The 57671-nt window shown below is 39.6% G+C and carries 53 protein-coding genes, 1 tRNA gene, 1 pseudogene and 1 other annotated feature (1 of these 56 running past the window's edge); of the genes and pseudogenes, 42 read left to right on the forward strand and 13 right to left on the reverse strand.

The genetic code is table 11. The features are described 5' to 3' along the window. Positions 1-1861: the 3' portion of an amylo-alpha-1,6-glucosidase gene (locus tag ACLHK8_RS08890; RefSeq protein WP_063698392.1), read on the forward strand. Its footprint begins 188 nt before the window's first position; the window shows 1861 of its 2049 coding nt (coding positions 189-2049); its start codon lies beyond the left edge, outside the window; its stop codon occupies positions 1859-1861. A gap of 61 nt (positions 1862-1922) precedes the next feature. Here the strand turns inward: ACLHK8_RS08890 and ACLHK8_RS08895 are convergent, their stop codons facing one another. The 3 genes from ACLHK8_RS08895 to asnB are packed head-to-tail and all read right to left on the reverse strand — an operon-like array spanning position 1923 to position 6538. Continuing rightward, positions 1923-3416, reverse strand: a complete 1494-nt coding sequence (locus ACLHK8_RS08895) for a UDP-N-acetylmuramoyl-L-alanyl-D-glutamate--2,6-diaminopimelate ligase (protein ID WP_063698390.1) — start codon at positions 3414-3416, stop codon at positions 1923-1925. Positions 3417-3443: 27 nt separating this feature from the next. Further along, positions 3444-4658, reverse strand: a complete 1215-nt coding sequence (dapG, locus tag ACLHK8_RS08900; RefSeq protein WP_063698388.1) for an aspartate kinase — start codon at positions 4656-4658, stop codon at positions 3444-3446. Positions 4659-4660: 2 nt separating this feature from the next. Then, the gene (asnB, locus tag ACLHK8_RS08905) at positions 4661-6538 is read right to left on the reverse strand and encodes an asparagine synthase (glutamine-hydrolyzing) (protein ID WP_063698386.1); all 1878 of its coding nucleotides are present in this window, start codon (positions 6536-6538) and stop codon (positions 4661-4663) included. A 245-nt stretch (positions 6539-6783) separates the two neighbouring features. Between asnB and proC the strand changes: the two genes are divergently transcribed. Beyond that, positions 6784-7581, forward strand: a complete 798-nt coding sequence (gene proC / locus ACLHK8_RS08910; protein WP_057773564.1) for a pyrroline-5-carboxylate reductase — start codon at positions 6784-6786, stop codon at positions 7579-7581. Between the two features lie 54 nt (positions 7582-7635). On the opposite strand, the gene ACLHK8_RS08915 is transcribed toward proC, so the two are convergent. Together ACLHK8_RS08915 and ACLHK8_RS08920 are read right to left on the reverse strand one after the other, a co-directional pair. Continuing rightward, entirely contained in the window at positions 7636-8319 is a 684-nt protein-coding gene (locus ACLHK8_RS08915; RefSeq protein WP_156486351.1) for an NADPH-dependent F420 reductase, read from the reverse strand. Beyond that, the gene (locus ACLHK8_RS08920; RefSeq protein WP_063698382.1) at positions 8313-9371 is read right to left on the reverse strand and encodes an LLM class flavin-dependent oxidoreductase; all 1059 of its coding nucleotides are present in this window, start codon (positions 9369-9371) and stop codon (positions 8313-8315) included. The genes ACLHK8_RS08915 and ACLHK8_RS08920 overlap by 7 nt, the downstream gene beginning before the upstream one ends. Before the next feature lie 223 nt (positions 9372-9594). On the opposite strand from ACLHK8_RS08920, the gene nagA reads away from it, so the two are divergent. Both nagA and ACLHK8_RS08930 read left to right on the forward strand, forming a co-directional pair. After that, complete coding sequence (nagA, locus tag ACLHK8_RS08925) at positions 9595-10740, forward strand: N-acetylglucosamine-6-phosphate deacetylase (RefSeq protein ID WP_057773557.1); 1146 nt, start codon at positions 9595-9597, stop codon at positions 10738-10740. 63 nt (positions 10741-10803) lie between these two features. Further along, on the forward strand, positions 10804-11505 hold the full coding sequence (locus ACLHK8_RS08930) for a GntR family transcriptional regulator (protein WP_063698380.1): 702 nt from the start codon (positions 10804-10806) through the stop codon (positions 11503-11505). Positions 11506-11573: 68 nt separating this feature from the next. Here ACLHK8_RS08930 and ACLHK8_RS08935 read toward each other — a convergent pair whose 3' ends face one another. After that, entirely contained in the window at positions 11574-12299 is a 726-nt protein-coding gene (locus ACLHK8_RS08935) for a WecB/TagA/CpsF family glycosyltransferase (RefSeq protein ID WP_057773554.1), read from the reverse strand. Positions 12300-12414: 115 nt separating this feature from the next. On the opposite strand from ACLHK8_RS08935, the gene ACLHK8_RS08940 reads away from it, so the two are divergent. The 20 genes from ACLHK8_RS08940 to accA all read left to right on the forward strand — a co-directional run bounded on the left by ACLHK8_RS08940 (position 12415) and on the right by accA (position 33737). After that, entirely contained in the window at positions 12415-13887 is a 1473-nt protein-coding gene (locus ACLHK8_RS08940; protein ID WP_063698378.1) for a nicotinate phosphoribosyltransferase, read from the forward strand. Between the two features lie 12 nt (positions 13888-13899). Then, positions 13900-14721 (forward strand): ammonia-dependent NAD(+) synthetase, encoded by an 822-nt coding sequence (gene nadE / locus ACLHK8_RS08945; protein ID WP_057773550.1) that lies wholly within the window; start codon positions 13900-13902, stop codon positions 14719-14721. 246 nt (positions 14722-14967) lie between these two features. Further along, a complete protein-coding gene (locus ACLHK8_RS08950) occupies positions 14968-17628 on the forward strand; it encodes a cation-translocating P-type ATPase (RefSeq protein WP_063698376.1) in 2661 nt (886 codons plus the stop codon). 17 nt (positions 17629-17645) lie between these two features. Further along, entirely contained in the window at positions 17646-18083 is a 438-nt protein-coding gene (locus ACLHK8_RS08955; protein ID WP_057773547.1) for a hypothetical protein, read from the forward strand. Positions 18084-18439: 356 nt separating this feature from the next. Continuing rightward, positions 18440-20611, forward strand: coding sequence for a Tex family protein (locus ACLHK8_RS08960; RefSeq protein ID WP_057773545.1), 2172 nt, complete (start codon positions 18440-18442; stop codon positions 20609-20611). Positions 20612-20619: 8 nt separating this feature from the next. Further along, positions 20620-21081 (forward strand): SprT family protein, encoded by a 462-nt coding sequence (locus ACLHK8_RS08965; RefSeq protein WP_063698374.1) that lies wholly within the window; start codon positions 20620-20622, stop codon positions 21079-21081. Between the two features lie 65 nt (positions 21082-21146). Then, positions 21147-21232 (forward strand) — tRNA-Leu (locus ACLHK8_RS08970). A 240-nt stretch (positions 21233-21472) separates the two neighbouring features. Beyond that, on the forward strand, positions 21473-24361 hold the full coding sequence (locus tag ACLHK8_RS08975) for a sigma-54-dependent transcriptional regulator (protein ID WP_063698372.1): 2889 nt from the start codon (positions 21473-21475) through the stop codon (positions 24359-24361). 249 nt (positions 24362-24610) lie between these two features. Continuing rightward, positions 24611-25582 (forward strand): mannose/fructose/sorbose PTS transporter subunit IIA, encoded by a 972-nt coding sequence (locus tag ACLHK8_RS08980; RefSeq protein ID WP_057773890.1) that lies wholly within the window; start codon positions 24611-24613, stop codon positions 25580-25582. A gap of 32 nt (positions 25583-25614) precedes the next feature. Next, a complete protein-coding gene (locus ACLHK8_RS08985) occupies positions 25615-26430 on the forward strand; it encodes a PTS mannose/fructose/sorbose transporter subunit IIC (protein WP_057773889.1) in 816 nt (271 codons plus the stop codon). Between the two features lie 19 nt (positions 26431-26449). Continuing rightward, on the forward strand, positions 26450-27364 hold the full coding sequence (locus ACLHK8_RS08990) for a PTS system mannose/fructose/sorbose family transporter subunit IID (protein ID WP_057773888.1): 915 nt from the start codon (positions 26450-26452) through the stop codon (positions 27362-27364). 139 nt (positions 27365-27503) lie between these two features. Then, entirely contained in the window at positions 27504-27917 is a 414-nt protein-coding gene (locus tag ACLHK8_RS08995) for a DUF956 family protein (RefSeq protein WP_057773887.1), read from the forward strand. Positions 27918-27937: 20 nt separating this feature from the next. Then, positions 27938-28309 (forward strand): DUF956 family protein, encoded by a 372-nt coding sequence (locus ACLHK8_RS09000; protein ID WP_063698370.1) that lies wholly within the window; start codon positions 27938-27940, stop codon positions 28307-28309. A gap of 30 nt (positions 28310-28339) precedes the next feature. Continuing rightward, the gene (locus tag ACLHK8_RS09005; protein ID WP_063698368.1) at positions 28340-28750 is read left to right on the forward strand and encodes a PTS sugar transporter subunit IIA; all 411 of its coding nucleotides are present in this window, start codon (positions 28340-28342) and stop codon (positions 28748-28750) included. 2 nt (positions 28751-28752) lie between these two features. Then, positions 28753-29253: a PTS system mannose/fructose/N-acetylgalactosamine-transporter subunit IIB gene (locus ACLHK8_RS09010; protein WP_057773881.1), complete on the forward strand. Its 501-nt coding sequence runs from the start codon at positions 28753-28755 to the stop codon at positions 29251-29253. A 205-nt stretch (positions 29254-29458) separates the two neighbouring features. Continuing rightward, positions 29459-30439 carry a beta-ketoacyl-ACP synthase III gene (locus ACLHK8_RS09015; protein ID WP_057773879.1) on the forward strand — a complete coding sequence of 327 codons (981 nt, stop codon included), beginning with the start codon at positions 29459-29461 and terminating at the stop codon, positions 30437-30439. Positions 30440-30452: 13 nt separating this feature from the next. Beyond that, positions 30453-30848 carry an acetyl-CoA carboxylase biotin carboxyl carrier protein gene (locus tag ACLHK8_RS09020; protein ID WP_057773875.1) on the forward strand — a complete coding sequence of 132 codons (396 nt, stop codon included), beginning with the start codon at positions 30453-30455 and terminating at the stop codon, positions 30846-30848. Beyond that, positions 30841-32184, forward strand: a complete 1344-nt coding sequence (locus tag ACLHK8_RS09025) for an acetyl-CoA carboxylase biotin carboxylase subunit (protein ID WP_063698366.1) — start codon at positions 30841-30843, stop codon at positions 32182-32184. Before ACLHK8_RS09020 ends, ACLHK8_RS09025 begins: the two co-directional genes overlap by 8 nt. Then, positions 32168-32965 carry an acetyl-CoA carboxylase carboxyltransferase subunit beta gene (locus ACLHK8_RS09030; protein ID WP_063698364.1) on the forward strand — a complete coding sequence of 266 codons (798 nt, stop codon included), beginning with the start codon at positions 32168-32170 and terminating at the stop codon, positions 32963-32965. Before ACLHK8_RS09025 ends, ACLHK8_RS09030 begins: the two co-directional genes overlap by 17 nt. Beyond that, complete coding sequence (gene accA / locus ACLHK8_RS09035) at positions 32958-33737, forward strand: carboxyltransferase subunit alpha (protein WP_057773869.1); 780 nt, start codon at positions 32958-32960, stop codon at positions 33735-33737. The genes ACLHK8_RS09030 and accA overlap by 8 nt, the downstream gene beginning before the upstream one ends. A 44-nt stretch (positions 33738-33781) precedes the next feature. Here accA and ACLHK8_RS09040 read toward each other — a convergent pair whose 3' ends face one another. Next, positions 33782-34885, reverse strand: coding sequence for an LCP family protein (locus ACLHK8_RS09040; protein ID WP_236698834.1), 1104 nt, complete (start codon positions 34883-34885; stop codon positions 33782-33784). 168 nt (positions 34886-35053) lie between these two features. Between ACLHK8_RS09040 and ACLHK8_RS09045 the strand changes: the two genes are divergently transcribed. The 3 genes from ACLHK8_RS09045 to ACLHK8_RS09055 all read left to right on the forward strand — a co-directional run bounded on the left by ACLHK8_RS09045 (position 35054) and on the right by ACLHK8_RS09055 (position 37876). Then, positions 35054-36007 carry an AEC family transporter gene (locus ACLHK8_RS09045; protein WP_057773866.1) on the forward strand — a complete coding sequence of 318 codons (954 nt, stop codon included), beginning with the start codon at positions 35054-35056 and terminating at the stop codon, positions 36005-36007. Between the two features lie 127 nt (positions 36008-36134). Beyond that, positions 36135-37202, forward strand: a complete 1068-nt coding sequence (locus ACLHK8_RS09050) for a DMT family transporter (RefSeq protein WP_057773863.1) — start codon at positions 36135-36137, stop codon at positions 37200-37202. Positions 37203-37204: 2 nt separating this feature from the next. Then, positions 37205-37876: a 2,3-bisphosphoglycerate-dependent phosphoglycerate mutase gene (locus tag ACLHK8_RS09055; protein WP_057773862.1), complete on the forward strand. Its 672-nt coding sequence runs from the start codon at positions 37205-37207 to the stop codon at positions 37874-37876. Positions 37877-38298: 422 nt separating this feature from the next. On the opposite strand, the gene ACLHK8_RS09060 is transcribed toward ACLHK8_RS09055, so the two are convergent. From ACLHK8_RS09060 to ACLHK8_RS09070, 3 genes are read right to left on the reverse strand one after another with little or no spacing between them, the layout of a single operon-like run. After that, on the reverse strand, positions 38299-39681 hold the full coding sequence (locus ACLHK8_RS09060; protein WP_063698361.1) for an aminopeptidase C: 1383 nt from the start codon (positions 39679-39681) through the stop codon (positions 38299-38301). A gap of 53 nt (positions 39682-39734) precedes the next feature. Further along, entirely contained in the window at positions 39735-40421 is a 687-nt protein-coding gene (rpiA, locus tag ACLHK8_RS09065) for a ribose-5-phosphate isomerase RpiA (RefSeq protein WP_057773858.1), read from the reverse strand. Beyond that, complete coding sequence (locus ACLHK8_RS09070; protein ID WP_057773856.1) at positions 40408-40746, reverse strand: GNAT family N-acetyltransferase; 339 nt, start codon at positions 40744-40746, stop codon at positions 40408-40410. The genes rpiA and ACLHK8_RS09070 overlap by 14 nt, the downstream gene beginning before the upstream one ends. Positions 40747-40936: 190 nt before the next feature. On the opposite strand from ACLHK8_RS09070, the gene ACLHK8_RS09075 reads away from it, so the two are divergent. From ACLHK8_RS09075 to rplL, 15 genes are all read left to right on the forward strand, one after another. Next, entirely contained in the window at positions 40937-41473 is a 537-nt protein-coding gene (locus ACLHK8_RS09075; protein WP_057773854.1) for a hypothetical protein, read from the forward strand. 81 nt (positions 41474-41554) lie between these two features. Then, positions 41555-42925, forward strand: coding sequence for a DNA repair protein RadA (gene radA / locus ACLHK8_RS09080; protein WP_057773852.1), 1371 nt, complete (start codon positions 41555-41557; stop codon positions 42923-42925). 177 nt (positions 42926-43102) lie between these two features. Further along, positions 43103-44233, forward strand: coding sequence for a PIN/TRAM domain-containing protein (locus ACLHK8_RS09085; RefSeq protein WP_057773850.1), 1131 nt, complete (start codon positions 43103-43105; stop codon positions 44231-44233). A gap of 125 nt (positions 44234-44358) precedes the next feature. Beyond that, positions 44359-45846, forward strand: coding sequence for a glutamate--tRNA ligase (gltX, locus tag ACLHK8_RS09090; RefSeq protein ID WP_063698359.1), 1488 nt, complete (start codon positions 44359-44361; stop codon positions 45844-45846). Between the two features lie 153 nt (positions 45847-45999). Further along, on the forward strand, positions 46000-47406 hold the full coding sequence (cysS, locus tag ACLHK8_RS09095) for a cysteine--tRNA ligase (protein WP_063698357.1): 1407 nt from the start codon (positions 46000-46002) through the stop codon (positions 47404-47406). A 3-nt stretch (positions 47407-47409) separates the two neighbouring features. Further along, a complete protein-coding gene (locus ACLHK8_RS09100; protein WP_057773845.1) occupies positions 47410-47829 on the forward strand; it encodes a Mini-ribonuclease 3 in 420 nt (139 codons plus the stop codon). Continuing rightward, positions 47816-48604 carry a 23S rRNA (guanosine(2251)-2'-O)-methyltransferase RlmB gene (rlmB, locus tag ACLHK8_RS09105; RefSeq protein ID WP_063698355.1) on the forward strand — a complete coding sequence of 263 codons (789 nt, stop codon included), beginning with the start codon at positions 47816-47818 and terminating at the stop codon, positions 48602-48604. The genes ACLHK8_RS09100 and rlmB overlap by 14 nt, the downstream gene beginning before the upstream one ends. 152 nt (positions 48605-48756) lie before the next feature. Next, positions 48757-49353 carry a sigma-70 family RNA polymerase sigma factor gene (locus ACLHK8_RS09110; protein ID WP_063698353.1) on the forward strand — a complete coding sequence of 199 codons (597 nt, stop codon included), beginning with the start codon at positions 48757-48759 and terminating at the stop codon, positions 49351-49353. A 124-nt stretch (positions 49354-49477) separates the two neighbouring features. Next, positions 49478-49627: a 50S ribosomal protein L33 gene (gene rpmG, locus ACLHK8_RS09115; RefSeq protein ID WP_082623284.1), complete on the forward strand. Its 150-nt coding sequence runs from the start codon at positions 49478-49480 to the stop codon at positions 49625-49627. 13 nt (positions 49628-49640) lie between these two features. Then, positions 49641-49808, forward strand: coding sequence for a preprotein translocase subunit SecE (gene secE / locus ACLHK8_RS09120; RefSeq protein WP_057773839.1), 168 nt, complete (start codon positions 49641-49643; stop codon positions 49806-49808). Positions 49809-49933: 125 nt separating this feature from the next. Continuing rightward, positions 49934-50479, forward strand: coding sequence for a transcription termination/antitermination protein NusG (gene nusG / locus ACLHK8_RS09125; RefSeq protein ID WP_057773837.1), 546 nt, complete (start codon positions 49934-49936; stop codon positions 50477-50479). A gap of 162 nt (positions 50480-50641) precedes the next feature. Next, the gene (rplK, locus tag ACLHK8_RS09130) at positions 50642-51067 is read left to right on the forward strand and encodes a 50S ribosomal protein L11 (protein ID WP_057773835.1); all 426 of its coding nucleotides are present in this window, start codon (positions 50642-50644) and stop codon (positions 51065-51067) included. 88 nt (positions 51068-51155) lie between these two features. Further along, entirely contained in the window at positions 51156-51845 is a 690-nt protein-coding gene (gene rplA, locus ACLHK8_RS09135; RefSeq protein WP_063698351.1) for a 50S ribosomal protein L1, read from the forward strand. Between the two features lie 51 nt (positions 51846-51896). Then, positions 51897-52016 (forward strand) — a sequence feature (ribosomal protein L10 leader region). Between the two features lie 23 nt (positions 52017-52039). Continuing rightward, positions 52040-52546, forward strand: a complete 507-nt coding sequence (gene rplJ, locus ACLHK8_RS09140; RefSeq protein ID WP_057773831.1) for a 50S ribosomal protein L10 — start codon at positions 52040-52042, stop codon at positions 52544-52546. A gap of 42 nt (positions 52547-52588) precedes the next feature. Beyond that, on the forward strand, positions 52589-52957 hold the full coding sequence (gene rplL / locus ACLHK8_RS09145; RefSeq protein ID WP_057773828.1) for a 50S ribosomal protein L7/L12: 369 nt from the start codon (positions 52589-52591) through the stop codon (positions 52955-52957). Between the two features lie 85 nt (positions 52958-53042). On the opposite strand, the gene ACLHK8_RS09150 is transcribed toward rplL, so the two are convergent. From ACLHK8_RS09150 to ACLHK8_RS09160, 3 genes and pseudogenes are all read right to left on the reverse strand, one after another. Next, positions 53043-54332, reverse strand: coding sequence for an ISL3 family transposase (locus tag ACLHK8_RS09150; RefSeq protein WP_245080594.1), 1290 nt, complete (start codon positions 54330-54332; stop codon positions 53043-53045). Between the two features lie 258 nt (positions 54333-54590). Then, positions 54591-56018, reverse strand: a pseudogene (locus ACLHK8_RS09155) (ISNCY family transposase). A gap of 178 nt (positions 56019-56196) precedes the next feature. Further along, positions 56197-57624: an ISNCY family transposase gene (locus tag ACLHK8_RS09160; protein WP_057775614.1), complete on the reverse strand. Its 1428-nt coding sequence runs from the start codon at positions 57622-57624 to the stop codon at positions 56197-56199. Positions 57625-57671: the final 47 nt, after the last annotated feature.

Raw genomic sequence — 57671 nt, forward strand, 5'->3', positions numbered from 1 at the left:
AACTATCATTCAAGGTAAGGGATATGGCAAGCTGATTAATCTGGAGGATAGTCAGGAAACGAAGTTTATTTTGGGCAGTCAAATGACATGTCCGGCTGGTCATTTTCGGATCGAAATTTACGTTGGAAATCTTTCAGGGTTGCCATGCGCATTTATTGAAGGTAAGGAAATTTATAGTGATCATAGTTGGAAGGCTTCTAATTTTCTGGGTGACGATGTAATTGCCGGAACAAGTCAGTTTTTCACGAATAGCAAACAGAATCCAATGCATTTTGAATATTCACATAAAATCCAGAATGCCAAAAGGATTGAAATTGTTAATGGCGGGACTTTATTAGATTTTGGGCATGACCTAACTGCTAAAACTATGATTCAATTTTTTGAACAATTTCAAACGATGGTATTGTGTTATGGGGAAAGTCGCACTGAAGCTTTGGATGTTGCAGATGCTTACTTAAAACATGAAATTAGGATGCACGACGATCCAGATGGTTCCTATGATGAAAGCACCAAAACATTTACGACTAAATTACGTGCCTTTCGTTACATCTACGTTCCTGATATTTCCAGTTTGGATGATATTGGGACAATATTTGTGAATTTTGAATTTGTTAAATTTCCGAAAATTGGGGCTTTTGAGTCACATGATTCTAAACTAAATCAGATTTGGCGAGTCTCGGACCGTACCTTGCGTCTGTGTTCCGGAATCTTTTTTATTGATGGAATTAAACGCGATCGTTGGGTCTGGGCCGGTGATGCTTTTCAGTGTTTTTACATGAATCGGTATGACTTTTTTGATAAAGAAATTGTCGAACGGACAGTGCTAGGTTTACGCGGGGAGCTCGATATCAAGCAACACTTGGATACCATTGTGGATTATTCCATGTACTGGTTAATTAGTATTGAGTTATATTATGAAACATTTGCAGATAAAACATTTGTGGAGGCTGTTTATCCAAAAATGAAACAATTAATTGATTTTTCACTTGAAGCAACGGATAAACTAGGATTTATTCATGAACGTAAAGGCGATTGGATTTATATTGATTGGGCTGATTTTGATCATGAAGGGGCTCTATGTGCAGAACAAATGGTCTTGGCGCGAGCTTTAAAAAGTGTGATTAAAATTTCTAAGCTGTTAAATCAAGACGCTCAAGAATATGAAGCTACTTATCAACGACTACGAGTAAATATTGATAAATATTTTTGGGATGAAGGAAAGCAAGCCTATATTGATAGTTATGAGTCAGGAAAACGACACGTCACCAGACACGCGAATATCTTTGCCATTTTGTTTGATTATGTGGATGAAAAAAGAACACAAACAATTGTAAAGAAGGTATTACGAAATCCCTTAATTGCGACCATCAATACGCCTTATTTTAAATTTTGGGAACTAGAGGCGTTAGCCAAAGTCGGGAGTTACCAAGATGTGTTGGATACAATTAAAGCCTATTGGGGTGGTATGTTAGACAACGGAGCAACCACGTTTTGGGAATACTTTGATCCAAAAGAAAAAGGAGCAGCTCGATATGCGATGTACGGGGATAAATATGGAAAAAGTTTATGCCATGCATGGGGCGCAAGCCCAATTTACTTAATTGGTCGGTATTTGGTGGGTTTAAGACCCACTCAGGCAGGCTACAAAACGTTTGAAATTGAGCCCCAACTCTCTCTGTTAGGTGATTTTAACGCGAAGTTTCCCCTTAGTGAAAAAGGAGATTATGTATCTCTTGAATCTAAAAATAAATATTTACTGATTCAAGCAACTAAAAAGGGTGGAACCCTGCTTGTTCAAGATAAGCAAATTACCATTCCTACTGATCATCAACTTAAACTGAGTTTTAACGATCTTTATTAGAAAAAGACTACGGATCGCATCGTGAAACATACACGTTTGCTATCCGTAGTCTTTTTTGAGATTAAACTAATTTTTTAGTCAACACTGGTTTCAACGCGAGGGCTTTTGCAGCTTCCTCGCTATCGTCAAAGTGGTGCTTGGTGTTACCAATAATTTGATAATCTTCGTGGCCTTTTCCAGCAATTAAAATAACATCGCCAGGTTTAGCATCCTTAACAGCCTCTTGAATGGCTTCACGACGATCTACATACACTGGGACATTGGCATCAGGAACCCCGGCAATCATATCCTTAAGAATGGCTTCTGGGTCCCCTGTTCGGGGATTATCAGAAGTAAAAATTGGTTTGGTACTATCCTGAACCGCAATTTTTGCCATCTGTTCGCGTTTGCCATGATCCCGATCACCGCCGCAACCGATGATGCAATAAACATCTTTTTCGGCAAACGTATGAATAGTTTTCAGCGCGTTTAAAAGACTGTCTGGGGTATGCGAGTAGTCTACAATTACTCGCACACCCGTATCTGAGGGGATGGATTGAAAACGACCTTTGACACCAGTAACTTTTTCTAGAGACTGGATAATCTGATCCTTAGGCAAACCACTAGCATAAGCAGCCGCAAATGCAGCCAACATATTATAAACGTTAAACTGTCCAATTAATTTCATTGTGACATGCGTAATTTCACCAAAAACTACTAGGTCAAATTCCGTACCATGACTGAAAATCTGCACATTTTGAGCGTGAATCATCGCGTCAGAATTTAATCCATAGGTTAACACGTGAGCCGCCGTATACTGTTCAAACTCCTGACCTACAGGATCATCTGTGTTCAAAACAGCCACTTTGCTTGTACCATCAGCAGTATACTTATTTCCCAACTGGGAAAATAAGAGACTTTTGGCGTGAATGTAATTTTCCATAGTTTTGTGAAAATCCAGATGATCACGAGTAAGATTTGTAAACACAGCGATATCAAAATCAATTCCCCAAACGCGCCCAAGATCTAATGCAATAGAGGAAACTTCCATTGCGACCGTTTCAACATTTGCTTGGTGCATCTTGGCTAAGGTACGTTGTGTGGTAATTGCATCCGGAGTTGTATTATTGGTTGGAAGAACTTCATCCTTAATTTTACGATACATTGTCCCAATAAGTCCGGTTGCTTGATGCTGGTCGCGATAAATTTGTTCGATCAAGTGGGTAACGGTTGTTTTGCCGTTTGTACCGGTCACGCCAATCATACGCATTGACTGACTAGGAGCTTGATAAAAGACATCCGCTAGAATTGCCATGGCCCGTTCGGTATTTTGAACGTAAATAACAGGAACAGAAACGTCGATCCGTTTTTGGGCAACAATGATTGCAGCACCTTTTTCAACAGCTTGAGGAGCTAGTTTGTGGCCGTCCACATGATAGCCATCCACGGCGATAAACATTGCGCCGGGTTGCACTTCACGGGTATCTTGTGTCAGCATAGTGACGTCGAAATCACTGGTAATTGCTGGCTTAACCTGTTTGAACTTTAAACTGTTAATTAATTTGGTAACTTTCATTGAGTAAACCCTCCTCGGATTTTTGTTTTAAACTTTTGCCTGTTGATAAGCGCCTAAAAATTCATCGTGGAGAACGTTTAAGGCCGTTTTTAGATCTGTTTGTTTGACTAGTATCCAAATGGTCGTGTAGCTATCGGTAGATTGCAAAATATGAATATGGTTGGCGGCCAGAGTCGTTACAATCCGAGCGGTAATTCCTGGTGTCCCAGATATTCCAGCCCCAACCACCGCAACTTTTGCACAATCTGAAACGACCTGATAGGTAATCTCTGACTTTTTAAAGACATTTTCTGCAAGCGGGGCATCACCGTTGACTAAGTTGAACACAACTTGATGATTGGAAATATTGATAAAATCGATACTTAATTGGTGGGTCGCAAGCAGTTGAAAAATTTCGGCAGATGAAACTTTGTCAGTTGAAACGGAAAATTGCGTGAGATCGGTTTGATGGGCAATCCCAGTCACAGAACGGTAGTGTTTTACAGATGCAGCGTGGTTAGTCACTAAAGTTCCTAATTCAGTCGGCTGCTGATAAGTAGCACGAATCCGCATGGTTAAGTTAGCTTGTTTTGCAATTTCAACAGCCCGGGGATGAATCACACGCGCACCGTTCACTGCCATGTTGGCAAGCTCTTCGTAGCTGATGGTTTTAAGACAGCGAGCATGGGTGACCAAGCGCGGGTCAGCCGTCATAATCCTGTCAACATCTGTAAAAATATCAACCCGAGTGGCATTTAAGGCAGCACCTAAAATTGCAGCAGATACATCAGAGCCCCCGCGACCAATCGTTGTGATGCGGCCGTCCTTTGTCGCACCCTGAAAACCAGTAACGACCACAACATCCGCGGTTTGAAACGCGCTTTGAATAGGTTGGGGATCAACTTTTAAAATCTTGGCATTCTGAAATTCATCATTTGTGATAATTCCAGCATCATGGCCAGTCAGCGTCATCGCTTTTAGCCCTTGTTCTAAGGCGAGTTCGGTAAAGACAGTCGCAGAAATAGTTTCACCAACGGACATTAACATGTCGAGTTCCCGATTTGTAAGGTTAGTTTGTTCAGCATGAACCAAGTTTAAAAGCGCATCAGTGGCATAAGGAGTCTCGTGACTTCTAAACGCAGAGACAACCACAATAACTTTATTGCCTTGTTGGACAGCTGATTTCACATGTTTTAACGCTTTGAGTCTGGCTGACTCGTCTTTAACAGAGGACCCACCAAATTTTTGTACGATTATATCCATTTTTACTTTAACAACTCCTTAGGTTGTTCAAATACGGGGGCTTCCACATAAAGGCGGTACCATGTCATGAAGGTTAAAACAGCCCATAATTTCCGTGAATTATCGCGAACGCCATTACGATGGTCTTCTAATAATTTCAAGAAATAATCTTTATTAAGGTATTGACCAGTTTGTGATTCATTGATAATTGAACGTGCCCAGTCGTACATTTCGTCTTTTAACCAAAAGCGAATAGGAACTGGAAAGCCGAGTTTTTTACGGTTTAAAACGTGATCAGGAACGATTCCTTCGGCCGCTTTTCGTAAAATGTACTTGGTCGTGCCGTGGGCAATTCGTAAATCAGCAGGGATGGTTGAAGCGACTTTGTAAACCTCACGATCAACGAAAGGTGTCCGCAATTCCAAGCTGTGAGCCATCGTGGTCCGATCGGCATTATGCAACAAATCCCCATTTAGCCACGTGTGCATATCAATGAACTGCATTTGGGTGATGGGATCATATGCTTTAGATTCTTCATAGAAAGGTTTCGTAATTGTCTGAAATGGGTGCTTGTTGTCATAATTTTTAAAGAAAGCATGTTTTTCCGTTTCATTAAAAATAAATGCATTGCCCACGTACCGATCTTCCAGTGGGGTGGTTCCCCGCATCAGAAATGAGCGCCCTTTAACACCTTCAGGAATTAATCTTGCCAAATGGTTGAGGGCGGAATTGATGGGGCGTGTATATTTGAATGCCCGCAGAGATTCTGGCTCGTGATAAATAGTATAGCCACCAAATAACTCATCAGCGCCTTCACCAGTTAGAGCAACTTTAACGTGTTTAACGGCTTCTTTAGCCAAGAAATATTGAGGGACAGCGGCCGGATCAGCCAACGGGTCATCCATACTAAAGACAAAGTTAGGAAAGATCTTCATAAATTCTTCCGGCGTAATGATCATGCTGTAATTTTTTACATCCAATTTTTCGGCTGTTTCTTGGGCAACATCTAATTCACTGTAACCTTCTCGTTCAAAGCCTACTGAGATGGTTTCCAAGTGGGGATTGAAATTTTTGGCGATGGCCACAATAATTGAAGAATCGATTCCACCGGATAAAAAGGAGCCGACTGGCACATCAGAACGCATATGCATTTTGACGGAATCGATCAGCACATCACGGACACTTTTGATATAATCCGCTTCCGGCTTAATTACAGGATGAAACTCGCGGTGGAAATAGCGGTTAATAACAGGTGCTTCGCCTAATTTTTTAGTTAGCGTACAGCCTGGAGCTAACATCTGAATTTCATGAGTAAGCGTTTCTGGCTCGGGAACAAATTGGAAAGTCATGTAATCTTGTAGCGCATCCTCATCAAATGTTTTTGATTTCAAAATTTTGTAAATGGCTTTACTTTCGGACGCGTAGAAAAAGTTATCATCTTGAATAGCGTAGTAGAAAGGTTTAATGCCAAATTGATCTCGGGCTGCAAAAAGGGTTTGTTCCTTTTTATCCCAGATGACAAAGGCAAACATGCCTCGTAAATATTTAGTTGCATCAGAATGGTATTTTGCGTATAAAGCTAAGATAACTTCTGAATCTGATTTTGTTTTAAATGTGTAACCCTCTTTAATGAGGTTTTCACGTAATTCGATAAAATTATAAATTTCACCATTAAAAGTTAACCAGTAACGTTCGTCATCGTAAGAAAGTGGCTGATGACCACCATCCAAATCGATAATACTTAAGCGACGAAAGCCCATGGTAATGTGATCATCTGAAAAATAACCACTGTCATCCGGTCCACGATGTACCAACATCTTCGTCATGGTATGGACAGTTTGATCATAAGTAGCTTTTTTAGTTAGAGAACGGTCTGTTAAACAACCTGCGAATCCACACATAAAAGTTACCTCCCCTATTTTTAACCTAATTTTACGCCTTGTGATTGTTGGATGTCATCAAATATATATAATTTCCTAATTGTAAGTAAAGATTTTTCTATAGGAGCTATGTTAAAACTATAAAGGAAACAGATTAAATCAAGTTTAAAATCTGCCAAAAGTTGTGCGAAGCTAAGTATGGAAGGGTACATATACAAAAAACATGATAAAATACAGATATAGAAAACGAAAGTGAGCGTGTCAAAATGAAAGTTGGATTTATAGGTGTTGGTAACATGGCAAAGGCAATTATTACAGGGATGGTTAAAGCCGGTTTTTCTGGTGAAGACATTCTTGTGCATAGTGGACATCTTGAACACTACGAAGCATTTGCGAAACAAAATCAATTAGTGATCGAAGCTAGTAATGAAGCCGTCGCTAAAAAAGCGGATGTTGTGGTGTTGGCAGTTAAACCAACCATTGCAGAAGCAGTTTTACGATCAATCAAAGCGGAATTACAAACTGATAAGAAGCTCTTGGCATCAGTGGTTTCTGGATTAAGCATTGCACAAATGCAGGCGATTATCGGAAATTGGCCGGTTTTACGGGTCATGCCTAATGTGAATGTTGAAATTGGTGAAGGGATGACGGGACTCGCTGCTAGCGGCAATCTCAATCTAAATCTGGCACCTATAAAAAATGGAAAATATATCTTTGAATTGGTCGGGAAAGTGATGGAGATTTCGGAAGCCGATTTCAGCACATTTGGTGCAATTGCCGGAAGTGCGCCGGCATACGCCTATTTCTTTATTGATGCTTTATCGCGAGCAGGCGTTAAATACGGGCTAACTAAACAGGCAGCTACTGAAATTGCCGCTCAGGTGGTTAACGGCAGTGCCAAAATGGTGTTGGCGGCCGATGAAAATCCAGCCGCATTAATTGATAAAGTATCTTCGCCTGGTGGAACCACAGTGGCGGGTTTCTTAGCAATGGAAGAAGCTGGGTTTATGACCTCCGTTGTGAAGGGGATTGATGCCACGATTGCTAAAGAAACCGAAGAATAAGTTTTTAAACAAAAACACCTCTATGCAAAATGCGTAGAGGTGTTTTAATTATGCTTAATTTAATTTTGATGCGGCAATTTTTTTACCGAATTCAGTTTGATCAAAATGGTCAATAGTTTGTTTGAGATCTTGATAGGTTAAACTAGCCCCAAACAAGGGACTGCCGGGCTCGGTCATAATACCATCAGCAAGGTTATAATGGACAACTTGATCAAAACCCATGGATTCAACAAATTGAGCAACTTTGTCAACCGCTTCGTGATTATTTCCGGTTACAAATAAAGCTTTGCGTTTAGAAGAATTTTTCGAAGCAGCTTCTTCTTGCAGATTATGATAGCCCATGTGATTAAAAGTTTTGACGATGGTTGCATGCTTAAAATAAGCCTGGACTTGTTCACTGGAAGTTGAATCAGCATCCAAAACTTCCTCACGAATCCCATCAGTTTCCCACCAGTAGTTTGTGGCATCGATAACTAATTTATCTTTAAGCAGATCAGCATCAATATTTTTATATCGGCTTAGGGGAATGGCCAAGATAATAATGTCGCTGTTAGCAACCACATCTTTATTTTCCGAAGCAATCGCACCAGGAACCAGTGTTTTAATTGTGAGCGCAATTTTTTCGACTGATCCGGAACCAGAAATTCGGACCTCATAACCGGCGTTTAAAGCAAGTCCGGCTAGAACAATCCCGACTTTACCGGCACCAATAATACCAACTCGTTTGATTGTCATGATTTTGCGGCCTCCTTTTCGAGCAAGATTTCTTTAACTCGCGGAATAACTTTAGTACCAAAGAGTTCAATCATTCGTTCTCGTTGGGCCACGGTCTGATTACCGGCACCATAAACCAAATCGAAGCGGCCTAAACCAAGTAAATCAATTGTCCTAGCGATTCGTTGTGCAACCACTTCAGGGGTGCCAACATAAAACGAACCATTTTTAGTTTCACCATCAAACTGTTCGCGACTCATTGGGGCCCATCCGCGGGTTAAACCAATCCGATCAAAATTAGCTTTGATGTTTTCAAAAGCGACTTCGACAGCTTCATCTTCGTCGTCAGCAATAAAGCCGTGAGAATGAACGGCAACTGGATATTCTGGCATATTGAGTTTTTTAGCTGCTTCGTGGTAAAGATCAATATAAGGTTTGAAGCGATCGGCTTGCCCACCGATAATGGCCAGAATAACTTTATAGCCGAAACGAGCTGCTCGGATAATTGACTCTGGGGAACCGCCAATTCCGATATAGGTTTCTAATTCGCCATGTTCAGTTTTTGGATAAACTTCCTGATCTTTTAAAGCAGGACGGAATTTACCAGACCAAGTCACGGCTTTTTCTGTTCGTAATTGTTTATAGAGTTCTAGTTTTTCATTGAAAAGATCATCGTAGTCGGTTAAATCATAACCAAATAAAGGAAACGACTCAGTAAATGAACCACGACCGAGCATAACCTGTGCGCGACCATTGGACAACCCATCTAATGTGGCAAAACGCTCATAAACGCGAACTGGATCATCGGAACTTAATACAGTAACGGCAGTGGCTAATTTAATATTTTTAGTAACTGATGCAATGGCTGCGAGTACTGTTTCAGGACTAGAGACACTGTAATCTGGGCGATGATGTTCACCAACACCGATTACGTTGATGCCGTACTGATCGGCAATTTCACCTTCGTGAATAATTTGTCGAATTGACTCTGCTGCTGACTTTAAACTACCATCTTCACTGGCAACGATATCGCCAAAAGTTTCAATACCGAATTCTAATTTATTTACGTCTACCATAAGTTGTCCACCTCTATTTATTTTTTTGCTTACTTTTTGTAAGTTGTTGCAATCATAGTATTATATCTGGGTCTAAAAAGCAATTGTTTTTAACTTTAAAACGAAAGAATATGATTGATAGCATTATTTGCTGGAAAATGGGTGAAGTTAAAGTTTCTACTTGCAGTTGTGGTCTATACCGATTATAATGAACTTAAATAAAGGCGAGGGAGATTTTTAACTAATGAGTACTGTATTGAAACATGCCACAATTTATACTGGTTTAGAAAAAATTGATGATGGATTCATTCGTTTTAACAAACAAATTGAAGCCGTTGGACCAATGAGCGAATTCCGACCATTGCCAGATGATGAAATCCATTTTGCTGCAGAAACGATTGTGACACCTGGATTTATCGATGTTCACAGTCATGGTGGCTATGGTTTCGATGCCATGGATGGTGACGCAGACCAAATTAATGAAATGGTTACTAAGATGACACGCACAGAAGGAATTACCACTTATTTCTGTACAACCATGACGCAATCTAATGAAAATATTGATCATGCGATGAAAGGGGTGACCAAGGCTGCTGCGGTTAATCCCGTTATCAAAGGTGTGCATTTGGAAGGCCCATTCATTTCAGCTACTTTCAAAGGCGCTCAACCAGAACAATACATTAAAGATCCTGATACTAAGTTATTAGAACAATGGAACAAGTCAGCAAATGGCTTAGTTAAATTAATCACTATGGCTCCTGAAGATAAGGGTGCTGATGAATTTGAATCTTACTGTTTAGCACATGGCATTGTGCCATCAGTTGGTCATAGTAATGCCAAACGAGCAGATTTATTAAATAGTAAAGTCAGTCACGGAACTCATTTATACAATGCCCAACGTGAGTGGAAACATCGTGAACCAGGTGTGACTGGTCATGTAATGTTAGAAGATAACATCTATGCAGAATTAATTTGTGATGGATTCCATATTGTTCCTGACATGTTGCGTTTAGCATACGAAGTTAAGGGACCAGAGCGAATTGAATTGGTTACAGATTCAATGCGGTCAAAAGGCATGCCAGAAGGCGAAAGTGAACTTGGCGGTCAAAAAGTTTATGTTAAAGACAAGCAGGCTCGTTTAGCTGATGGCACTTTAGCAGGATCTGTCCTTGAATTTACGGATGCTTTCAAGAACGCAATGAAATTCATGGGATGCAGTATTGAAGACGCCGTTCAAATGAGTTCTGTAAACCAAGCTAATGAATTTGGTTTGGACAGTAAGGGAACCCTTGAAGTTGGTAAGGATGCTGATTTAAACTTGTTTGACGATAACTTGAACAAATTAGCAACTTACAGTTATGGACGCGAATTTTCAAATTCAGATAAATAATTTTCGAACGGCTTAATTTGTTGGTATAATAGGATTATTAGCTCGTTTATAGGAGGTGGAGACGTGGGATCTCCCATTTATATTCAAATTCATAATGAAATAAAACGATCAATTGAGGCTGGAAAATGGGCCGTTGGCAATCGAATTCCAGCAGAGCGTGACCTATCTGATCAGTTTGGCGTGAGCCGGATGACCTTACGACAGGCCATTCAAACCTTGGTGGACGAAGGTATTTTAGAACGCCGTGTGGGTTCAGGGACATTTGTGGCTAATCAAAAGGTGCAAGAAAAAATGTCTGGTGTCACAAGTTTCACGGACTTAATGCTCGCCCAGGGGAAAAAGCCTTCTAGTAAGACAATTTCATACCATGCCAGCCAGCCTTCTATGAGCGAGAGCGAGAAGCTGGAATTAGGCGACGGTGAGTTAGTTTTGCGAATGGAACGAATTCGCTATGCTGATGGGTTACCAATTTGTTTTGAAACAGCGACAGTCCCAGAAAAGCTGGTTAAGGATTTCAGTAAAGCAGAAGTGACAAGCTCGCTTTATGGAACCTTGGAGAAAAAAGCTGGGTTAGTTCCGGGGAAAGCTACGCAAACGGTATCGGCAATGTTAGCTTCAGAAAAGATTTCTGAGTATCTCTCGGTCAAACGTGGGGATGCGATCTTACGGTTGCGTCAAGTTTCTTATTTACAAGATGGTAAACCGTTTGAGTACGTGCGTACCCAATATGTGGGCGAACGTTTCGAATTCTACTTAAATCGTTAATTAAAACAAAAAATCGTGGTCAGCTTAGCATTCCTGAATTAGGATGCCAAGTTGATCACGATTTTTTGTTATTTTTTAAGTTGATGAATTTTCCACATAAACTGGGGAATGATAAGCTGGCGTTTCAAACGGCGCGGATCTGTCACTAAACGGTAAAACCATTCTAAGTGATGAGTTTGCCACCATTTTGGAGCACGTTTGACGGCCCCCACGAAGACGTCAAAACTACCACCCACACCCATCCATAATCCCTTAGTTAGATGGCGATTGCGAGCAATAAATTTTTCTTGATTAGGAAATCCTGTGGCCACAAAAATAATGTCTGGTTGTTGCTTTTCGATTGTCGCAACGATTTCTGTTTCTGATTTAAAATAGCCATCATGCGCGCCAACGAGTTTCAATCCAGGGAAATCTTTCGTCAATTTTAATTTAAGTTGTTGAATAACCTGTGGCTTTGCTCCCAGAAAGTAAACCTTTTTTTGATTCTGACTTGCCCAATTCAAAAGGTCCATAAAAATGTCGTAGCCCGGAATCCGTTCTGAGAGGGGAGTCTTTAACGTATGAGAAGCCCTCACAATGCCGATACCATCTGGTGAGATATAATCAGCCGTTAAAATCAATTTTTGATAATTTGGTTCTTTTTGTGCGTACATCACAATTTCGGGATTCGCGGTAACTACGAACGTGTTTTCGTGGTGATTAATTCGCTTTTGTAACTGATTCACAAATTGATCACGGGTGGTGTTTGCGAATGGAATGCCTAGAATTTCGATGCTAGAAAATGGCTTATTCATAATAAAATTAATCCTTTCGGGTATTGAAAATGACGCACCTGTGAAAAAATGATAAAATAGGTGCAACCGTTGTTAATATAATTAAAACATTAAATAACTGAGGAGTACACTCGTCATGACTAAAAAATATCCGGATGACAGTTTAACGTTACATACGGATGCCTATCAGATCAACATGATACAAACTTATTGGGAACAAGGAATTCGTAATAAGAATGCCGTTTTTGAAGTTTTTTTCCGTGATATGCCTTTTAAAAATGGCTATGCAATTTTTGCCGGTTTGGAACGCGTAGTGAAGTATATTCAAAATCTTCATTTTACGGATTCCGATATCGCTTATTTGAAGGAATCGGAACATTATCCAGATGATTTTTTGGCTTATTTAAAGGACTTTAAATTCAAAGGGACCATTCGTTCAGCTGTAGAGGGTGATTTGGTTTTTAACGGCGAGCCAATCATGCAAGTTGAAGGACCTTTGGCAGATTGTCAATTAGTCGAAACAGCCATTTTAAATGTTGTAAATTATCAAACTTTGATTGCAACCAAAGCTTCCCGGATTAAATCCGTGGTTGGCAGTGATGCGTTGCTAGAATTTGGTACTCGGCGTGCTCAAGAGATGAGTGCGGCTGTTTGGGGAACCCGGGCCGCTTATATTGGCGGTTTTGATGCGACTAGTAACGTGCGGGCAGGAAAAATATTTGGAATTCCAATTAGTGGAACCCATGCCCATGCGTTGGTTCAATACTATCGCAACGACTACAACGCATTTAAGGCATACGCCGAAACCCATCATGATTGTGTTTTCTTGGTTGATACCTATGACACATTAAAAAGCGGTGTGCCGAATGCGATTAAGGTTGCTAAAGAACGTGGCGATAAGAACAATTTCTTAGGCGTGCGAATTGATAGTGGTGATATGGCCTACCTTTCAAAACGAGTGCGTGAGCAGCTAGATGAAGCTGGTTTTCCAAACGCGAAGGTCTATGCTTCTAATGATTTAGATGAAAAAACCATTCAAAATTTAAAGATGCAAGGTGCTAAAATTGACGTTTGGGGAGTCGGAACCAAACTCATTACAGCCTATGACCAGCCAGCCTTAGGAGCCGTTTATAAAATGGTTTCTATTGAAGGTGAAGATGGTAAGATGGTGGATACCATTAAGCTTTCGAATAACGTTGAAAAAGTTTCTACTCCTGGTAAAAAACAGGTCTGGCGAATTTCTAAAAATGGGGATGGCAAATCAGAAGGTGATTATATTACCTTATGGGATGAAAAGCCGCAGGAACAAGATTCTATTTATATGTTCCATCCTAATTACACATACATTAATAAAACGGTCAGTGACTTTAATGCACGGCCATTATTACATGAAATTTTTAAAGATGGTGAGTTAGTTTATAAATTACCAGAATTAAAAGATATTAAGGCTTATTCTCGCGACATGCTAGATTCACTTTGGGATGAGTATAAACGTGATTTAAATCCTCAGGACTATCCAGTTGATTTATCACAAGAATGCTATGATCACAAAATGGCAAGTATCAAAGGCGTTCGAGATTTTGTCAATTCGTCAAAGATTAATGAATAGAGAGGCTAAGAGATGCGCGAATTACAACAAGAAATAATTAAAAGCTTAAAGGTTCAGCCAGAAATTGATCCGGAGGTCGAAATTCGTCGCAGCATCGATTTCTTGAAGGCTTACCTAAAGAAAAATACATTTATTAAAAGTTTGGTGTTAGGCATTTCTGGTGGCCAGGATTCAACTCTCGCCGGCAAACTAGCTCAAATGGCAATCACAGAAATGCGTGCTGAAACTGGTAATGATAGTTATCAGTTTATCGCGGTTCGGTTACCATATGGCGTCCAAGCGGATGAGTCTGATGCTATGGAAGCTATCGAATTTATGCAAGCTGATCAGGTGAAACGAGTCGATATTAAAGACGCTGCAGATGCCATGGTAACTGCGCTTGAAGCTAACGATCTAACCATTACTGATTTTAATAAAGGTAATATTAAAGCTCGCCAACGAATGATCGCTCAGTATGGGGTTGCCGGCGCAAACAACGGGATTGTGATTGGTACCGATCACGCCGCCGAAGCCATTACAGGTTTTTATACTAAGTTTGGTGATGGTGGGGCTGATGTGACGCCAATCTGGCGATTAGATAAACGGCAAGGCAAATCACTTTTAGCGGCTTTGGAAGCTCCTAAACATCTTTATGAAAAAGTGCCAACGGCTGATTTGGAAGATGATCGACCAGCCTTACCTGATGAAGTAGCTTTGGGCGTGACTTACAATGATATTGATAACTATCTCGAAGGTCATGATATTGATGAGAAAGCAGCTGAAAAGATCGAAAATTGGTATCAAAAGACCGCTCATAAACGTCATTTACCATATACGGTCTATGATCAGTTTTAAATAATTTTAAGACTAATGTAATTATGAGAGATAATCTCTTGCTATTACCTGTGCTTATAGTTATAATAAATTTACAACAAATCATGAGGGAGTAACTAGCAGTTATTTCTGCGGCAACGTCATCAGCAAGAATAAATCTGGTGTTGCCTGAAAAAGTGAGACTCGTGGATGTTCACATTTTAGTGTGGGCATGCACGGGTCTTTTTTTAAAGATTCGGGTATGCCGAAAATATAAGGAGGAAACATATGAAGGACACAAAGCGTAATTTTTATAATCAGCAAACTGAGGGCGTTTTAAAAACGTTAAATAGTTCTCAAGAGGGTTTAAGTGATGCTCAAGTTTCAAAAAGCTTGGAAGAGCACGGGAAAAACCAACTAGAGGCCAAGAAAAACACGAATTTGCTGCAAAAATTTATTGCGCAGTTTAAAGATTTAATGATTATCGTCTTACTTGCCGCGGCGCTGGTTTCGGTGTTCGTAGGTGAAGGTGTAGATGCCATTATTATTTTGCTGGTGGTTGTGCTAAATGCGATCTTTGGTGTTTTTCAAGAAGCCAAGGCTGAGCAAGCCATTGATGCCTTAAAAGAATTATCCGCTCCCCAAGCACATGTGAAGCGCAACGGTAAAGTGGTGACCATCAAAAGCGAAGATGTCGTACCGGGCGATATTGTCCTTTTAGAAGCTGGCGACATTATTCCTGCAGATTTACGTTTACTCGAATCAGCGGGTTTAAAGATGGAAGAATCAGCTTTAACTGGTGAATCTGTGCCAGTTGAAAAAAAGACTGCCGTTTTAACTGATGAAAAATTGCCAATTGGGGATCAACTCAATATGGCGTTTATGAATAGTAACGTGACATACGGCCGTGGTAGTGGGGTTGTCGTGGCAACAGGGATGCAAACCCAGGTTGGCCAAATTGCAAACATGATTAATAACGCCGAAGAAAACACCACACCTCTGCAGGAGAATTTAAATCAATTAAGTAAAGTTCTTACTGGTTTAATTTTAGTCATTGCCGTGATTGTGTTTATTGTCGGAATGGTCCGTGGGGAAGAGACCTTAATTAATATGTTGTTGACCGCTATTTCTTTGGCAGTTGCGGCAATTCCAGAAGGGTTACCTGCGATTGTGACAATCACCTTAGCGTTAGGAACACAGCGCATGGCAAAAAGACATGCCATCATTCGAAAACTGCCAGCAGTTGAAACCTTGGGTGGCACTGAAATTATTGCTTCTGATAAAACAGGAACATTAACCCAAAACAAAATGACCGTTGAAAAAGTTTTTGTAAATAATGAATTGCATGATGCTCATGATTTACAGATTAAGGATTATCCTTATAATCATTTGTTTGAGTTGATGGTATTAAATAATGATACAAAACAAACTGACGATGGTTTAATTGGTGATCCAACAGAAACAGCTTTGATTCAGTTTAATTTGGATAAAGAAGAAGATGTGGACCAATTAGTTCAATCTGAAGAACGTGTGGCGGAAGTGCCATTTGATTCAGAACGAAAATTAATGTCTACCTATAATAAGCTAGCAGATGGCCGTTATTTACAAACGGTCAAAGGAGCTCCTGATGAATTACTACAACGAGCGACTTTGTTTGAATCTGGCGAAGAAATCAAGCCAATGGACGACAAAGAACGAAAGCTGGTTTTGGATACTAATCATGAACTTGCAACCCAAGCCATTCGAGTTCTAGGGTTTGCTTATCAAATTGTCGACGAAATTCCTGAAACTTTGAAATCTGAAGTGGTTGAACAAGAACTAATTTTTGCTGGTTTGATCGGGATGATTGATCCCGAGCGACCAGAAGTGGCACAAGCGGTTGAAGAAGCAAAACAAGCCGGAATTCGTCCTTTGATGATCACTGGAGATCACCGCGATACGGCCTCGGCCATTGCCAAACGTCTGGGAATTATCGAAGAAGGTCAAGAAGATGCTGTGATTTCTGGATCAGATTTAGACGCGATGGATGATGAAACTTTTGCGAAAAAGGTAAAACAATATTCCGTCTATGCCCGAGTTGCGCCTGAACATAAAGTGCGCATTGTGAACGCTTGGCAGAAACAAGGTAAAGTTGTGGCGATGACTGGTGATGGTGTGAATGATGCGCCATCCTTGAAACAAGCTGATATCGGAATTGCAATGGGAATTACCGGGACTGAAGTTTCCAAGGGTGCCAGTGATATGATCCTCGCTGATGATAACTTTTCAACCATCGTTATTGCTGTTGAAGAAGGCCGTAAAGTTTTTGCCAATATTCAAAAAGCGGTCCAGTACTTGCTGTCAGCTAACCTTGGAGAAGTTTTGACGCTGTTCGTGATGACCATGATGGGTTGGCAAATCTTGGCACCTGTGCATATCTTGTGGATTAACTTGGTCACAGATACTTTCCCAGCAATTGCGTTAGGATTAGAGCCTTCTGAAAAAAATGTCATGAAACAAAAACCGCGCGGCCGTCAGAGTAATTTCTTGTCCGGTGGGGTTGCCACAAACGTCATCTATCAAGGACTTTTGGAAGGTATTATTACCTTAGCTGTGTACGGAATTGCTATTTGGTTCCCAGTTCACGCTTCTGAAGCACAGGCACATGCGGATGCCTTAACCATGGCATTTGCAACCTTAGGATTAATTCAACTTTTCCATGCGTTTAACTCAAAATCGATTCATGGATCAATTTTCAGTGCGACAACCTTAAAAAATAAATTCTTTAACTGGTCAATTGTGTTATCGTTTATACTATTAGCAGCTACAATTGTTGTGCCAGGATTAAATGATATTTTCCACGTAAGTCATTTAGATGTTCACCAGTGGGCAATCGTTGGTGGTGCGTCCGTATCAATTATAGTGATTGTTGAAATTGTCAAATGGTTTCAACGTCGTTTTGCTAAATAAGATTGGAGAGAAATAGCGTGCGAAAAGTAAATCCACAAGGATATGTGAACCTGATTGGAAAAGTTATGGATTCAACAGAAGAAATGGGCGGTCAAGTTGATCCTTATTTCCAAAATTTAAAGAAAACCCAGGCTTTAAAAGGAATTGATTCATTGGGCGAACGAGACCTACATGAAATTGTGAGCAATTTTAAGGAAGCTGTCGATCTGTATCAAAAAAATGCACAAACCTTAAAAAATGCCAAACCACCTGTTCAAGTTTTAGGGCGTCACAAGCAATTCGTTTCTGCTTATCAAACGTATGCAGATGATTGCGCAAAAATGTTAGAAAGCATTGATGAAGAAAATCGCAGTTTGGATTCGGCTGCGTTTGCTCAATCCGAACAAGATCAGGATAAAGATACAGATGCTGTTTCAAAGAGTTTTGAGCGGATCATGAATTTAATGGTTGGTTAGGGTACAATTTAAAAAAAATCGATTAAGAGATTTAAAAACGGCTTGCCGTTTTTGAATCTCTTTTTGGTTGTGGTTTTGCTGGTTCTCTTCAAAAACAATTGGGCTGGAACGCTGCGGACACAGCTTTAAGCCACAAAGCGTCTTAAAGGCTGGTCTTTTTGTAAGTGCTAAAGCACCAACAAAAATTTCGCGGCTGAGCCCATTGTTTTTGAAGAGAATCAGCCTAAAATCAGTGGAGACTTTTTATGTTTTGATTGACTTGTTTTCGTTCCCTTGCGTACTTCATGATATACTTGAACCTGTATGTATTTAACGTTGATGGAGAATTTAAAGTTTTAGTTTGGAGTGGAAATTTTTTGGAAGATAGAATTGTAAAGATCATTGAAAAACAACTAACAGATATCCGTCCCAAGCAAATTCATGCTGCCTTGGGATTACTTGATGAAGGGGACACGGTTCCTTTTATTGCGCGTTACCGTAAGGAGCGGACCGGCAGCTTAGATGAGGTTCAGATTCGTGAAATTCAAAGCAGTTATAACCGCGCAGAAACTTTGGAAAAACGACGCGATGATGTTTTAAAGCTAATCGCTGAACAAGATAAATTAACCACTACTTTGGAAAAACAGATTAAGGCCGCTGACAAGATTCAGACGGTTGAAGATCTTTACTTACCTTACAAACAAAAACGACGAACCAAGGCGACAATCGCCAAAGAGCAAGGACTAGAACCCTTTGCTTTTTGGCTATTAACCTTCCCACAAACTGACTTAAAACAAAAAGCCAGTGAATTTATTAACGCCGATCAAGAAGTAGAAACGGAAGACGATGTATTTGCTGGGGCCCATGAAATCTTAGCTGAGGCTTTTGGTGATAGCGCCGGATTTCGGGATTGGATTCGAAACTATACACGTAAAAATGGTCGTTTTAGTTCACAAGTAAAATCTAAAGGAAAAGAAAAAGACGAGCAAGGTGTTTATCAACTTTATTATGATTTTGATGAATCGCTTGAAAACATGGTGTCTCATCGAGTTTTGGCGATTAACCGTGGTGAAAAAGAGGGCGTTTTGAAGGCTCAAATCAAAGTGGACGAAGCTGCGATTATGCGATATCTTCATTTTCGTATTATTGGTAGTCATGAAGGGCCTGCAACAACTTATTTGCAGGCAGCTTACGAAGACGCCTACAAGCGGTTTATGGGACCCGCAATCGAGCGTGAGTTGCGAAATGAGCTAAGTGAAGAGGCCAATACCCAGGCAATCAATGTCTTTGGCGAAAATTTGTATCACTTGTTGATGCAAGCACCGATTAAAGGAAAAGTTGTGCTGGGATTTGATCCCGCTTATCGAACAGGTTGTAAATTAGCAATTATGGATCCCAATGGTAAATTCTTGGCTAAAAAGGTGATTTATCCACATAAACCAGCTTCCGCAACCAAACGGCAGGCGGCTGCAGGCGAGTTTAAAAAATTCTTGGAAGACTACCAAGTTGAGATGATCGCCATTGGTAATGGAACCGCTAGTCGGGAGTCAGAGGAATTTGTGGCAGATATCTTAAAAGAAATGCCCCGTAAAATTTATTATGTGATTGTTAATGAGGCTGGTGCTTCGGTTTATTCTGCTAGTAAAGCGGCTCGCGATGCTTTTCCGGAGTTACATGTTGAAGAACGAAGTGCCATTAGTATTGGCCGTCGGTTACAAGATCCACTTGCTGAACTAATCAAAATTGATCCAAAAGCGGTCGGGGTTGGTCAGTATCAACACGATGTGCCTCAAAAAGAATTAACCAATCAATTGGATACGGTCATCGAAACAGCCGTTAACCAAGTGGGAGTTAATTTAAACACAGCCAGTCCACAACTGTTAGAACATATTTCTGGTTTGACCAAAACGACAGCTCAAAATATCGTGACATGGCGGGATGAAAACGGGAGTTATGAAGCCCGAAATCAGTTGAAGAAAGTTCCTCGTTTAGGACCGAAAGCTTATGAACAATCGGTTGGTTTTTTACGGATTGTGCAAGGGAAAAATGGTTTGGACAATACGGATATTCATCCCGAAAGTTATAAAGTCGCTAAAAAGTTACTAGGGATGGTTGGATTGAAATTAGACCAGATCGGTACCGATGAAGCAGTCCAAGCCTTGAATCGTTTAAACGTATCCGAGACTGCCCAAGAATTAGAAGTGGGCCCAGAAACTTTAGAAGATATTATCGCTGGTTTGAAAAAGCCAGGCCGTGATTTGCGAGACGGCATGCCAGCACCATTACTGCGAAGTGACGTCTTAACTTTACAAGATTTGAAAGTTAACATGAAACTCCAAGGAACGGTGCGCAACGTTGTTGATTTTGGAGCGTTTGTGGATATCGGTGTGAAACAAGATGGTCTTGTTCATGTGTCAAAATTGACGAAGAAATTCATTAAGAATCCAGGTGAAGTTGTTTCGGTTGGAGATGTTGTGACTGTTTGGGTGGAGAGTGTTGATTTAGATCGCCACCGAATCCAACTCACAATGCTTGATCCAAACGAATAAGCAGTGCGATGACAGATACTGAATTGCAACAATTGGTGGAAAAAATTTCATTGTCAGATTTTCATCGCCAATTTAAACATCATGCTTTTTTTAATCAGCGATTAAGGACAACCGGGGGACGCTATCAATTACAGACACATGATATTGATATCAATCCCAAAATGTTATCCGAACATGATTTGTCTACACTCGTGGGAATTATAAGACACGAATTGTGTCATTATCATCTTCACCTGACCCATCATGGGTATCAACACCGGAATTCAGATTTTAGACAGTTATTGGCACAGGTGCATGGGTCTCGGTTTGCGCCAGCAGTGCAGGCCAGCTCACGGAGTAGGATGCAACTAGTGTATCGTTGCCAACAGTGTGGGCTGCAATATCATCGGAAACGGCATATTGATTTAAAAAAATATCGATGTGGTAAATGTGGCGGTCAATTGCGGCTAATTCAAACCTTACGCAAGTGATTTCGAGAAAAAAGGTTGTAACTATTACCGATATTTGCTAAGATAGTTTAGGTAATAGTTTTGTTGCACCCATGGCGGAATTGGCAGACGCGCAAGATTAAGGATCTTGTCGGGAGTTCTCCCGGTGGAAGTTCGAATCTTCTTGGGTGCATAAAATAAAGTTCATGAGTTCTCATTTTTGAGAATCCATGGACTTTTTTGTTTAATCAGATGATACACAATGGGCGTTTAGATAATGTATTCAATAACCAAGCCTGCTTTAAAAGCCAAAGCATCAAGGATGGCGAGCTACTAAGGATTAAATTCTGTATTAATTAACCCGGTGTGCTAAAATGATACTGTATTATTAAGTGTATCAAAAATGAACGCACAAAACTGAGGAACAACTAATATGAAGAGAAAAGATCGGATTTACCAATATATTGTCGAAAAAACAACTCCGGATGAAACAAATCAGTTAACCGGTGCAGAAACTTTTACTACAGAACAAGTGGCTGATGAGTTAGATTTGATCCGCTCCAATGTCAGCAAAGAATTGAATCAACTGGTCCGTGAAGAAAAACTAACTAAATTGGCGGGACGACCAGTTCGTTATTGTCGTCGCGGCGCAGCTCAAGAGCCCGAAAAAGAAGTAATTACATCACCACTTTCGGCAGGCAAACGCCGTATTCATAGTGGCTTAGAGCACACTGAAAAACCAAAAAAATCAGCAGGTATCAGTGATGTTTTTGAGCACATGATTGGGAATAGCTCTAGTATGCGTAATCAGATTGAACAGGCCAAGGCTGCAATTTTGTATCCACCACGTGGCTTGAATACCCTCGTGATTGGCCCGACCGGATCTGGTAAAACATACTTTGCTAATGCCATGTTTCAGTTTGCTCAAAATCGGGATTTAATAAAAAAAGACGATCAACTAATTACCTTTAATTGTGCGGATTATTCGCATAATCCAGAGCTGTTAATGTCACATTTGTTTGGGTACGTAAAGGGTGCTTTCACGGGTGCAGACGAAGAGAAAGATGGGCTGATTCAAGAGGCTGATAACGGGATGCTATTTTTGGATGAAGTGCATCGGTTACCTCCCGAAGGCCAAGAAATGATCTTTTATTTCATGGACCACGGCACCTACAGCAAATTGGGTGAGACTTCTAAGATTCACCATGCTAATGTGCGTTTAGTTTGTGCAACAACGGAAGATCCAGAAAGTTCTCTATTAAAAACTTTCGTTCGCCGAATTCCGATTACCATCCAATTACCTGCATTTAATAAACGGAGTGCAAAAGAACGAGTTGAATTGTTAAAGGTGCTGTTAAGCCTTGAAGCCAATCGGACTCACAAGCAAATTACGCTAACAGAAGATGTTGTCCAGTCGCTTTTAGGTAGTGTGACTTACGGAAACGTTGGTCAGTTGAAATCAAACATCCAACTGGTTTGCGCACGTGGTTTTTTAAATAGCATTGAAAACGAAAACGAAATTGTGATTACAGTGGATGACTTGCCACCGAATATTAAGGATGGGTTAGTTCATCTTGCGGCTAATCGTCGTGATTCAGGCGAAATTTCTAAGTTATTAGAGCCTTACATGACCATTCAGCCGGATTCTGATACCCACGTGTTAACGAACCGAAATGATAGTTATGAATTGCCATATAATCTGTATGAAATTATTGGTGATAAGGCGACTTTGCTTCGTCAGCAAGGATTAGACCAAGAGCATATCAATCATTTCATTACGACTGATATTAATCTTCATTTAAAAACTTTTTCGCCAGATGAAGATGATACACGCGGTGAGTCAAAACTTGCAGAAATTGTGAATCAAGATATCATTGATTTCACCAAGGAAACGCAAGTTAAAATCGAAAAAATCTTAGACTATAATTTTCGCGATAATTTCTTGTATGCTATGAGTTTGCATATTAGTTCCTTCATTAAAAGAATTCAGTCTGGGAAACCAATGCGAACAATGAGTCGTGATTTGATTGCCATGGTGGAAGAGTATCCTGACGAGATGAAGGTGGCACAAAAAATTAAGGCCCAGTTGGAAAATCGTTATAATGTGCCGATTCCTGAATCTGAAAGCTATTATTTAGCAATCTTGCTTGTTTCACTAAAAGTGGCACCAACCTCTGGGAAAGTTGGTATTGTGGTGGCCGCACATGGAAGCAGCACGGCGACATCCATGGTTCAGGTTGTGTCTCAATTACTATCTGATAACACCATTCAATCGTTTGATATGCCTCTAGACATGAATCCTAAAACGGCTTATAAGGATATTGTGGAGTGTGTTAATCGTGCTGATGAAGGTAATGGCGTTTTACTACTTGTTGATATGGGATCGTTAAGTACTTTTGGCACCAAGATTACGGAAGAAACGCATATCCCGGTTAAGACCATTGATATGGTCACAACGGCGATGGTCTTGGAGGCAGCTCGAAAGGCTTCCTTTATTGAAACGGATTTAGCAGCTATTTATTCAGAGCTCCGCGAATTCCGTGGCTATTCTCGTGTGAATGCCAGTACGAAAAAAGAAGAATTGCCGAATAGTTCAAAGGAAACAAATTCAACGTCAGTCCGTCCAAAGGCAATTGTGGCAATTTGTTCAACAGGTGAAGGAACGGCCAAGAAAATTCAATCGATGTTGGACCAATTATTAGTGGAAAACTTAATTGAAGATATTAAGGTAATTCCAATATCTTTAGTTAATATGGATGAACATATCCACAGCCTCCAAACGGAGTATCAAATTATTGCGACAACTGGTGTTACGCATCCTGGCATTCAAGTGCCATTCATGCCCCTACAAAATCTTTTGGAAGGTGGCGGCGAACGGTTCCTTGATAAAGTGTTAGAGCGCGATTCCCTTAGTTCTTTTGATAGCCATCAGGATATGAAACTAACCAAAGAAGTTTGTGCACAATACTTGGATGAATTTTATACTTTTATTAATCCACATAAAATTACCGATGTTTTATGGCAGTACATTGATCAACTTCAGGCTGATACAAATAAAAAATTCAGCGAACCGTTCAAAATTAATCTCATCATGCATATCGCAGGAGCCATCGAACGCTCGTTGACGAATGGTGAAATATCGGCCAGCGATGCAGAATTAAAAGAGATGGTCAATTCTAAGTGGTATTCAGCAGTGAAGGCAGTGGATGATATGTATCTTCACCGAATTAGAATTGAATTACCACCAGAAGAAGTTTATTACATTGTGAAACTCCTTGAAAGCTGGCAAGTTAAAGATGAAACGGTCAGTTTAACTAACTAAATACACAAAATTGATTCACAAATAACACACAAAGCTGATACACAACACTGTATCAGCTTTGTGTGTTATTTTAAAACGCTTTAAAGTAGGCGTTTTCATTTAGTGTACTTTGGCACGGTTTTTGCTTATATATAAGTGAGTGCAAAAAAGATGGTCTTGTACTTGTAAGGATCAAATTTCGTTACAGGCGATTGAGAAATTATTTGTTTATTTTTATTTACTGTAACAATCATAATAGGAGGTATAGAAATGGTAGGGATTATCATTGCTAGTCATGGTGAATTCGCTAACGGAATCTTGCAATCCGGATCAATGATCTTTGGAGATCAAGAAGACGTAAAAGCTGTTACATTAAAGCCCAGCGAAGGACCTGACGACATTAAAGGAAAATTGGAAGCAGCTGTTGCTACTTTCAAGAACCAAGATGAGGTGTTGTTCTTAGTTGATCTTTGGGGCGGAACACCATTTAATCAAGTTAATAACTTGTTTGAAGCTCACAAAGACAAATGGGCGATTGTTGCCGGTTTGAACTTACCAATGTTGATTGAGGCATATTCTTCAAGAATGTCTATGGATAGTGCACGTGATATCGCGGCTCATATCCAAGAGACTGCCATTGAAGGTGTTAAGGTTCGACCAGAGGAATTACAGGTCAAAGAAGCATCTGCAAAACCTGCAAATACAGGGGCTGCTGCTGGTAAGCCTGGAAAGCTTGAATATGTTTTGGCGCGAATTGATTCACGTTTACTACATGGACAAGTTGCAACTGGTTGGTCAAAAGCTACTAATCCAACTCGAATTATTGTTGTTTCTGACAGTGTTGCCAAAGATGAGTTACGGACAACCATGATCAAACAGGCTGCTCCTTCAGGTGTGAAGGCACATGTTGTGCCAATCGATCAGATGATCAAGTTATCTAAGGATGACAAGCATTTCGGTGGTCAACGAGCATTATTGCTTTTTGAAACACCACAAGATGCCCTTAGAGCCGTTGAAGGTGGCGTTCCACTGAAGACTATCAACGTAGGTTCTATGTCACATTCAGTTGGTAAAGTTCAACCTAACAAGGTTTTAGCTTTTGATCAAAAAGATATTGATACATTTGCTAAATTGAAGGCTGATGGAATTACATTCGATGTTCGTAAAGTCCCAACCGACTCAAAAGACAATATGGATGAAATTCTTAAAAAAGCAGAGACTCAGTTACAAAAACAAGAATAATTTAAAATAAAGAAAACGGAGGATTAATCGTTATGAATTTAAACGCTATTCAGATGATTTTAGTCGTTCTCATTGCGTTCTTAGCTGGTATGGAAGGTATCTTGGATCAATTCCAATTTCACCAACCAGTTATCTCATGTACGTTGATCGGCTTAGTTACTGGAAATTTGATGCCATGCTTAATTTTAGGTGGTACGTTACAAATGATCGCTTTAGGCTGGGCTAACGTTGGAGCTGCTGTTGCACCCGATGCTGCTTTAGCTGGTGTTGCTTCTGCAATTATTTTAGTTTTAGGTGGCCAAGGTAGAGCAGGAGTTGCTTCTGCGATTGCCATTGCTGTACCTTTAGCTGTTGCTGGATTGTTACTTACAATTCTTGTTCGGACAATTTCAACTATGATTGTTCATATTATGGATAGAGCTGCTGAAGAAGGTAGTTTTGCTAAGTTAGACATGTGGCAATGGATTGATATCTGTTTACAAGGTATCCGTATTGCTATCCCTGCAGCATTAATCTTAGCTGTTGGTGCTACTCCTGTTCGTGCATTATTGAACGCAATGCCTTCATGGTTAACCGGTGGTCTTTCCATTGGTGGTGGTATGGTTGTTGCCGTTGGATATGCAATGGTTATCAACATGATGGCAACTGCTGAAGTATGGCCATTCTTTGCCATTGGTTTTGTAATGGCAACAATTCCATCATTAACTTTGATTGGTTTAGGTGCAATTGGTGTTTCATTCGCCTTAATTTACTTGAACTTATCAAGTAACAGTGGCAGTGGATCAAGTAATGATACGGGAGCCAATAATTCTGGTGACCCACTCGGCGATGTCATAGACAACTATTAATGAAGGGAGCGAACAAAAAATGGCAGATACAAAATTGAAATTAACAAAAAGAGATCGTGTTTCCGTTTGGTGGCGTTCAACTTTCCTTCAAGGTTCTTGGAACTATGAACGTATGCAAAATGGTGGTTGGGCTTATTCTTTAGTCCCAGCTCTTAAAAGATTATATAAAACAAAAGAAGATCGTGCAGAAGCTCTGAAACGGCATTTAGTGTTCTTTAACACTCATCCTTACTTAGCTTCTCCAATTCTCGGGGTTACAATGGCACTTGAAGAAGATCGTGCTAATGGTGCACCAATTGATGATGTAGCTATTCAAGGTGTTAAAGTTGGTATGATGGGTCCTTTGGCTGGTGTTGGTGATCCAGTGTTCTGGTTTACTGTTCGTCCAATTTTAGGTGCTTTGGGTGCTTCATTAGCCATGAGTGGTAATATCATGGGACCAATCATCTTCTTTATTGCTTGGAATATTATTCGAATGGCATTTACTTGGTATACACAAGAATTTGGTTATAAAGCCGGTTCTGCAATTTCAAAAGATATGTCTGGCGGTTTACTACAAAAAGTTACTAAAGGTGCTTCAATTCTAGGTATGTTTATCTTAGGAGCCTTAATTAACCGTTGGGTTGTTGTTAAGTTCACCCCAGTTGTTTCAAAAGTTGAACAAGCTAAGGGTGCCTTCATTGATTGGGCTCATCTTCCAAAGGGTGCTGCTGGGATCAAAGAAGCTTTGACACAACAGGCTGCTGGTTTATCTTTGGATAAATATAAAGTGACAACTTTACAAGATAACTTGGATCAATTGATTCCAGGTTTAGCAGGATTACTTCTTACATTATTCTGTATGTGGTTACTTAAGAAGGGTGTTTCACCAATCGTTATTATCTTTGGTTTATTCTTCGTTGGTATCATCTTACATGTCTTACACGTTATGTAATAAGTATAGAATTAGTCTGGGATTTAGTTCCCGGGCTTTTTTTATTAATTAGGTAGATTAATAAGATGGTGACTAACTTTGCCCAAATGATAAAGTCGCCGTATAATGGCAGTAATAACAAGAGAATGGAGTTGAGCAAATGGTTGAATCTATCAATACAAAAGTTGATCTAGTGATGAAGGGAACTTCATATATCGGACTAGGCAGTTATGGACAAATTATGATTGGTGATAAAGGGTTTGAATTTTATAGTGCCCGAAATGTTAAGGATTATGTTCAGATTCCTTGGACTGAAGTTAGCTATGTGGTGGCTTCGGTTATTTTTAAAGGTAAATGGATTCCTCGTTTTGCTATCAAGACAAAATCAAACGGGACCTATTCTTTTGCCGCTCGGGATGCCAAAAAAACTTTACGAGCAATTCGAGTCTATGTTGAGCCTAAAAACATGGTACGTTCTTTAACGTTCTTTCAAGTTATCACACGGGGTTCAAGTAATATCTTTAAGAAGATTAAGAACAAAGTTGGGGGACACAGGCAGACTAAGTCAAAATAGCTAAAGGAAAGTAATAGTCAATGAATGAAACAAAGAACACAAAAATTGATTTAAAAGTTTCTGCGGATTTATTTGTGGGGGCTAATCAACGTGGAAAAATTGTGATTGGTGATAAAGGATTTGAATTTATTAACAACCAAAAAAATCGAAACTTTGTTTTTATACCCTGGAATGAAATTAGCCATGTTGTGGCATCGCGGGGCATTCGAAAGGGTAAGATTGTGCGTTTCTCTGTTCAAACTAATCGAAATATTGGGTATGTATTCACAACCAAGGATCCTAAAAAGGTTTTAAAGGCTATGCGAAGCTACCTAGATGCCAAACAATTAGTCTATGAAAAAGATATGTTCGATCGGCTTCGTCATAGTTTTACAGATCTTCTAAAAAAGTAATAACTTAGCTTCAAAGGAGGAGTAACAGTAATGATTGCATACGTTGTAGCGAGCCACGGAGATTTTGCTAAGAGTATTGTGAAGTCATCTTGGGAAATATTTGGTAAGCAAGAAAAGGTTGTGCCAGTAACCTTGGAACCTGATGAAGATCCCAAGAAATTATTGAATGACTATCAAGTTGCTTTGAGTAGTTTTGATCCAAGCGATCAGGTTATATTTTTAGTTGATTTGTTTGGCGGTACGCCATTTAATGTGGCCGGTCAAATTGTGGCAAAACACGCGAATCAAATGGGCCTGATTACTGGTTTAAATTTAGCAATGTTAAGTGAGGCTTACGTGGTGCGTGAGCAATCATTGAGTGATGCAATTTCTCGTCTAGAAGAAAGTGCCAAATCTGGTGTTCGCCATTTGCAATTGCCAGAAGATGAGGGAGACGAGTAGTTTTGACAATGAAGATTTGTTTGGCAAGGGTTGATAGTCGTTTACTTCATGGTCAAATTGCAACCGGATGGGCTAAAAGTGTTAAACCGAATCGAATATTAGTGGTGTCAGACAGTGTGGCCAATGATGAATTGCGAAAGATGCTGATTGTTCAAGCCGCACCGCTTGGGGTCAATACCAACGTTTTAACAATTGATAAAATGCTTCGAATTTATGCAGATGATCGTTTCGATGCCTTCAAGGTCCTTTTGTTAACCGAAACCGTGCAAGATATGTTGAGACTTGTGCATGGTGGGATGGATTTCAAAGAGCTAGGAATTGATATTGGCAGTCTGGCTTTTTCTGAAGGAATGACGATGCTCAACGATTCAATTGCGGTTGGACCAGAAGAAATTAGCACGATTCGTTCTTTACATGATGCGGGGTTACAGGTGTTTGCACAAAAGATTCCAAATGATGGTAAAAAAGACATGATCACGATGTTAGCAAAAAATAAGTTATAAAACTTAATATAGAACTAAAGAATAGAATGATTTAGTTGGCGAACGCTGACCAAATTAAGTCCATACTTTAGTTCTATTTTTTATACTAGAAAAAGGAATATTTCAACAAAAAGAGTTAAAGTTTTGATTAGAAATAAGGTTAAATTACCCAATCACAGAAAAAATTGTTAAAATAAAGAAAACAGTTGTAAGCGAGGAACGGAAAATGACGGTAAACATCAAAATTGCGGCTACGGGTCACTATGTACCGGAGCGCATTGTCGATAATTTTGAGTTAAGTAAAATCATGGATACAAATGATGACTGGATCCAATCACATACCGGGATCAAGACACGTCATTTTGCGATGAATGATGAAAACACCTCAGATTTATGTGCGGAAGTTGGCAAACAACTTTTAACTAAGAGTGGTGTCCAAGCTGATGAAATTGACCTAATCTTAGTCTCTACTATCACCCCAGACAGCTTAACGCCCGCGACGGCCTGCATTGTGCAAGATAAACTAGGTGCTAAAAATGCCTTTGCCATGGATATTTCCGCTGCGTGTGCGGGGTTTGTATTTGGTTTGAGTACTGCAGAGAAGTTTTTACGGTCTGGACGGTATCATAAAGCTTTAGTCATTAGTGGCGAAACTAATTCTAAGATGATGGATTTTAAGGATCGAACCTCCGCTGTGTTTTTTGGAGACGGGGCTGGTGGCGCCTTACTAGAAACAACAGATGATGCGCGTGAAGAATTTTTTATTGATGAGAAATTGCAATCAATGGGGAGCGCGAATCAAACGATTCATAGTGGTAGAATTCAGCCGATTCAAACAATCTCGGCAGACAATTATCCAAAAACAGATGCATTTTATCAGGATGGCCGATCAGTTTTTGCTTTTGCTACAGAAACGGTTCCTACACAAATGAAGCAAATTTTAGAAAATAACCAATTAAATGCGCAAACTATTGATACGGTTATTTGTCATCAAGCTAATCTGCGGATTATTGAAAAAATTAGTGAGACACTGATGATTCCGATTGAAAAGTTTCCGGTAAATGTCACGCATTATGGGAATACCTCATCAGCTGGAATTCCGATGGCGCTAGACGAACTGGCAAGGGTTAAAGGCCAGCCTAAAAAAGTGTTGTTAACTGGTTTTGGTGCTGGTTTAGACTATGCTAGTATGCTAATTAACTTCTAGGAGGTTACTTAATTTGAATTTAGAAGATATCAATAAATTATTAGATAAACTAGATCAAATGAACTTCAGTGAAGTAGAGATCGAAATCGACCAAACTAAAATTCATGTAAAAAAAGTAATGAATGAAACTTCTTCAGAGCCAACGCCTAACCATACAAGCCAAGAAGCGAAATCTGCTAATTTGGTAATCAGCAGCCCGATGGTAGGCGTTGTTCATTTGGAAAAACAATTAAAAGTTGGGCAGAAAGTTGCAGCAGGCGACGTGGTTGCTCAGATTGAAAGCATGAAATTGTTTAATGATGTAACTAGTCCTCAATCAGGCGTGATTAGTGAACTCCATGTAAAAAATGGAGATCCAGTTGAGTATCATCAATCCTTAATCACGTTAAAAGGTACTCAAAATGTTTAGGAAAGTTTTAATTGCTAACCGGGGCGAAATTGCCGTACGGATTATTAGCGCTTGTCAGAAACTAGGAATTGCGACGGTTGCCGTGTATTCAGAGGCTGATCGAGAAGCGTTATTTGTGCAACAAGCGGATGAAGCTGTCTGTATTGGTCCAGCAAATGCGATGGATTCTTACCTTAATCGAGAGGCAATTTTAATGGCTGGCGTTAATACCAATGCTGATGCAGTGCATCCTGGCTATGGATTTTTGTCTGAAGATGACTTGTTTGCCAAAATGTGTGCGGAATGTGGGATAACCTGGATTGGTCCACAACCTGCTTTGATTCATGATTTTTCTGATAAAACCAATTCGCGCACACTTGCTGAGAAATGTGGATTACCGATTATTCCGGGCTCAGGAATGATCACAAGTGAGCCCCAACTGTATGCCAAGGCCAATGCGCTAGGGTATCCAGTTTTATTGAAGGCCAGTCATGGCGGCGGCGGCAAAGGCATCCGGCTTGTTCACTCTGCAAAAGAACTTTTTGATAAGTATCAGCTTGTCAAAGAGGAGGCAGGGGCGTCTTTTTTGGACGGGGCTATTTATTTGGAGCGCGCGTTTGAAGATGCTCGGCACATTGAAGTGCAAGTGCTGGGGATGCCCGATCAATTACTGATTTTAGGTGATCGTGACTGTAGCTTGCAGAAAAATCGGCAAAAAATTATTGAAGAGAGTAATGCGCAAATTTTAACGAAAGCGGAACGAACCATCTTGTATAAGCTGGTGCACCAATTGTTGGATAAATCCCATTACCAAAGCTTGGGAACCGTTGAGTTTTTATTTGTGCACCACCAATTTTATTTTTTAGAAATGAATACACGTTTGCAAGTGGAACATGGCGTTACAGAGGAAACGAGTGGGATTGACATTGTGCAGGCCCAAATTCAGGTGGCGGCAGGTAAAAAGCTATCCATTCAGCAAGTCGAGTTTACAGGACATGCAATTGAATGCCGCTTAAATTCTGAAAATGAGGCGTCTCATCATCAGTTTGAGACAGGCCAGCTTACGCAATTTAAGCTGCCATCAGGAGTGCGTGTGGATACAGGCCTCCAAAAAGGTGATGTGATTACGCCATTTTATGATCGGCTGTTGGCAAAGATAATCGTATCTGGTAAAACGCGTGAGGCAGCAATTGAAAAAATGAAGACTGCTTTAAAACAAGTTGAAGTTACAGGAGTTGGCACTAATTTAAAGCAATTAAAGCAATTAATTAACAGTAGTCAATTTGCCGAGAATCACTATCACATTCATTCTGTAGGGAAACTAATGGAGGAACAATCACATGAGTCATATGCCTGAAAAGAATAGTTGGCAAGCTTGCCGGCATTGTGGAGAACATGTGCACGAACTTCAGTGGTATCCAAATTATCGATGCCCCTTTTGTGGTTACTTGCAGCGATTGACTAGTGTCCAGCGGTTAAAAATTACAATTGATCCTGATAGCTGGCAAGCGTTTGAAAACGTTGAAGTTAGTACTAATTTTTTAGATTTCCCCGGTTACTCGGAGAAATTAAAAAAAGCCCGAGCTACCAGTGGCACAGAAGAAGCAATTAAAGCGGGCACTGCTAAGATTGGTGGTTTTTCAACGGTTCTGGCTGTGATGGATAGCCATTTCATGCTGGGAACCTTAAACACTACGGTGGGAGCTGTAATTAAACAGGCAATGGCTGAGGCGGTTACGCGGCATTTACCACTGATTTTTTTCATTACTTCAGGTGGGGCCCGGATGCAAGAAGGAATTTTTTCATTGTTGCAGATGAACACGATCTTGAATCAGTGGACAAAATTGGCAGATAGTAAAAATCTGGTTGTGAATATCTTGACGGATCCGACCATGGGTGGCGCCTCGGCTAGTTTTGGATTTGAAGCAGATTATGTTTTGGCTGAAGATCACGCTCAAATTGGGTTTGCTGGAAAAGGCGTGATTGCCCAAACAACCCACGAGCAACTTTCTGATACGTTTCAAACGGCTGAAGATTTACTGGTTCATGGGTTAGTTGATCAAGTTGTCCAGCGAGAAAATATGCGCAATCAACTAATTAATTTGTTGCGACTTCATTCTGGAGGTAACCATGAGTGAGAAAACTTTAGAAGAAAGAATTAAGTTAGTGCGTTCGCCTAAACGATTAACCTCCCAACAACTTATCAGTCAGTTAGTGACACACTTTTTTGAGGTTCATGGTGATCGGCAACTAGGAGATGATCCAGCGGTGACGGCCGGCGTCGGATTATTTCATCATCATCCAGTTACGATTATTGGGATCAATCGGGGAACTAATATTCAACAACGACGCGAATTCAATGGTGGGGCAGTCCGTGTAACTGGCTATCGCAAAGCCTTACGAGTAATTGAAGCTGCCGAAAAGTTTGATCGGCCAGTTATTAGTTTCATTAATATGCCTGGGGCAGACGCCAGTGTCTTTTCTGAACAGCATGGGCAAAGTGAAGCGATTGCTGATTTGATCTTAAAAATGGGGCAGTTAAAGGTCGTTAATGTGGCACTATTTTTAGGTGAGGGACATAGCGGTGGTGCTTTAGCATTTAGCAATGCGAATGCTATTTTGATGTTAGAAAATGCGCTATTTTCAGTGGCTTCCCCAGAGGCGGTTCAGGCTATTTTAAAAAACCACGATGACACCCGTGAGGCTAGCGAATTTTTACCAATGATGGCTCAACAACTTAAAAAAATTGGACTGGTGGATGATATAATCGATGAAACGCCAACCAACGCACTGGTTCAACGAATTGATGATGAATTGGTAGCCACCTTACAATCTTTTGAAGGTTTAAATGCGGACCAACTAAAAAAACAGCGGCAAACTAAATTTGAACATGTGCTAAAACTGAATTAAATGTAAAGAAAAAGGATTTGGAATTTTTCCAAATCCTTTTTCTATTAATAAGGCGCCGTTTGCGTAGTGACATCTGAACTAGATGCATACGTCGATGAGTCGTAATTATAAGTGGTAGCGGCACTGCTACTTGTTGTTTGATCAGTAGATGAGCTAGTTGTGCTGGAGCTTTCTTCGCTTTCTTTAAGCGTGGTTGTCGCAGCTAAGCCCAGTTCTTTACGGATTTTATTTGACACGCGGCGGCGTTCTGACATTGAGGCTACTTGATAGGATAACCCGTCAATCATTTCGCTTTCGCCTTTCAAAGTAGTTGATTTTATATGATGGGAAGCATTCTTATAACTAAAACGAAGTGCCAACATATCATTGAACGTTAGGTTGGTCTTCATATTTTTCTTTACAGAATTTAAAATAGTTTGGAACCTAGTTACTGAAGAAATGGAAAGAGCTTTTTTAACAATTGCTAAAATTACTTGGCGTTGGCGTTTTTGTCTACCATAGTCGCCATCGGGATCATCGTAGCGCATGCGTGAGTATGAGAGAGCCTCTTTACCAGTCAAATGGGTTTTGACGCCTTTTTTAACATTAGCTGAGCCATACTTAAAAGTTAATGGTGGAGTGACATCGACGCCACCAACAGATTTTACGAGATCTTCTAAACCGCCCATGTTCATCACGACATAAAAATCAACAGGAACATCGAGGAGGTTTTGGACAGTTTTTATGGACTGTGTGGCGCCTCCAATTGCGTAGGCGGAGTTTATTTTTTCTGTTGTCCCTTTGATAGTCACCTCTGTATCGCGCGGAATACTAGTCATGTAAGTGGTTTTCTTTTGAGCATTTAGGGATGCAACGATCATCGTGTCACTCAAACCAGTTGTTTTTCGGCCTAATGCACCAGTGTCCGTACCTAAAATTAAAATATTTAAAGGTTTTTTATTCTTAATAACTTTGGCCACATTCCGGGCGGTAGGCGTTTTTGCCTTTTGATAAGATTGGTTAATTGTTTTTTGGGCACTCAGGTACATGGTGTAAGCTTTGATACCACCACCGATTAATAAAAGTAATACAACGATGGCTGCCCCCCACCAAATTTTTTTGGATGATTTTTTTGTGCTTTTCATGTGTTTTTCTTTTTTCTCGCTCACTAACGTAGTCCTCTTTTCAGTTAATTTCGATTGTAATAATGTGTGCGTTTTCATAATGATTACACCATATTTACCAGGCTTTTTGTGAAAATGGTCTATGAAAATATGCTATACTGTAATCATTGTTTCGGTATTTTAACATCATACACCACTTGAAGAAGGGATAATATCACAATTTTTTTACATAGTATCCAAGGTGTTGTGATCATCATTGTCATGATCGCCATTGGCTACATTCTATCCTGGCGAAAATGGTTTGATGAAGGGTCATCACGACTCATCGCCAAACTAGTGACGCAAATTGCATTGCCAGCCTATATGGTTAGTACGATTACTCATGATTTTACTGCAAAAACACTATTAAGTACACTTCCAGATTTACGGTTTCCAGTTTTGTCTATGTTGATTCTATTTGCATTATCTATGGTGTTAGTACGGGTACTGCGAATTAAGGAGCAGCATAAGGGATTGTTTGAATCGATGTTTTTAAATTCAAACACAGTTTTTATTGGTCTACCCGTTAATATGGCTTTGTTTGGGACTAGTAGTCTTCCATATGTGTTGGTTTATTACATGGCCAACACCACAATCTTTTGGACACTGGGTGTCTGGCTTATTCAGCGAGACGGTACCCAAGCTCATCAATTTAATTTAAAAACGACGCTCGGAAAAATTTTTTCACCGCCATTACTTGGTTTTATCGTGGGCGTTTTTTTAGTGCTTTTTCACATTCAATTGCCGCAGTTTATTTTATCGGATTGTCAATATATTGGTGGGTTAACGATCCCGCTTTCCATGTTCTTCATTGGAATTGCGATTCAACGAGCAGGAATTAAAAATATGACGTTGAATCGTGAAAGCTTGGGGGTCTTGTCCGGTCGGTTTATTTTTGCGCCGTTACTGATGACAATTCTTGTGTTGCCGATGCCAGTTCCAGTTCTAATGAAGCAAGTGTTTATTTTGCAGTCAGCGATGCCAGTGATGACAAATGCGCCTGTGGTAGCCAAGTTATATCAAGCAGATGAGCGCTATGCCGCTATTATGGTGACAGAAACGACCCTGTTAAGTTTAATAATTATTCCATTATTAATGATGTTTGTTAAATCAGGATTAATTAAATAAAAAAAGAGGCCTCGAAAGCTGCGGGATAGTCCGATTTGGCATCGACACGGATGTTAGTGGCAGCAAGTAGTGCTTTTGCTTGAAATTGAAAGATAAGTTTGTCAAAATTAAGGAGATAATAAGGAAATTGAGAAAAACAGTTGGGTATATTAGTTTTTCAACTTTAATGTTTAGTTTAATGGAAATTGCACTTAAATTAGCGGGTGGGGCATTTGATCCAATTCAATTGAATCTCATTCGTTTCGCAGTGGGTGGATTAGTTTTACTACCAATTGCCTTGAGCGCCTTGAAAAAGCAGCATCGGCAACTAAACTGGCAGGATTTAAGACTGTTTGGTTTAACCGGATTTGTCTGTGTCATCATCAGTATGACGCTTTATCAGTTGGCCATTGTGTATTCTCCAGCAGCAACCGTTGCGGTGTTGTTCAGCTGTAATCCAGTTTTTGCCTTGATTTTCTCATATTTAATTCTCCATGAGCGTTTGGGCCGGGCTAATTTAATTTCTGTTATTGTGTCAGTAATTGGATTGTTAGTCATTGTTAACCCAACGCATATTAAAAACATAGTCGGCTTAACTTTAGCTGTTACATCGGCGTTAACATTTGGTCTTTATAGTATTATTTCCCGTTATGGATCACAAAAACGAGATTTAAACGGGATTGTGATGACTTGTTTCACCTTTTTAACAGGTACTGTTGAATTGTTTGTAATTATCATGTTAACGCATGTCCCTATGATTGGACGTGCAATGGGACAAGTTAGTTTCCTTAAACAATTTGTCAGTATCCCAGTTGTTCACAACATCAGTTGGCAATATTTACCACTGCTATTCTTCATCGGTGTCTGTGTAACGGGTGGTGGTTTTGCTTTCTACTTCTTGGCAATGGAAACTTCCGATGTTTCAACGGCTTCGTTGGTCTTCTTCATCAAGCCAGCCTTGGCACCAGTTTTAGCTGCTTTAATTTTAAGTGAAACAATTTCGTTACCAACGATTGTGGGAATTGTGATTATTTTGTTAGGATCGGTCGTCACATTTATGGGAAACCGTTCCAAATCAGTTCGTTCAGAAATGGGTCAACCTGTGTATCCTGAAAAAGATCAATCGGAAATTCAGAGTCAATTAGGAAATAAAGTCAAAAGTCACTTGGAAGATAAAGTGAAAGGTTTAAATTCAAATTTTGAAGACGAGGATTAAAAATGACTTACTTAGTCTTATTGCGGCATGGTCAAAGTGAAGCAAATCGTGATAATGTTTACACTGGTTGGAGCGATGTCCCGCTAACTCAGCAGGGAAGAGCTGAAGCTAAAAGGGCAGGCCAACTGATTGAACAAACACAGATTCAGTTTACAGATGTGCATACTTCACTTTTAAAGCGCGCAATTACAACGGCAGACATTGTCATGGATCAGATTCATCAGAACTGGTTACCGATTCACAAGGCCTGGCGCTTAAATGAACGTCACTATGGCGCTTTACGTGGCCAAAATAAGGATAAAACGCGAGAAATTTACGGTGTTCGTCAAGTTGCTTTGTGGCGCCGGAGCTTTAAGGCTGTTCCGCCGTTGCTAGAAGCGACTGAATCAGATCGGCGATACGTTGAGCTTGGAGACATCGAACCACGCGGTGAGAGCCTTGAGATGGCTTATAAGCGATTATTACCGTATTGGATAGATGAAATTGCACCACGTTTGCTAAATGGACAGAATCAATTGGTTGTAGCACACGGGAGTACTTTGCGTGCGTTGATCAAATACTTGGAAGAAATTAGTGACGAAGGTATTGATGGGGTTGAAGTGGCAAACGGGGAACCAATTGTTTACCAGTTTGATGACCAGTTGAAAATTATTAGTAAGAAGTTCTTAGATTAAAAATAAAGAGTTGCTTCAAGTTTGATCTGTTTTTTCAAACTTGGGTGGCTCTTTTTTTGTATTTGAGTTATTTAGTTAATTAAGGACAACTACACAACACAAGTCCAAAAAAATAGGAACGCCTACAGCAGGATTTCTCCTGCTTACAGCGCTCCTATTTATTTGAACTTTAACGTGTTGTTTAGTTCACTAATTTTAGGACAACTGCACAAATCAGTCCCACAAAAAATAAGCAAAGCTCCCAGCCAGGAATTCTCCTGACTTTCGCCTTACTTATTTTTGTGGGACTAACGATTTGTTTCGTTCACTAATCTTAGGACAACTGCACAACACAAGTCCAAAAAAATAGGAACGCCTACAGCAGGATTTCTCCTGCTGACAGCGCCCCTATTTATTTGAACTTTAACGTGTTGTTCCGTTCACTAATCTTTATATGCCAAAGCACCCATTGGATCCCATGGTAATAATTGAGTTGGTTCCTCAGCTTGTGCCTTACGTTGGGCTTCTGTTAAGAATTGTTTGTTCACAACAACTTGGTAGCAATACTCGCTCATCCAATCGTCTGTCATGACCATGTAACCCTTTGAGCCAACTTTTTCGCCCCAGCTGTTTTCGACTTTCCATTTCTTAGGTTCGCCGTCAACCAAATCAACACCTGTAATAACCATTGCATGTGTCATTAAGCTTTCGCTGTAATCCAAGCGTTCTGCCTTAGACATTGATAAATCAATATCGAAGAGGGCTTCTTCATCGTAAACGCCAAGATCCAATAATCCACGGGTTCTTGGTTCTGAATGCTGACCTACATCACAACCAAACCAAACGCTTTGACCAGCTTTAAGTTGGTTAATAGCAGCTTGCTTGAAGTCGTGCATTGTTAAGTTTAAATGTTTAACCTGACGGCCACCAACGACATTTCCCAACATTTCAATTGAGTAAGTATGGTTGAATGGTTTGTCATCTGTAGGAGCATTGATGATTGAAACGTACTCCTTAAGGTCCCAACCAACAAATTTTTCATAGAATGATTTGGGTGTTAAACCAGCTTCACGATGGTAGTTTTTGTCATCATCACGATATTCCCAGTCAAATGTTGCAGGAGGTTCGCCGAAACTGTATGAAGCCATCCGGTAAACTTCGCCTAACATTTTCTCTTTACGTGATTGAACCTGTTCATCTGATGTTTTGTCATCATTTACAAGTTCACGAAGTTCAACAGCATCTTTACGAAGCTTTTCGTTTAAGAGGGTGTTGAATTCGTTTGATTTGTTACTGTTGTAAGTTTCTGGATAAACTGATTCAGGAACGATACCATACTTGTCAATGAGGGCACATAACATGTCCCATTGGCCACCATCACCTTGAGGTTCGTTAGTTAACCATGAAACTTTACGGTCTGAAGTTGGTTTGTCGGCTGTAGCAATCACATTTTCGTAGAACCAGTTTGATTTCTCAAACTTGTCCCAGAAGAAAGTGTAGTTTTGTGAGAGTTCGAAATCTTTTAACTTAAATTCATCTGATAAATGATGACGCATTGTGTTTAATGCAGCAAACATCCAACAACGGCCACTTTGCTTTTGGTTAGCAACAGCACCTGTCTTTAAGTCAATTGAGAAAACGGGACTAAAATCAGCTCCGCCACGAAGGCCTTCACTAGTAGCTAAAATACCGTTCTTTGTAACCGCGCGTTCAAGGACTTTTGATTTGTTTTGTTCGTTATAATTCTTTGCGTAACGAGCAATTTGTTCTTTAGAAATACTATTATTACTCAATGTGTTCACTCCTAACCTATGATATATAAACATTGTAGTCGAAAAAGAATAATTAGTAAATGCTTAAATCTTGATTAAAAAACGATTTAGGGACGGGCTTGAATAACCTCGGGACCATTTTGCCGTCCGACGATGATTGTATTGACCATATCCAAAAAGAGACCTTGCTCAATGATTCCGACTTGTTTGATCAAGTAATCGGCTAGTTGATGAGGGTGTTTAATCTCACCTAAGTGTAAATCAATGACATAATTTTTTGAATCGGTTAAGACGTGATCGCCGTTTTCATTTAAACGAAATTCAGGATGAAGATTCTTTGCTTCTAGCTTTTTAAAAACTTGTTTGCTTCCATAAGGAATGACTTCCAAGGGGAGTGGAAATTTGCCAAGCGTGGTCACCATCTTTGATTCATCCACAATCCACATGACTTTAGTTGAATTGGTGGCGACAATTTTTTCGAAGAGGTGAGCAGCACCCCCGCCTTTGATACCCTGATAATCAGCGCTAATTTCATCAGCACCATCAATCGTTAAATCAATGTGATCCACTTCGTCGACTGATTTAACCGTAATGCCCAATGATTTAGCCTGAGCAGCTGTCCGGTTTGAGGTAGGGACACCAATGATGTGAAGATTTTCATTTTTGACACGGTCGCCCAGGGCATCCACCATAAATTTTACGGTTGAGCCTGTTCCAAGCCCCACCACCATGTTGTTTTTAATGAATTTAACAGCTTCTTGACCAACTAATTTTTTTAACTCATTTTGTTCCATTATTATGCTCCATTTCTTGTAAGCTATCCGCAGTTTGATTATTGGGAATTTGTGGATCAATTAAAGCTTGATATTCTGGATGATGTTTTAGATAGGACTGCGCGTAAGGACATAATGGGTAAATCGTCTTGTGTTGAGTTTGCGCATAAGTTAACATTTCGACCATTAATTGTTGTGCTAAGCCATGCCCACGTAAAGTTGGATCGACAAAGACTTGCTCGATCACCAATGTTTGTCCCTCACGAATGGGAAAATAAGTGACATCTCCACCAAGTTTATTTTGATGTTTAAAACTGATTTGCTTGCCATCGTTTATAAATTCCATACGGTCACTCCTCCTAATAAAATCAACGGTTTCTCACTAATTGTCCCTTGCTCTTTTTATAAAGTCAATTATAAACTTAATTTTCGAATGAATTAGTTTACAAAACGCGTCTACAAACGGATAATATACAAAGATTGAACCTTTTAATGCGAACTTATTTATTAGACGAAATAAGAGAGGAATTTTTAAAATGAAGCGTGGATTTGAAATTGTCTCAAAATATACAGAACAGGCTTTAAATTTGCCATACCGTTCCACTACTAATGCAGCAGGATATGATTTTGAAGCATCGAAGGATTTTATTTTGCCTTCAATCTGGAAACTGGATTTCTTGAAGGTTCTCTGGTCTCTTCATCACAACAAGCCAGTTACGGAAGATGATTTGGCGAAGGGAAGCAAAGAACTTAAACCTTTTTTAGTACCTACGGGAATTAAAGCCTACATGCAAAACGATGAATATCTGTTACTTGCAAATCGCTCAAGTAGTCCGTTGAAGCGCAGTATTATTTTACCTAATGGGGTTGGAATAATCGATGCTGATTACTACAACAATGAAGGCAACGAGGGTGAAATTTATTTTCAGTTAATTAATATGGGTTTACGAGATGTCACGATTAAAAAAGGGGAACGAATTGGACAGGGGATTTTTATGCCCTATCTTCAGGCTGATGGCAAAGACGAACGAGCTCAAGTCCGTAAAGGCGGTTTTGGTTCATCTGGCAAGTAAAAGCTTAAGGATTAGTAAAGTTATTTTAAGATTAATTGTTTCTTTGTGATTATGCTAAAATTGAAGGGGGCCAATACCACAATGGCAAAAGCAAAAACTCAGTTTGTTTGTCAAAACTGCGGGTACGTTTCACCTCGTTTCTTGGGTCGTTGTCCAAGCTGCGGACAATGGAATACTTTGGTTGAAGAACGAATGGGAGCCGAGAAAGAAAATCATAAGGCTCGGGTTAGTTTTGAAGGTAAACGGGCTAAACCACAAATCCTTAGCGAAGTTGATATGACTGAAGCACCACGAGTAAAGACTGGATTAAAAGAATTTAATCGTGTTTTAGGTGGTGGGATTGTTTCTGGGTCTTTAGTCCTAATTGGTGGTGATCCAGGAATTGGAAAATCCACTTTGATGCTTCAAATTTCAGGTCAATTAAGTGAGACCAAGCGCCGCGTTTTATATGTTTCTGGGGAAGAAAGTGCCGCACAAATAAAAATGCGCGCCGAGCGTCTGCATGTAGCTAGCGAAAATTTCTATCTATTTCCAGAAACAGATATGACAAACATTCAGGATGCTATCAAGAAAATCAAGCCTAGTTTTGTGATTATTGATTCGATTCAGACCATGCAGGAACCTGATATTCAGTCGGCAGTCGGAAGTGTGGCACAGGTTCGCGAAGTCACGGCTGAATTAATGCAGATTGCCAAAACCAATAACATCACGATTTTTATTGTTGGACACGTGACTAAAGGCGGTGCGATTGCAGGGCCAAAAATCCTCGAACATATGGTGGATACTGTGCTGTACTTTGAAGGTGATCTGCATCATACTTATCGGATTTTACGGGCAGTAAAAAACCGGTTTGGTTCGACAAATGAACTGGGAATTTTTGAAATGCGTGAATCTGGTTTGAACGAAGTGGCCAACCCTTCAGAGATTTTCCTTGAAGAGCGTTTGAAAGATGCAACTGGTTCGGCAATTGTAGTATCAATGGAAGGTACACGGCCCATTTTGGTTGAGGTTCAAGCGCTTATGACGCCCACAACCTATGGAAATGCTAAGCGGACGGCAAGTGGATTAGACCACAATCGAGTTTCATTGATTATGGCTGTTTTGGAAAAGCGGGCAAACTTCTTGCTGCAAAACCAAGATGCTTATCTGAAGGCAGCTGGCGGGGTGAAATTGGATGAACCAGCGATTGATTTGGCGATTGCAATTAGTATTGCTTCCAGTTATCGAAATATCGGAACGGACCCTATGGATGCTTTTGTGGGCGAAATTGGGCTGACCGGTGAGGTGCGACGGGTAAGCCGGATTGAGCAACGGGTGGCAGAGGCTCAAAAGCTTGGTTTCAAAAGGATTTACGTACCAAAGAATAACCTGCAAGGATGGACACCACCAAAGGGGATTCAGGTCGTTGGTGTGGCAACGTTGAGTGATGCGTTGAAGCGGGTGTTCCACTAGTAAGTTTTTCGAACGCAAGGAAGTTAAGATTTTGCGAATGCAAAATAGTCATTAATATCGAAAAGGAGCCAGTCCGACTAACCGGTTTAGCGGTGAAGTGAGGATGGACATCCGTATTGAGAACAAGATTTTGCGAATGCAAAATAGTCATTAATTTCGAAAAGGAGGGATGTTGATATGAAAAAAAATATTATTAAAGCTGTGTTTGCACTAGCAGGTGGAGCGTTGGGCATAATGCTCTTGCCGCCACTATGGGAATTAGCCTCGCTAGGCAATCATTGGTGGCTAAATAATTCAGTGATAAATTTCTTGATAGGTGCAATTATTTTCTTCATTATTTCACTATTTTTAGCTGGCTATGTTGAAAAATTAGTTAAGAGGTTAGAAAAACAAATTGCTAATATTCCACCAGTTCGACTGCTTTACGGTAGTTTATCAACGGTAGTGGGATTAATTTTGGCAATTTTGATTTCGACTTTGTTTTATCGTCAACCAATTTTCTTCTTAAATACAGTGATTCCAATTATTTTGATGCTAACGTTGGGATACTTAGGTTTTCGAATTGGAACGACCCAGGCTGATGAATGGCGGAAATTGTTTACGCGACGGAAAGAACCTGAAGGAGCAAAGAATGTCTTAGAACGGAAATATGAGGATAATTTCCATCACTATAAAATTCTTGATACCAATATTTTGATTGATGGACGAATTTATGATCTGATCAAAACAGGTTTCATTGAGGGCACGCTACTAGTTCCAAATTTTGTGTTATATGAATTACAATACATTGCTGATTCTTCTGATAGCATTAAGCGGGTTCGTGGACGACGCGGATTAGATATTTTAAACAAACTTCAAAACGAACATATAATTCCCGTTGAAATGTATGAAGGGGATTACCCAGAAATCGATGAGGTTGATAGCAAGCTGATTCGTTTAGCTAAGGATAAAGACGCGGTGATTGTGACCAATGATTACAATTTAAATAAGGTCAGTCAATTCCAGAATGTGCAAGTTTTAAATATCAACGCGCTTGCTAATGCGTTAAAGCCTCGGGTAATACCAGGAGAAAACATGCATGTAATGGTTGTGAAAAACGGAACTGAACGTCAACAAGGGGTCGCATATTTGGATGACGGGACCATGGTCGTGGTTGAAGAAGGAAAATACTTTATCAATCAGGAACTCGATGTTGTTGTTACAAGTGCGCTTCAAACAGATGCTGGACGGATGATCTTTGCCAAGCCATTGCATTCAACTCGTGGTATTTCAGATCGGAAACCAGATCAAAAAAAATCAGGCAAGTAATAAAAGTAAGACCCAAAAAGAAAGCTTTTTGGTCACTAGAGGGATTGTGCCTTTATTTATTCAGGCGGCAATTGTACAATTGATTAAGCAATAAAATGTGAAAAACTTAGAAAGAGGCGTTAATTTTGGCAAAAAGTAAGATTCGTGTTCGTTATGCACCAAGTCCTACTGGTCATTTGCATATTGGTAATGCGCGAACAGCACTATTTAACTATTTATTTGCTCGTCATTACAAAGGCAAGTTTATTATTCGAATTGAGGATACTGATACCAGTCGTAATATCAAAGATGGTGAACGTAGTCAGCTTGAAAACCTCAAGTGGCTCGGTTTGGACTGGGATGAAGGTCCAGATAAACCTGGCGATTATGGTCCTTATCGTCAATCTGAACGAAAGGCAATTTACTTACCTTTGATTCAGGAACTGATTGATAAAGATTTAGCTTATGAATCTTATGAAACTGAAGAAGAACTTCAGGCACAACGCGAAGCTCAAAAAGCTCGTGGCGAAATGCCTCATTATGAATATGAATATGCTGGAATGTCTGAAGACGAAAAACAAGCCAAGATTGCTGAATCTAAGGCAGCCGGTTTAGAACCAGTTATTCGTTTCCGGGTTCCTGAGCATAAAACTTACGCATGGGATGATATCGTTAAGGGTGAAATCTCATTTGACTCAAGTACAATTGGTGGCGATTTTGTCATTCAAAAACGTGATGGGATGCCTACCTATAACTTTGCAGTGGTTGTCGATGATCACAAGATGGAAATTTCCCACGTATTCCGTGGCGATGACCATGTTGCTAATACACCAAAACAGTTGATGATCTACGAAGCATTTGGTTGGGAACCACCTAAGTTTGGGCATATGAGCTTAATTATTAACAGTGAAACTGGTAAGAAATTAAGTAAACGTGACGAAAGTGTCCTTCAGTTTATCGAACAGTATCGTTCACTAGGCTACTTACCAGATGCCATGATGAACTTTATCGTGCTCCTTGGTTGGTCTCCTGTTGGGGAGAGCGAAATTTTTACCCAGCGTGAATTAATCAAAATGTACGATGAAAAACGCTTGAGTAAGTCACCAGCTGCATTTGACGGTAAGAAATTGGAATGGATTAACAACCAATACGTCAAGGCTGCTGATGAGGACCGGGTAATGGATTCTGCATTGAAGCAATTAATTAAAGCAGGAAACATTGAAAAAGGTGCCTCACCAGAACGTATTGAATGGGCTCGAAAGTTAATTAATCTGTACAAACGTCAAATGAGTTACACCGCCCAAATTAACGAGATGGCTGATTTATTCTTTAACGGACCAGATGAAATTGATGAAGAATCTAAGCAAGAAATGGCTGCAGATACTGCTTTACCAGTATTAAAAGCAATTTATGCTCAATTTGAAAAAATGGAAATCTTTGATACGGTTGAAATTTTGGCATCGATCAAAACTGTCCAAAAAGAAACTGGTGTCAAAGGACGTGCTTTATGGATGCCAATTCGAATTGCGATTACGCATGAAATGCACGGACCAGAATTGCCAGAAACAATCGAGTTGTTAGGTCAAAAGACTGCAATGTCACACCTAAAAGCTATGATTGACGAAATGGCCTAAGTTATTTAAGCAAAAAGCTAAAGTGACACGCAGTTTTTTATAAATTGTGTGTCACTTTTTTTATTTGGTGAGGTTATTTTTTGGTTTTCTGGGTTGAAAACAGGATATGTGATAAAATCAAAGCAGATAAAAAAAGGAAAAGAGGCCGTTTGAATGATTAATCTTTATAATACAATGACACGACAAAAAGAGCCGTTTCAGCCGATTACGCCTGGGGTAGTGAATATGTACGTCTGTGGCCCCACTGTATATAATTACATTCATATCGGTAATGCACGGAGTATCATTGCATTTGATACAATCCGTCGTTATTTTGAGTATCGCGGATTTAAAGTGAAATTTGTTTCTAATTTCACCGATGTTGATGATAAAATGATTAATACTGCTAAAAAAGATGGAATTACTGTTCCTGAATTAGCTGAAAAGTTTATCCAAGCATTTATGCAAGACAGCAAAGCCATCAATGTGGAGCCGGCAACAATGAATCCGCGGGCGACACAAAACGTGCCCGAAATTGTGGGCTTTATTCAGGTTTTGATCGATAAGGGTTATGCCTATGTTTCTGATGGAGATGTGTATTACCGAACCCGCAAATTTGCTAACTATGGTGAATTATCCGGTCAAAATATTGATGAACTTGAGCAGGGTGCTAGTGAGCATATTAATGATGAAGAAACAGCACGTAAGGAAGATCCAATTGATTTTGCATTGTGGAAAGGTGCCAAAGGTGATGAAATATCGTGGGATGCACCTTGGGGCAAGGGTCGACCTGGCTGGCATATTGAATGTTCAGTCATGGCAACTAAGTATTTAGGTGAGACCATTGATATTCATGCAGGTGGTGAGGATCTGGAGTTTCCCCATCATGAAAATGAAATTGCGCAAAGCGAAGCCAAAACAGGCAAAAAGTTTGCTAACTACTGGATGCATAATGGGTTTGTAACGGTTGGTGACGAAAATGAAAAGATGAGTAAATCTCTTGGAAACTTTGTGACGGTTCATGATATTGTTGATAAAATGGATCCGCAGATTTTACGTTTGTTTATGGCGACAACCCAATACCGCCGACCAATTCAATATACACGTGAGAATTTAGAAGAAGCTGGTAATAATTTAGCTAAGCTGAAAAATGCCTTTGCTAATCTTAATTATCGTTTTAAAAATGCTGAATCTGGTTCTGATGGTGATACTGACAGACGAGTTGAGGAACTTATTAAGCAGTTTACAGACGCTATGGATGACGATTTCAATGCGCAAAATGGAATTGCGGTTGTCTATGAGTTGGCAAAGGTTTTAAATGTCTACAGTGAAAAAGAAACCGTTAAGCTGGATACTTTAGAGTTGTTAAAAAACACTTTTATCCAATTGGTCAGCATTTTTGGGATCCAATTAGAAGAAGGACAATTAGAAGACGAAACCATCAAACAGCTTATTGTAGAGCGAGATACAGCTCGTGATAATAAAGATTTTAAGCGTAGTGATGAGATTCGCGATCAATTAAAAGAACAGGGTATTAACTTGGAGGATACTCCCCAAGGAACTCGGTGGAAGAGAGCATAAAGAATGACAGAAAATGATACGTATAAACAACTAAACGGCATTGCGCTTGCCTATTTAGGCGATGCTGTTTATGAAGTTTACATTAGGCGACATCTTATTAATAAAGGGATCACCAAACCCACCAAGCTGCATCATACAGCGACTAATTTTGTTTCTGCAAAAGCTCAGGCAGCCTTGATCGATGCAATGAAGGAACAAGAAATTTTAAGCGAAACCGAAACTGAGTATTTCAAACGGGGACGTAATTCTAAGAGCCACACGTCTGCGAAGAACACTTCAGTTTTAACCTACAGAATTTCTACCGGGTTTGAAGCCTTAATGGGTTATCTTTCATTAAGTGGTCAGCAAGAACGTTTGGATTGGCTCGCAAATTGGTGTATCACGCAAGTTGAGGAAGGAAAAATAACACATGCCACAAAATAACCGTAACGAGAATCAACCTAGCAATGAATCTAGTGAGGCCCAAGGTGATTTTATTATTGGCCGTCACCCTGCAGTCGCAGCATTAAGATCGCAACAAACAATTAACAAAGTTTTTATTCAGGAAAATTTAAAATCAGATGCGATTCATGACATTGTCAAGTTAGCTGAAAAGCGGAAACTGATCGTCTCAATCGTCCCTAAACGCAAGCTAGATCATTTAGCTGATGGCGAAAATCATCAAGGGGTGGTCTTAGCAATTGCTGCTTTTGAATATGCTACGATTGATGAGGTCTTTCAAAAGGCTAAGGATCAAGATGAAGCACCTTTTTTCTTGATTTTAGATAATATTGAGGATCCCCATAATTTAGGCTCGATTTTGAGAACGGCTGATGCGGCGGGTGTGCATGGCGTAATTATTCCTAAACATCGCGCGGTTGGATTAACCAGTACAGTTGCTAAAACCTCTGCAGGAGCCATTGAGCATGTACCAGTTGTGCGCGTGGTTAATCTTGTAAATACTGTCAAAGAGTTAAAAAAACAGGGGATGTGGATTTTTGGGACCGATATGGATGGTACCGATTATCGAAAATGGGATGCAAAAGGTTCCGTTGGCTTGATTATTGGAAATGAAGGAAAAGGAATTTCACCACTGTTGAAAAAACAAGTTGATGAAACTCTGGCGATTCCAATGATTGGACAGGTGCAAAGTCTAAATGCCAGTGTGGCTGCCAGCCTGTTAATTTATCAAGGCTTTTCTACACGGCATCCACTGTAAATAAATTATTTAATAATAACGATTGTCAGGCATGTAAAGTGGCTGCCAATCGTTATTTTTATTATAAAATAAGTTTAAACACACGTTCGCTTGTCGATACACGGCATAGTTTGATATATTATTTTCTTGAGGAGGCTGGTTAGGAGTAATTAATGGTAAATTTTAATCAGCAAGTTGATGCAACCCAAGAAGCTGAGCTAATTAATGACAGCAAAATGGGGGACTCAGCTAGTTTTGAAATCTTGTTTAAAAAGTATTGTCCCATCGTGATTCATATCAAAGATAAATATTTTTTACGCACCTATGATATTGATGACTGGATGCAAGAAGGCCGTTTTGTGTTCTTTAATACACTAGCAAACTATGATGTAAACCGGCATATTACATTGGGAAAGTATTTTCAGTCTAACTTTCAAAATCGTGTCTACAGTTTAATTCGCCGTGAGATGGCATTTAAACGCCGATCAGATTTATTCTGTAATTCACTAGAAGCGATGAAAGATGAGAGCGGTGAATACGAACGGCTGTTTATGACAAAACATGGCGGTCCAGACGAAATGGTGGTACTAAAAGAAGACTGTGAACGTTATCGTTCCGATCTTTCCGGATTCGAAGTACAAGTTTTTAACCATTACTACAGAGGCAAAAGCCCAGTTGAAATTGCAAAACTGTTGAATTGTGACAGTTCGCGGGTGTTAAATGCAGTCAGTCGTTGTCGGAATAAACTTTCAAAACGGGTTTCAAAATAAATTAAAATGGGGTGTGAACCCTATTTTTTTATTTCTTTAAAAATACTTGACAGATGTTTGCTTGAAATTGACATGACGGGTTGCAAATGATAAAGTTAAGTCTGATTAATTAGGGAGATAAACTATGTCACAAAAACAAATTGCTTTAGCTTGTTCAGTTTGTGGATCGCGAAACTATACAGTGGCTGCTAATCCTAACCGAACAACAAGATTAGAAGTTAAAAAATATTGTAAACACTGCAACAAACACACAGTACATCGAGAAACACGCTAGGAGGAAAATTTCAATGAAATTTATTAAAAGTGTTATCCAAGAGATGCATGAAGTCACATGGCCAAATGGTCGCCAACTTCGTAAAGATTCCTCTTCGGTCATTGGATTATCAGTATTCTTCATTGCTTTCTTTGCTTTGGTAGATTGGGTAGTTCAATTACTCTTAGGATTACTTCAGTAAGGTATGGCGTTAGTTGTGTTTTTTTGATACAATGTACTTGTTGGAACTTCGTGTAGACGGAGTTTTTTTATTTTGTTTTAAAAATAGAAATTAGATGCGATTAGATTTTAAAAGGAGAAATAACATTGGAAACAACAGAGAAAAACTGGTACGTTCTGCATACTTATTCAGGTTATGAAAACAAAGTAAAGGCTAACTTGGAATCCCGTTCACTTTCTATGGGAATGGAAGACAACATTTTTCGTGTGGTCGTTCCCGAAGAAGAAGAGCATGAAAATAAGAATGGTAAAGACAAAGTTACCATGAAAAAAGAATTTCCTGGATATGTTTTAGTGGAAATGGTCATGTCTGATCAGGCTTGGTATATTGTTCGAAACACACCAGGTGTCACTGGTTTTGTTGGTTCTCATGGTTCTGGTAGCAAGCCATCACCATTACTACCTGATGAAGCAGAACAGATTCTTCGTCATTTAGGGATGTCCGTTCGTCACGCCACAATTGATGTTGAAGTAGGCGAGACCGTGAAAATTGTTGATGGTGCGTTCTCTGGTTTAACAGGTAAGATTACTGAAGTTGATAACAAGAATATGACGCTAAAAGTTAATATCAATATGTTTGGTCGTGAAACTAGTACCGAACTTGATATGGAGCAAATTGATAAGTTAGATTAGTTGAATCTGGCAATCCAGGTTTAAGTTATCATAAATTCAAGATTGTTCTTTTGATGTTTGCATGGTATACTTTGAAAGTATGCTTTGCATATAGAAACGCGTGGGAGAGGAAATTTAAATCCTCATCATAACCACACACGGACTTATAAGGAGGTATGTCTCGTGGCAAAAAAAGTCGCAAATTTAGTTAAATTACAGATTCCTGCCGGAAAAGCAACTCCAGCTCCACCAGTTGGTCCTGCATTAGGTCAAGCAGGTATCAATATTATGGGATTCACAAAGGAATTCAATGCACGTACAGCTGATCAGGCTGGTATGTTAATTCCTGTTGTAATCACGGTATATGAGGATCGTTCATTCGATTTCATTACAAAGACTCCACCTGCTTCTGTTCTCTTGAAGAAAGCTGCCGGTGTTGAACATGGTTCCGGTGAACCTAACACAAACAAGGTTGCTACTGTAACCAAGGATCAGGTTAAGGAAATCGCCGAAACAAAAATGCAAGATCTAAACGCTGCAAACGTTGAGTCTGCAATGCGCATGGTCGAAGGTACTGCACGCAGCATGGGCTTTGAAGTTAAAGACTAAGTTGTTGTAGTCGGATACTCCATTAACATGGATGTATCAAGTGGGAGGAAAATCCGATAAAACCACATTTGCAAGGAGGAAAACACAGATGGCAAAAAGAGGTAAAAAGTATCAAGATGCTTTAAAGCAGGTTGATATTACAAAAGCATATGCACCAAAGCAAGCTTTGGAGTTAATCAAAAAGATTGATTTCGCTAAGTTTGATGCAACCGTTGAAACGGTATTCAAATTAAATGTAGATACAAAACAGGCTGACCAACAATTGCGTGGTGCCGTTGTTTTGCCAAACGGAACTGGTAAAGAACAAACAGTTATCGTTTTTGCTAAGGGTGAAAAAGCTAAAGATGCTGAAGCTGCTGGTGCTGATGTTGTCGGTGACGATGATTTAGTACAACGGATTCAGGGTGGCTGGCTTGATTTCGATGTTGCTGTTGCAACTCCAGATATGATGGCACAAGTTGGACGTTTAGGTCGTGTACTTGGACCTAAAGGTTTAATGCCTAACCCTAAGACAGGGACTGTCACAATGGATGTTAAAAAGGCCGTTGAAGAGTCTAAAGCTGGTAAAGTAACTTACAGAACTGACCGTGACGGTAACGTTCATGTGCCAATTGGTAAGGTATCATTCGATGCTGATAAGTTATTAGGTAACTTAGATGTTATTGAGGATACAATTGTACGTTCACGTCCAGCTTCCGTTAAGGGAACTTATGTTAAGAACGTCTCTGTTACTTCAACATTTGGCCCTGGGGTTCATGTTGATCTTTCTCAATTCTAATTTGAATTGAATGTTGACATGGAACTTGTTTCTATGGTAACTTGGATTAGTAAATTATAATAAAATTTGCCTAAGACTCAGGTGACGATTTCGTCTCAAACTGCCTGCCGAGGAACGTAGAAATGTAAATTTCCGCATCCGAAGTCTGGTTGCGGATTTTTTATGGTTTAAAAACTTGCTGGAGGTGAAAATTAATGAGTAAAGAAGCAATCGCTAAAAAAGCTGTTGTTGTTGATCAAGCTACTGAGTATTTCAATAATGCTGCTTCTGCAATCGTTGTTGATTCTCGTGGATTAACAGTTGCTGAAGATACAGAATTACGTAAGGAATTACGTGAGGCTGGCGTTACGTTGCATGTAATTAAGAACAAGATCTTAACACGTGCCGCTGAAAAAGCTGGTTTTTCTGATTTAAACGATATCTTTGTTGGACCAAGTGCTGTTGCGTTTTCTGATGAGGATCCAGTTGCACCTGCTAAGATTTTGAAGAAGTTTGCTGATGAACATGACGCTCTTGAACTTAAGGGTGGTATGATCGAAGGTAAGGTAGCTTCAATTGAAGAAATTGGAGTTTACGCTTCAATGCCTAGTCGTGATGACTTGCTCAGCATGCTTGCTAATGTATTACAAGCACCTGTACGCAATGTGGCATACGCTGTTAAAGCTGTTTCAGACAAGAAGTCTGAAGAAGACGCTGCTTAATTTTAATTAAAATTAGACATACAAAAAATGGAGGAAACAAAAATGGCATTAGACAAAGACCAATTTATTGAAGACTTAAAAGGTGCTTCAATTACTGACTTAAACGATTTAGTTAAAGCTATCGAAGACGAATTCGGTGTTTCAGCTGCTGCTCCAGTTGCTGCTGCAGGCGCTGCTGGTGGCGACGGTGCTGCTGCTAAATCAACATTCACTGTTGAATTAACAGAAGCAGGTTCAGCTAAGGTTAAAGCAATCAAGGCTGTTCGTGAAATCACTGGACTTGGCTTGAAAGATGCTAAGGACCTTGTTGACAAGGCACCTTCAGCTATCAAAGAAGACGTTTCAGAAGATGAAGCAAACGATGTTAAAGCTAAGCTTGAAGAAGCTGGCGCTGTTGTTACAGTTAAATAATAATACTTGCTATATCGGGTCTCTGTCAAACTGTATTGGTAGAGATTTTTGAAGGCATGTTCACTTCGGTGAATGTGCTTTTTGTTTACTCATGAATTAAACTGATACGAATGAAGAAGTTATGAATATTTCGAAAACCAAAACAGCTACGCTTTAATACCTTGATTTTGCGATTAAGTCCTTCAATAGGACCGTTAGAATACGGATAACGACAACTGTTGAGCACTGCTGAGCCGTTCTTAACGAAGGTTGAAATGGTGACGTCCATTTGATTACCAGCTACTTGGTAGTTGGTAATCAAATTTTTAAATCCCGTGGCATTCTTTTGGTGGATAGCAGTTAGAATGCCTTGATAAGTTTGATACACAGTTTTGAATTCTGGAAATTCATCTAAGGCAAGGTCGATGGCGTTCTGTTGGGTCATATACTCGTTAATGCCTCGTAAATAGATAAGCTTAGTGTCATTGATTTTCTCTTCTGCCAAATGAAATAAACGCCATTGAGATTTAAGGATGCGGTAAATGCGTGAATGCTTATCTTGAAAAGTACGGATAATGCGTGTACGTACATTGTCTAGTGCACGACCAGCAAGCTGAATAATGTGGAAACGGTCAATAATCGTGACAGCGTTCGGGAATAAACGATGAATAAAGCTGGCATATTCGGCGTTCATATCAATAGTAATTGTTTGAACTTTCGCACGTTCTTGAACTGAATAACGAGCTTCAAAGTAATCAATGATATCCTTACTGAGACGATCTTCGAGGGTCACAATGCGGCGATGACTAACGGCATCGCAACAGTTAAAGGACATTAGATGATTACAGGAACGAAATTCATCGAAACAAAGATTTGGTGGAAGTTGCTTAACACGGTAAGCCAAGTGAATATTTGCATTTAAAATACGTTGCACACTACTTGGTGAAATGCCACAAATTTTAGCGATTTCTTTACTGGTCAGCATGTCACGAGCTAGCACAATGACCTGATGTTTAACATTGTGGGTAAAAGTTTCATTACGTCTAACGAGGTTAGTTTTAGCTCCACAGGTTTTTAAACAATGTTGGCATTGATATCTTTGTCGTCTTAGCTGCATTTCATAACGTCCGCCTGATAAGGTTCCCAACCTTAGATGACTAACGTGGGTACCGTTTTTAATTAGACTTTTATGGCCACAATGGGGACATTTCACAAGCTGATAAGAAAGGTTGGCGTGAACGACATGAATTCGTTGTCCATTCGGGCAACGTTTCTTGGTAACACCAGTTACGGTTATATTTGGGTCTGTCATTTCAAACAAGCTTAAGATAGAATTAGTTAGGGACATCTGTTTTTCCTCTTTTCGATTTTGTTTGGCGATTAAATCGTAGCACAAAGAGGACAGATGTCCTTTTAATTTTCAAAATAAAAACTGGTATCAGTTATTCACCAATACCAGAAAGTGTAGACCCGCTATATCGAAGAAGCTCACATTTTGCGGGCTTCTTTTTTGTTGGAATTGTAAGCTCCATGGTTGGTACTGTTCAGAAAAAAGTAATTAAGGCTCCGGTCCTTGTATAAAATTAATTCATAATCTGTTATGTCAATCGGTAAGGAAAAATGTCTCAATAATCATTGAACATCCTTGTCAAATTTAAATCTCATATGCCATATGATTTGCTCCTTTTTCGGAATACCCAATTGTACGCAAATAGTCGCGATAATTGGCTCTCCTCCATGGGTGGTTCATAGAAGCCTTGGGCTTCTTGTTCTTTGGGGCCATATTAGATGGTTTTTCAATAATAACCTCGAAAGCTGGCGAAACTAAGTCATGATCTGCAAGCGGATGTAAATCAAATATTTGATCTGCATCTGTAGTAGCGTAAAGCTTACCAGTTAAAGTTTTAACGATTAAGACCTTAGTTCGTGGTTTTAAACAAACTAGCTTATCTGATTCAAATAATTGATATTCCTGATTATTTAATTTGACAGTGTGACCAGATGAAATTGAGCGCTCTCGAGTTGTGATTAAAATCTGATCAATTTCTGAAGATGTAAGTTGTTTGTCAAAGCCACTCGTGTTAATTTTAATAGGTAAAGCAAACTTTTGATTGAATTCTTTTACAAATGGGTTGAGGAAGTCGTTAGCTTGCTCAATTGTCGTTGTATTTGCTAGTTTAAGTTCATTTAAAAGTCGGCTTTGTAGTGTTTCAAAAAGGCGTTCAATTCTGCCTTTGGTTTGCGGTATGCTAGTCACTGAGAGTTTGGTTCCCAGTGACTTACACGCATAACCGAATTGAGTGAGTGGGTTTTCCTTCGTTGGAGAATCTGCTTTTTTGTTTGAGTTAAAAACCGTTCTTCAGTCTGTTAAAATCTCATACGGGATTCCAAAAGAAGTCAATATTTGAGCCATAACTTGATAATAAGCGTTTAACGTTTCTTCGGTATCAAAGTAGGCGCCAACAATCGCACCACTATAATCATCAATCGCGGCATGTAGATAAGTCTTTGTATTGCCGAACCAGAGCTCAACCGAGGCATCCATCTGAATAAGTTCACCGGCAAATTTTTTCCTAGCGCGTGACGGATGAGCCTTTATTGCTTCCACTGGTTCAACAACTTGTAAGGTCTTTTCGTCACGTTTAGACAAAGCCTGCCGTTGTTCCTTGAGCTTTAATTCTTTGCGTATTTGTCTTTTGGTATTGTGATGAGCTTTGGGTGACAGAACCCGATGGGTTCTAAGTATTCGTCGTAAAGTTGATTCAGAAACTTGAATACCTTCTCTACTTAATAAAAACTCATAGAAATGGGAAATATTGAAGCCTTGGTAATCAGTTTCATACAGCTTAATAATTCGATTGATTTGTTTGGTTGAGATCTTATTCTGTGGCTTTTTGCCAGTATTGCCATGCACAAAGCTAGATTTACCCTTAGTTCGATATTTGATTATTAATCGATCAATTTGTCGTAATGATAGATTTAATTCAATACTAGCTCGACAACGATTCTTTCGTTCATTAACTACTTGCTGAATTACTTGATATTTGTGGTCTTCTTTCACTGTTAAAACAACCTTTCTCATGTTGTCCACCTCCATTAACTATTTTGCCGGAGGTGAAACATATTTGCGAGACATTTTTGCTGACCAATTAGTTAAGACATTATCACTGGCGAACAACATGTATAAAATTAATTCATAATCTGTTATGTCAATCGGTAAGGAAAAATGTCTCAATAATCATTGAACATCCTTGTCAAATTTAAATCTCATATGCCATATGATTTGCTCCTTTTTCGGAATACCCAATTGTACGCAAATAGTCGCGATAATTGGCTCTCCTCCATGGGTGGTTCATAGAAGCCTTGGGCTTCTTGTTCTTTGGGGCCATATTAGATGGTTTTTCAATAATAACCTCGAAAGCTGGCGAAACTAAGTCATGATCTGCAAGCGGATGTAAATCAAATATTTGATCTGCATCTGTAGTAGCGTAAAGCTTACCAGTTAAAGTTTTAACGATTAAGACCTTAGTTCGTGGTTTTAAACAAACTAGCTTATCTGATTCAAATAATTGATATTCCTGATTATTTAATTTGACAGTGTGACCAGATGAAATTGAGCGCTCTCGAGTTGTGATTAAAATCTGATCAATTTCTGAAGATGTAAGTTGTTTGTCAAAGCCACTCGTGTTAATTTTAATAGGTAAAGCAAACTTTTGATTGAATTCTTTTACAAATGGGTTGAGGAAGTCGTTAGCTTGCTCAATTGTCGTTGTATTTGCTAGTTTAAGTTCATTTAAAAGTCGGCTTTGTAGTGTTTCAAAAAGGCGTTCAATTCTGCCTTTGGTTTGCGGTATGCTAGTCACTGAGAGTTTGGTTCCCAGTGACTTACACGCATAACCGAATTGAGTGAGTGGGTTTTCCTTCGTTGGAGAATCTGCTTTTTTGTTTGAGTTAAAAACCGTTCTTCGGTCTGTTAAAATCTCATACGGGATTCCAAAAGAAGTCAATATTTGAGCCATAACTTGATAATAAGCGTTTAACGTTTCTTCGGTATCAAAGTAGGCGCCAACAATCGCACCACTATAATCATCAATCGCGGCATGTAGATAAGTCTTTGTATTGCCGAACCAGAGCTCAACCGAGGCATCCATCTGAATAAGTTCACCGGCAAATTTTTTCCTAGCGCGTGACGGATGAGCCTTTATTGCTTCCACTGGTTCAACAACTTGTAAGGTCTTTTCGTCACGTTTAGACAAAGCCTGCCGTTGTTCCTTGAGCTTTAATTCTTTGCGTATTTGTCTTTTGGTATTGTGATGAGCTTTGGGTGACAGAACCCGATGGGTTCTAAGTATTCGTCGTAAAGTTGATTCAGAAACTTGAATACCTTCTCTACTTAATAAAAACTCATAGAAATGGGAAATATTGAAGCCTTGGTAATCAGTTTCATACAGCTTAATAATTCGATTGATTTGTTTGGTTGAGATCTTATTCTGTGGCTTTTTGCCAGTATTGCCATGCACAAAGCTAGATTTACCCTTAGTTCGATATTTGATTATTAATCGATCAATTTGTCGTAATGATAGATTTAATTCAATACTAGCTCGACAACGATTCTTTCGTTCATTAACTACTTGCTGAATTACTTGATATTTGTGGTCTTCTTTCACTGTTAAAACAACCTTTCTCATGTTGTCCACCTCCATTAACTATTTTGCCGGAGGTGAAACATATTTGC

The sequence above is a fragment of the Pediococcus sp. M21F004 genome (assembly GCF_051122535.1).
Taxonomy (GTDB): domain Bacteria; phylum Bacillota; class Bacilli; order Lactobacillales; family Lactobacillaceae; genus Pediococcus; species Pediococcus inopinatus.

What these genes read in the sequence shown, in the direction of transcription:
- ACLHK8_RS08980 (WP_057773890.1), top strand. Translation starts at nt 24,611, where the DNA reads ATGGTAGGGATTATCATTGCTAGTCATGGTGAATTCGCTAACGGAATC.
- ACLHK8_RS09000 (WP_063698370.1), top strand. Translation starts at nt 27,938, where the DNA reads ATGAATGAAACAAAGAACACAAAAATTGATTTAAAAGTTTCTGCGGAT.
- ACLHK8_RS09015 (WP_057773879.1), top strand. Translation starts at nt 29,459, where the DNA reads ATGACGGTAAACATCAAAATTGCGGCTACGGGTCACTATGTACCGGAG.
- proC (WP_057773564.1), top strand. Translation starts at nt 6,784, where the DNA reads ATGAAAGTTGGATTTATAGGTGTTGGTAACATGGCAAAGGCAATTATT.
- ACLHK8_RS08895 (WP_063698390.1), bottom strand. Translation starts at nt 3,416, where the DNA reads ATGAAAGTTACCAAATTAATTAACAGTTTAAAGTTCAAACAGGTTAAG.
- secE (WP_057773839.1), top strand. Translation starts at nt 49,641, where the DNA reads ATGAAATTTATTAAAAGTGTTATCCAAGAGATGCATGAAGTCACATGG.
- asnB (WP_063698386.1), bottom strand. Translation starts at nt 6,538, where the DNA reads ATGTGTGGATTCGCAGGTTGTTTAACAGACCGTTCTCTAACTAAAAAA.
- ACLHK8_RS08995 (WP_057773887.1), top strand. Translation starts at nt 27,504, where the DNA reads ATGGTTGAATCTATCAATACAAAAGTTGATCTAGTGATGAAGGGAACT.
- rlmB (WP_063698355.1), top strand. Translation starts at nt 47,816, where the DNA reads ATGCCACAAAATAACCGTAACGAGAATCAACCTAGCAATGAATCTAGT.
- rplL (WP_057773828.1), top strand. Translation starts at nt 52,589, where the DNA reads ATGGCATTAGACAAAGACCAATTTATTGAAGACTTAAAAGGTGCTTCA.
- ACLHK8_RS09110 (WP_063698353.1), top strand. Translation starts at nt 48,757, where the DNA reads ATGGTAAATTTTAATCAGCAAGTTGATGCAACCCAAGAAGCTGAGCTA.
- ACLHK8_RS08935 (WP_057773554.1), bottom strand. Translation starts at nt 12,299, where the DNA reads ATGAATAAGCCATTTTCTAGCATCGAAATTCTAGGCATTCCATTCGCA.
- ACLHK8_RS08975 (WP_063698372.1), top strand. Translation starts at nt 21,473, where the DNA reads ATGAAGAGAAAAGATCGGATTTACCAATATATTGTCGAAAAAACAACT.
- radA (WP_057773852.1), top strand. Translation starts at nt 41,555, where the DNA reads ATGGCAAAAGCAAAAACTCAGTTTGTTTGTCAAAACTGCGGGTACGTT.
- rplA (WP_063698351.1), top strand. Translation starts at nt 51,156, where the DNA reads ATGGCAAAAAGAGGTAAAAAGTATCAAGATGCTTTAAAGCAGGTTGAT.
- ACLHK8_RS09085 (WP_057773850.1), top strand. Translation starts at nt 43,103, where the DNA reads ATGAAAAAAAATATTATTAAAGCTGTGTTTGCACTAGCAGGTGGAGCG.
- ACLHK8_RS08965 (WP_063698374.1), top strand. Translation starts at nt 20,620, where the DNA reads ATGACAGATACTGAATTGCAACAATTGGTGGAAAAAATTTCATTGTCA.
- cysS (WP_063698357.1), top strand. Translation starts at nt 46,000, where the DNA reads ATGATTAATCTTTATAATACAATGACACGACAAAAAGAGCCGTTTCAG.
- rplJ (WP_057773831.1), top strand. Translation starts at nt 52,040, where the DNA reads ATGAGTAAAGAAGCAATCGCTAAAAAAGCTGTTGTTGTTGATCAAGCT.
- rpiA (WP_057773858.1), bottom strand. Translation starts at nt 40,421, where the DNA reads ATGGAACAAAATGAGTTAAAAAAATTAGTTGGTCAAGAAGCTGTTAAA.
- ACLHK8_RS09075 (WP_057773854.1), top strand. Translation starts at nt 40,937, where the DNA reads ATGAAGCGTGGATTTGAAATTGTCTCAAAATATACAGAACAGGCTTTA.
- ACLHK8_RS09030 (WP_063698364.1), top strand. Translation starts at nt 32,168, where the DNA reads ATGAGTCATATGCCTGAAAAGAATAGTTGGCAAGCTTGCCGGCATTGT.
- ACLHK8_RS09025 (WP_063698366.1), top strand. Translation starts at nt 30,841, where the DNA reads ATGTTTAGGAAAGTTTTAATTGCTAACCGGGGCGAAATTGCCGTACGG.
- ACLHK8_RS09160 (WP_057775614.1), bottom strand. Translation starts at nt 57,624, where the DNA reads ATGAGAAAGGTTGTTTTAACAGTGAAAGAAGACCACAAATATCAAGTA.
- nadE (WP_057773550.1), top strand. Translation starts at nt 13,900, where the DNA reads ATGCGCGAATTACAACAAGAAATAATTAAAAGCTTAAAGGTTCAGCCA.
- ACLHK8_RS08920 (WP_063698382.1), bottom strand. Translation starts at nt 9,371, where the DNA reads ATGGTAGACGTAAATAAATTAGAATTCGGTATTGAAACTTTTGGCGAT.
- dapG (WP_063698388.1), bottom strand. Translation starts at nt 4,658, where the DNA reads ATGGATATAATCGTACAAAAATTTGGTGGGTCCTCTGTTAAAGACGAG.
- ACLHK8_RS08985 (WP_057773889.1), top strand. Translation starts at nt 25,615, where the DNA reads ATGAATTTAAACGCTATTCAGATGATTTTAGTCGTTCTCATTGCGTTC.
- ACLHK8_RS09060 (WP_063698361.1), bottom strand. Translation starts at nt 39,681, where the DNA reads ATGTTTATATATCATAGGTTAGGAGTGAACACATTGAGTAATAATAGT.
- ACLHK8_RS09005 (WP_063698368.1), top strand. Translation starts at nt 28,340, where the DNA reads ATGATTGCATACGTTGTAGCGAGCCACGGAGATTTTGCTAAGAGTATT.
- accA (WP_057773869.1), top strand. Translation starts at nt 32,958, where the DNA reads ATGAGTGAGAAAACTTTAGAAGAAAGAATTAAGTTAGTGCGTTCGCCT.
- ACLHK8_RS08940 (WP_063698378.1), top strand. Translation starts at nt 12,415, where the DNA reads ATGACTAAAAAATATCCGGATGACAGTTTAACGTTACATACGGATGCC.
- ACLHK8_RS09100 (WP_057773845.1), top strand. Translation starts at nt 47,410, where the DNA reads ATGACAGAAAATGATACGTATAAACAACTAAACGGCATTGCGCTTGCC.
- ACLHK8_RS09070 (WP_057773856.1), bottom strand. Translation starts at nt 40,746, where the DNA reads ATGGAATTTATAAACGATGGCAAGCAAATCAGTTTTAAACATCAAAAT.
- ACLHK8_RS09055 (WP_057773862.1), top strand. Translation starts at nt 37,205, where the DNA reads ATGACTTACTTAGTCTTATTGCGGCATGGTCAAAGTGAAGCAAATCGT.
- nagA (WP_057773557.1), top strand. Translation starts at nt 9,595, where the DNA reads ATGAGTACTGTATTGAAACATGCCACAATTTATACTGGTTTAGAAAAA.
- ACLHK8_RS08990 (WP_057773888.1), top strand. Translation starts at nt 26,450, where the DNA reads ATGGCAGATACAAAATTGAAATTAACAAAAAGAGATCGTGTTTCCGTT.
- rpmG (WP_082623284.1), top strand. Translation starts at nt 49,478, where the DNA reads ATGTCACAAAAACAAATTGCTTTAGCTTGTTCAGTTTGTGGATCGCGA.
- ACLHK8_RS08950 (WP_063698376.1), top strand. Translation starts at nt 14,968, where the DNA reads ATGAAGGACACAAAGCGTAATTTTTATAATCAGCAAACTGAGGGCGTT.